At 54.8% G+C, this 48,186-nt stretch carries 41 protein-coding genes, 3 pseudogenes and 4 riboswitches; of the genes and pseudogenes, 38 read left to right on the top strand and 6 right to left on the bottom strand.

The window, feature by feature from the left end; all coding sequences use genetic code 11:
* The 15 genes and pseudogenes from BUB44_RS15560 to BUB44_RS09020 form a co-directional block, all read left to right on the top strand.
* Positions 1–228 (top strand): annotated as a pseudogene (locus tag BUB44_RS15560) (hypothetical protein); the annotation flags it as partial.
* Positions 229–381: 153 nt separating this feature from the next.
* A riboswitch (cobalamin riboswitch) is annotated at positions 382–636 on the top strand.
* Entirely contained in the window at positions 594–743 is a 150-nt protein-coding gene (locus BUB44_RS15400; protein ID WP_165611031.1) for a hypothetical protein, read from the top strand. It overlaps the preceding riboswitch by 43 nt.
* A gap of 27 nt (positions 744–770) precedes the next feature.
* A riboswitch (cobalamin riboswitch) is annotated at positions 771–1,050 on the top strand.
* Positions 1,051–1,105: 55 nt separating this feature from the next.
* Positions 1,106–1,300: a hypothetical protein gene (locus tag BUB44_RS09080; RefSeq protein ID WP_073165421.1), complete on the top strand. Its 195-nt coding sequence runs from the start codon at positions 1,106–1,108 to the stop codon at positions 1,298–1,300.
* 206 nt (positions 1,301–1,506) lie between these two features.
* Positions 1,507–3,123 (top strand): S-layer homology domain-containing protein, encoded by a 1,617-nt coding sequence (locus tag BUB44_RS09075; protein WP_131821613.1) that lies wholly within the window; start codon positions 1,507–1,509, stop codon positions 3,121–3,123.
* Between the two features lie 118 nt (positions 3,124–3,241).
* A complete protein-coding gene (locus BUB44_RS09070; RefSeq protein ID WP_073165415.1) occupies positions 3,242–6,064 on the top strand; it encodes an S-layer homology domain-containing protein in 2,823 nt (940 codons plus the stop codon).
* 178 nt (positions 6,065–6,242) lie between these two features.
* A complete protein-coding gene (locus tag BUB44_RS09065; protein ID WP_073165412.1) occupies positions 6,243–7,016 on the top strand; it encodes a DUF4430 domain-containing protein in 774 nt (257 codons plus the stop codon).
* Between the two features lie 12 nt (positions 7,017–7,028).
* Positions 7,029–7,958 (top strand): energy-coupling factor transporter transmembrane component T, encoded by a 930-nt coding sequence (locus BUB44_RS09060; RefSeq protein ID WP_073165408.1) that lies wholly within the window; start codon positions 7,029–7,031, stop codon positions 7,956–7,958.
* Positions 7,931–9,676, top strand: a complete 1,746-nt coding sequence (locus tag BUB44_RS09055) for an ABC transporter ATP-binding protein (protein ID WP_073165405.1) — start codon at positions 7,931–7,933, stop codon at positions 9,674–9,676. Before BUB44_RS09060 ends, BUB44_RS09055 begins: the two co-directional genes overlap by 28 nt.
* Entirely contained in the window at positions 9,643–10,266 is a 624-nt protein-coding gene (locus BUB44_RS09050) for an ECF transporter S component (RefSeq protein ID WP_083543174.1), read from the top strand. The genes BUB44_RS09055 and BUB44_RS09050 overlap by 34 nt, the downstream gene beginning before the upstream one ends.
* Before the next feature lie 255 nt (positions 10,267–10,521).
* Positions 10,522–11,823: an outer membrane protein assembly factor BamB family protein gene (locus tag BUB44_RS09045; protein WP_131821612.1), complete on the top strand. Its 1,302-nt coding sequence runs from the start codon at positions 10,522–10,524 to the stop codon at positions 11,821–11,823.
* A 444-nt stretch (positions 11,824–12,267) separates the two neighbouring features.
* Entirely contained in the window at positions 12,268–12,702 is a 435-nt protein-coding gene (locus BUB44_RS09040; RefSeq protein WP_073165396.1) for a DUF3842 family protein, read from the top strand.
* A gap of 35 nt (positions 12,703–12,737) precedes the next feature.
* Positions 12,738–14,774 carry a putative cobaltochelatase gene (locus BUB44_RS09035; RefSeq protein ID WP_073165392.1) on the top strand — a complete coding sequence of 679 codons (2,037 nt, stop codon included), beginning with the start codon at positions 12,738–12,740 and terminating at the stop codon, positions 14,772–14,774.
* 26 nt (positions 14,775–14,800) lie between these two features.
* The gene (locus tag BUB44_RS09030; protein ID WP_073165389.1) at positions 14,801–15,868 is read left to right on the top strand and encodes a magnesium chelatase ATPase subunit I; all 1,068 of its coding nucleotides are present in this window, start codon (positions 14,801–14,803) and stop codon (positions 15,866–15,868) included.
* Positions 15,869–15,895: 27 nt separating this feature from the next.
* Positions 15,896–16,735 carry an ABC transporter ATP-binding protein gene (locus BUB44_RS09025; RefSeq protein WP_073165386.1) on the top strand — a complete coding sequence of 280 codons (840 nt, stop codon included), beginning with the start codon at positions 15,896–15,898 and terminating at the stop codon, positions 16,733–16,735.
* Complete coding sequence (locus tag BUB44_RS09020) at positions 16,728–17,468, top strand: ABC transporter permease (RefSeq protein ID WP_073165383.1); 741 nt, start codon at positions 16,728–16,730, stop codon at positions 17,466–17,468. The genes BUB44_RS09025 and BUB44_RS09020 overlap by 8 nt, the downstream gene beginning before the upstream one ends.
* 27 nt (positions 17,469–17,495) lie before the next feature.
* Here BUB44_RS09020 and BUB44_RS09015 read toward each other — a convergent pair whose 3' ends face one another.
* Entirely contained in the window at positions 17,496–17,729 is a 234-nt protein-coding gene (locus BUB44_RS09015; protein WP_073165381.1) for a hypothetical protein, read from the bottom strand.
* A 310-nt stretch (positions 17,730–18,039) separates the two neighbouring features.
* Here BUB44_RS09015 and cobN point away from each other — a divergent pair, with 310 nt between their 5' ends.
* The 9 genes from cobN to BUB44_RS08970 all read left to right on the top strand — a co-directional run bounded on the left by cobN (position 18,040) and on the right by BUB44_RS08970 (position 31,400).
* Positions 18,040–21,936 (top strand): cobaltochelatase subunit CobN, encoded by a 3,897-nt coding sequence (cobN, locus tag BUB44_RS09010; protein WP_073165434.1) that lies wholly within the window; start codon positions 18,040–18,042, stop codon positions 21,934–21,936.
* Positions 21,937–21,998: 62 nt separating this feature from the next.
* Entirely contained in the window at positions 21,999–23,051 is a 1,053-nt protein-coding gene (locus BUB44_RS09005) for an ABC transporter substrate-binding protein (RefSeq protein ID WP_242655923.1), read from the top strand.
* Positions 23,030–24,145 (top strand): FecCD family ABC transporter permease, encoded by a 1,116-nt coding sequence (locus BUB44_RS09000; RefSeq protein WP_073165375.1) that lies wholly within the window; start codon positions 23,030–23,032, stop codon positions 24,143–24,145. The genes BUB44_RS09005 and BUB44_RS09000 overlap by 22 nt, the downstream gene beginning before the upstream one ends.
* A gap of 109 nt (positions 24,146–24,254) precedes the next feature.
* Complete coding sequence (locus BUB44_RS08995; RefSeq protein ID WP_073165372.1) at positions 24,255–25,325, top strand: ABC transporter substrate-binding protein; 1,071 nt, start codon at positions 24,255–24,257, stop codon at positions 25,323–25,325.
* A 19-nt stretch (positions 25,326–25,344) separates the two neighbouring features.
* Entirely contained in the window at positions 25,345–27,708 is a 2,364-nt protein-coding gene (locus BUB44_RS08990) for a copper amine oxidase N-terminal domain-containing protein (RefSeq protein WP_207545641.1), read from the top strand.
* 73 nt (positions 27,709–27,781) lie between these two features.
* On the top strand, positions 27,782–28,603 hold the full coding sequence (locus tag BUB44_RS08985; RefSeq protein ID WP_073165369.1) for an ABC transporter ATP-binding protein: 822 nt from the start codon (positions 27,782–27,784) through the stop codon (positions 28,601–28,603).
* Positions 28,604–28,736: 133 nt separating this feature from the next.
* Positions 28,737–29,636, top strand: coding sequence for an ABC transporter ATP-binding protein (locus BUB44_RS08980; RefSeq protein ID WP_423219785.1), 900 nt, complete (start codon positions 28,737–28,739; stop codon positions 29,634–29,636).
* Positions 29,608–30,324 (top strand): ABC transporter permease, encoded by a 717-nt coding sequence (locus tag BUB44_RS08975; protein WP_242655921.1) that lies wholly within the window; start codon positions 29,608–29,610, stop codon positions 30,322–30,324. The genes BUB44_RS08980 and BUB44_RS08975 overlap by 29 nt, the downstream gene beginning before the upstream one ends.
* Positions 30,325–30,686: 362 nt before the next feature.
* Positions 30,687–31,400, top strand: a complete 714-nt coding sequence (locus BUB44_RS08970; protein ID WP_242655919.1) for an ABC transporter permease — start codon at positions 30,687–30,689, stop codon at positions 31,398–31,400.
* A gap of 2 nt (positions 31,401–31,402) precedes the next feature.
* Here BUB44_RS08970 and BUB44_RS08965 read toward each other — a convergent pair whose 3' ends face one another.
* From BUB44_RS08965 to BUB44_RS08955, 3 genes are read right to left on the bottom strand one after another with little or no spacing between them, the layout of a single operon-like run.
* Positions 31,403–32,233 carry an ABC transporter permease gene (locus BUB44_RS08965; protein ID WP_073165364.1) on the bottom strand — a complete coding sequence of 277 codons (831 nt, stop codon included), beginning with the start codon at positions 32,231–32,233 and terminating at the stop codon, positions 31,403–31,405.
* Complete coding sequence (locus BUB44_RS08960; RefSeq protein ID WP_073165361.1) at positions 32,190–32,990, bottom strand: ATP-binding cassette domain-containing protein; 801 nt, start codon at positions 32,988–32,990, stop codon at positions 32,190–32,192. The genes BUB44_RS08965 and BUB44_RS08960 overlap by 44 nt, the downstream gene beginning before the upstream one ends.
* Positions 32,968–33,438 carry a MarR family winged helix-turn-helix transcriptional regulator gene (locus tag BUB44_RS08955; RefSeq protein WP_073165358.1) on the bottom strand — a complete coding sequence of 157 codons (471 nt, stop codon included), beginning with the start codon at positions 33,436–33,438 and terminating at the stop codon, positions 32,968–32,970. The genes BUB44_RS08960 and BUB44_RS08955 overlap by 23 nt, the downstream gene beginning before the upstream one ends.
* 94 nt (positions 33,439–33,532) lie before the next feature.
* Between BUB44_RS08955 and BUB44_RS08950 the strand changes: the two genes are divergently transcribed.
* The 7 genes and pseudogenes from BUB44_RS08950 (at position 33,533) to BUB44_RS08915 (ending at position 40,684) form a co-directional block, all read left to right on the top strand.
* Positions 33,533–34,111: an FmdE family protein gene (locus BUB44_RS08950; protein WP_073165356.1), complete on the top strand. Its 579-nt coding sequence runs from the start codon at positions 33,533–33,535 to the stop codon at positions 34,109–34,111.
* Between the two features lie 86 nt (positions 34,112–34,197).
* Positions 34,198–34,413 (top strand): hypothetical protein, encoded by a 216-nt coding sequence (locus BUB44_RS08945; protein WP_013823249.1) that lies wholly within the window; start codon positions 34,198–34,200, stop codon positions 34,411–34,413.
* A 444-nt stretch (positions 34,414–34,857) separates the two neighbouring features.
* Positions 34,858–35,138, top strand: a riboswitch (cobalamin riboswitch).
* A gap of 208 nt (positions 35,139–35,346) precedes the next feature.
* Positions 35,347–36,438 carry an ABC transporter substrate-binding protein gene (locus BUB44_RS08940; RefSeq protein ID WP_242655918.1) on the top strand — a complete coding sequence of 364 codons (1,092 nt, stop codon included), beginning with the start codon at positions 35,347–35,349 and terminating at the stop codon, positions 36,436–36,438.
* 75 nt (positions 36,439–36,513) lie between these two features.
* Complete coding sequence (locus BUB44_RS15555; RefSeq protein WP_073165350.1) at positions 36,514–36,894, top strand: ATP-binding cassette domain-containing protein; 381 nt, start codon at positions 36,514–36,516, stop codon at positions 36,892–36,894.
* A pseudogene (locus BUB44_RS16110) lies at positions 36,837–39,616 on the top strand (cobaltochelatase subunit CobN). The gene BUB44_RS15555 and the pseudogene BUB44_RS16110 overlap by 58 nt, the downstream one beginning before the upstream one ends.
* 34 nt (positions 39,617–39,650) lie before the next feature.
* Positions 39,651–40,106, top strand: a complete 456-nt coding sequence (locus tag BUB44_RS08920) for a radical SAM protein (RefSeq protein WP_073165348.1) — start codon at positions 39,651–39,653, stop codon at positions 40,104–40,106.
* A complete protein-coding gene (locus BUB44_RS08915) occupies positions 40,106–40,684 on the top strand; it encodes an FmdE family protein (protein ID WP_073165344.1) in 579 nt (192 codons plus the stop codon). The genes BUB44_RS08920 and BUB44_RS08915 overlap by 1 nt, the downstream gene beginning before the upstream one ends.
* 92 nt (positions 40,685–40,776) lie before the next feature.
* Here BUB44_RS08915 and BUB44_RS15395 read toward each other — a convergent pair whose 3' ends face one another.
* Complete coding sequence (locus BUB44_RS15395; protein WP_165611029.1) at positions 40,777–40,980, bottom strand: hypothetical protein; 204 nt, start codon at positions 40,978–40,980, stop codon at positions 40,777–40,779.
* On the opposite strand from BUB44_RS15395, the pseudogene tnpA reads away from it, so the two are divergent.
* The 3 genes and pseudogenes from tnpA to BUB44_RS15805 form a co-directional block, all read left to right on the top strand.
* Positions 40,909–41,285: pseudogene (gene tnpA / locus BUB44_RS08910) on the top strand (IS200/IS605 family transposase); the annotation flags it as partial. The gene BUB44_RS15395 and the pseudogene tnpA overlap by 72 nt on opposite strands.
* A gap of 34 nt (positions 41,286–41,319) precedes the next feature.
* Entirely contained in the window at positions 41,320–42,003 is a 684-nt protein-coding gene (locus BUB44_RS15810; RefSeq protein WP_242655913.1) for a hypothetical protein, read from the top strand.
* Positions 42,004–42,023: 20 nt separating this feature from the next.
* Positions 42,024–42,569, top strand: a complete 546-nt coding sequence (locus BUB44_RS15805; RefSeq protein WP_242655912.1) for a zinc ribbon domain-containing protein — start codon at positions 42,024–42,026, stop codon at positions 42,567–42,569.
* 161 nt (positions 42,570–42,730) lie between these two features.
* On the opposite strand, the gene BUB44_RS08900 is transcribed toward BUB44_RS15805, so the two are convergent.
* Positions 42,731–43,282, bottom strand: coding sequence for a Uma2 family endonuclease (locus BUB44_RS08900; protein ID WP_073165341.1), 552 nt, complete (start codon positions 43,280–43,282; stop codon positions 42,731–42,733).
* Positions 43,283–43,461: 179 nt separating this feature from the next.
* Here BUB44_RS08900 and BUB44_RS08895 point away from each other — a divergent pair, with 179 nt between their 5' ends.
* The 4 genes from BUB44_RS08895 (at position 43,462) to BUB44_RS08880 (ending at position 47,726) form a co-directional block, all read left to right on the top strand.
* The gene (locus BUB44_RS08895) at positions 43,462–43,803 is read left to right on the top strand and encodes a CGGC domain-containing protein (RefSeq protein WP_083543176.1); all 342 of its coding nucleotides are present in this window, start codon (positions 43,462–43,464) and stop codon (positions 43,801–43,803) included.
* Positions 43,804–44,028: 225 nt separating this feature from the next.
* Positions 44,029–44,311, top strand: a riboswitch (cobalamin riboswitch).
* Positions 44,312–44,484: 173 nt separating this feature from the next.
* Positions 44,485–46,161 carry a carbon-nitrogen hydrolase family protein gene (locus tag BUB44_RS08890; protein WP_073165426.1) on the top strand — a complete coding sequence of 559 codons (1,677 nt, stop codon included), beginning with the start codon at positions 44,485–44,487 and terminating at the stop codon, positions 46,159–46,161.
* Positions 46,162–46,297: 136 nt separating this feature from the next.
* Positions 46,298–46,804, top strand: coding sequence for a cobaltochelatase subunit CobN (locus BUB44_RS08885; protein WP_242655911.1), 507 nt, complete (start codon positions 46,298–46,300; stop codon positions 46,802–46,804).
* Positions 46,805–47,120: 316 nt separating this feature from the next.
* Positions 47,121–47,726 (top strand): SPASM domain-containing protein, encoded by a 606-nt coding sequence (locus tag BUB44_RS08880; protein WP_073165335.1) that lies wholly within the window; start codon positions 47,121–47,123, stop codon positions 47,724–47,726.
* Positions 47,727–48,186: the final 460 nt, after the last annotated feature.

The following is a 48,186-nucleotide window of genomic DNA, read 5'->3' as shown; positions in this document are numbered from 1 at the left end:
CAGATGGCACGAATTCGAGTATTGAAAGCCAACGGCATTAACATAAAAGAGCAATACCTTAAACAACTCGGGAAACCGGTAACTGTTCTCAAAGTATGCCAAACAAGTCTACAACAGCAGCGGAAATTGCTGGAGCGGCCACCGTTTGAGACGTTGGGCAATATTCCAGCGTTGAAAGGGCCGACCACTAGTCTTGCTCAGATTTTACGTGCAATCAAATCAGCCTAAAGCCCATGTGGCGGTTGGCACTCGTAACTCCTTTTCGATTTATTTCCTACAGTGACTTGACGCTATCGGGAATCAGATTATATATGGACAACTTGTCAGAAATATGTTATTATTTCAGGCAAGTGGAATAAATAACGGCTGTTTTGGAAAATAAGTGTTCGGTCGTACCCGGGTTCTCCTGCCCGCAGGCAGGGGTAAAAGGGAACCAGGTGAGAATCCTGGACGGTGGGGCCACTGTATTTGGGTAGCAGCTTTCCACTGGGCCACTGGTCCAGCATGCAGCGAGGAGGGAGCCGGTTCCTGCTGGAAGGAATCGGAGGTAAAAAGCAAGCTGGGTGCCGGGCTGGGAAGGCGGAAAGCGGGCGATGACCCATGAGTCAGGAGACCTGCCCGGGTACGCGGCACGGGAAGCCTCCCAGGAAACAGGGGCATGTGCCGGTATCAACTGCCGTTTTACCGGTAAATTACCATCCTTTGTTTATCAACCCCGGTTTTCCCTGGTGGGCCGGGGTTAAGTTATTTGTTTGCATGTGCACTTTAAACAACTGCATAGCGGAACAGGTGCTTTCACCTTGAGGGGTGAAAGTGAAAAGGGAAGCCGGTGCAAATCCGGCGCGGTCCCGCCACTGTGAGGGGGAGGGACTCCACATAAGGTCACTGTCCAGCACTCACCGGTAATATTGGTAAAACCTTAAGCTATATTTTCACTATTTGTCAAGCGTGCCATTGGATGTTACGGTTCATCGGTGAGTGCTGGATGGGAAGACGTGGAGTTACCCATTGATCCCGAGCCAGGAGACCTGCCTGTTCCCCAGAACCAGACCTACCTACGCGGATAGGGGGTGGTTTAACATGTCCTGGCTGCTGGAGCCGGATAATGGATCCTCCATCTGATGTAGATGGGGGATTTTTTATCGGCAGAGGTAAACCCGGGGGCAGGGCCTATGAGCTGGAAGTAGAGAAAAAAGCGCAGGTTTCAGCACGCCCGCAAGGCCGTTCCTTCGTAGCCATCCTGGGCGCTTTAGGGCTGCTGGCCCTCTTTATCAAGGGTTATTTTACCGTAAGGGCATAACTGCTCTCCGGTCCCGCACCTTACCGTGCTGCCCTGCACGGTAAGGTGCGGCCGGTACCTGTGTTGCAGTTTGGCTCGTTTTTCCTTTCGTTAACCCATTCTCCTTTCAGGAGTAAATATATATCCGGCCTTAAGTCAGGCCGGGCTACTTTTTAAAATTAGCCGGTTGGTTTAAATAAATTAGAAAAACAGGGGGGGAGTTTTTGGTGAAAACCCATCACTTTGCCGGGCGGTTAACAGCCCTGGTTGCAACGGTCTGTTTATTCCTCGGCCTGCTGGTGCCGCTTGGGGTGCCGGGCCGGGTGGAAGCGGCAGTTTCACCCCTGGCGGATAAGGCAGTGCAATTCCTGCATCATGACTATTTAAAAAACGGGTTGATTAACTCGGAGGTGGGTGTGGGCTCGTATGCCTTTTATGTGCTAAGCCAGGCCGGTGTTGATGCCGGTGCCTGGGTACGCCAGGGAGTAAGTTTCCGGGAGGCAGTGCTGAAGGCGGTCAGAGATGATCTGGATAAAGCAGGTGAAGTGCGGGCAAAGCAGCTTGCCCAGGACCTGGTGGCCATGCAGGCGCTGGGAGAAAAGGATCTGGCCGGCCGGTTGCTGCAGGTCTTGAAGAACAGGCAGACAGACAAGGGATTTGAAGATATCGGGCCGTTAAGCATCTACAGCAACATGCCTGCCTTTGATCTTTTAAGCAGGGCCGGGTTAATGGATCAGATAAACACCGGCCTGGCCAGGAATTATATCCTGGAAAAACAGTACGTCGGGGAACAAAATGCCCGGTACGGAAGCTGGGGGTCACTGGATGGTAATGCATATTACGCCGATTTCATGGCCACGGCCCAGGCGGTGAGGGTGCTGCACTGCCTGGACCCGGAAAAGAAAGATCCCCAGGTGCAGGAGGCCATAAAAAACGGCCTGGCCTGGATGCAAAGACAGCAGAAGGCAGACGGCAGCTTTGTGGCCGGTATGGACGACCCGGTGATCGATACTGCGGAAGTAATTGTGACCCTGAAAACCCTGGGTATGGACCCGGCGGCCTGGAAAAGCGGCACAGGAAAGAGCGCTGTTGATTATCTGATGAGTAAGGCACTGAACGCCGATGGGAGCTTCGGCACGTCGGGGAATGCCATGGACGCCACCTGGGTGCTGTGGGCGTGCCTGGCGCTGGAAGGGAAGGCGAAGAACCAGGCAACACAGCCACAACCCGGCCCGCAGGATGAATCCGGACGTCAAGCGCAACCCGGTATGGTGGCCAGTTTTACGGATTTGAAAGGCCACTGGGCGGAAGGGGCCATCAACAGGCTGGTTCAAATGCAGGTTGCGTCGGGTTATCCAGACGGCACCTTTAAACCCGAAGAGCAGGTAACCCGCTATGAAATAGCCTCCATGATGGTGCGCCTGCTAAAGCCGGCGGGGGCTTCCAGGCAAGACCTGCTTATGCTCGACCGGAAGTTTAAAGATAGCCGGTGTCTTCCCCAGTGGGCCCGGGAAGCCGTGGCCGTGGCCCTGCGGGAGGGACTCATCTCCGGTTACCCGCAACCGGACGGCACCCTTATTTTTAAAGGGGAGGAACCGGTAAGCCGGGCCGAACTGGCCGCCGTTATGGCCCGGATTATTGAAAAGAAATGCGGGGAGGTAGCGCCGAAAGGGCTGGATTTCGCCGACGCGGAGCAAATACCGGCCTGGGCAAAAGAGGCCGTGGGGGTGGCTTACGCCAGGGGGGTTGCCGGTGGTTATCCCGACCGGACTTTCCGGGCCGAGAAAAAGGTCACCAGGGCCGAGGCGGCCGCCATGCTTTTGCGCCTGGCTGATGTGCTGTAAGAGGGTACCGAAAAGGCCCTGAAAGGCAAAAGAAGGCGTTTGTTCCTGCGGGAGACAAGCTGCCATGCTGGAATTTTACAAGGCTCGGCGTGAGAAACGTCGTAAGGGGGTCAGGACATTGTATAATCATAAAAGGACGATTAAAAAGCTGAGTTTGTTACTGGTTTTAGTCATGGCCGTAACCATGCTGACACCGGCGGTAAATGCCGGGGCCAGTGGGACGCCGGCCTCACCGGCCAACAATGCCGTGCAGTTTCTGTACAATGAATACATCCAGAAGGGAATCAATAATTCGGAGTATGGGGTCGGCTCCTATGCTCTTTATGTCTTAAAACAGGCCGGTGTTGATGTTGCTTCCTGGGTGTATAACGGTGAAAATCTTGAGGATGCGGTTACAAACGCTGTCTACAACGATATTTCACAGCCGGATAAGGTTCCGGCCAAGATCCTGGCCCAGGACCTTCTGGCCGTGCAGGCGCTGGGGCGAAGCGATCTGGCCGATCAGCTTGTGGAGATCTTGAAAAACAGGCAGACGGAGAACGGCTTTGATACGGGAGCTTACAGCCTTTTCAGCAACCTGCCGGCCTTTGACCTGCTGGGCCGGGCGGGTAAGCTGAGCGTTGTAAACGCTGCTTATACCAGGGATTACATTTTAAGCAATCAACTTACCCAGTCTACTGTGCCCGCAGAGGTATACGGTGCCTGGGGCGGGAGCTGGACGGATGACAAGGGCAACACAAATTATTTTGCCGACTTCATGGCCACGGCCCAGGCGGTAAGGGCTCTGCATTATCTCGATCCCGGCGGGCAGGATGCCAGGGTGCAGGCGGCCATTAATAACGGCCTTAACTGGATGAGGAACCAGCAAAAGGCCGACGGCAGTTTTGTGGCCGGCTGGGACGACCCGGCCATTGACACCGCTGAAGTGGTTGTGACCTTAAAGGCGCTGGGAAGGGATCCGGCTGATTGGAAGACCGGTGACGGAAAAACGGCCGTTGATTATCTGATGAATAATGTCCTCAATCCGGATGGTAGTTTCGGCACCTCAAAGAACGCCATGGATGCCATCTGGGTACTCAGTGCCTGTAATTCACTGGGCATACAGCCTACCGTCTGGCGTTTTTACCTTGACCCTTCAAGCAACACTTTGAATATAGGCGCCCAGCAACAATTCCGGGCCGTCTGGCAGGACGCCTGCGGCCAGTCTGACGTAACGCAGTGGGCCATCTGGTCCGTGGCCGACAGCAGCATCGCCAGCGTCGATGGCAGTGGCTTGGTTACGGCGAAAAACGCCGGCCAGACGGTGGTGAAGGCCGTTTACAACGGGCTTACGGCTTCGGCCGCCCTGACCGTGAAATCTGCGGCTGGAGGCGGCGGGACCGCTGCCGCAGTGACGGTAGGGATGGCCGTAGTGGGCATGAACGGAGAACTGCTCTACAGCCCCTCCTACGTAATGGTACCGAAAGAAAACAAATGGGGCCTCACCGCCCTGGGCGCCCTGGATGCCTCGGGCGTTCCCTACCATACCTCCACGTGGTCCTGGGGGATTCTGGTAGATGAAATTGCCGGGCAGGCCAACAGCGGGATGGCCGGCTGGATGTATACGGTGAACGGGCAGGTTCCCTCCTATGGTCCCGAAAAGTACAACATTAAAGAGGGCGACAAGATCATCTGGTACTACAGTAAGAGCATGGACCAGCAGCCCCCCAAATGGGAAGACCTGGTCAAGCAGGCTTCCACCGGGTACAGTCAAACAGGCAATCTACCCGCTCCGGTGAGCGATTCCACCTTAAATGCGGCCATCAAGGATGCCGGTTCTGCCGGCCGGGTCGTTCTGCAGGCAGAAGATAATCAAACTGTTCTGGCCCTGAGGGTGGATCAACTGGCTAAGATAGTTGATGTCAACAAACCCCTGGCCGTTACCGTTTCCGGCGTACAGTTTGTGCTCTCCGTGGACAGCCTGAAAGTCCCGGAGTTGAAGGTTGCCGATGCGGCGCAGTTGCAGGTTAAAGCCCAGAAGTTGAGCAGCACCGAAGCCCAGGATCTGGCCAGGCCTGTTGCCGGCGAACTGAAGCTGGTGGGCGATGTCTACGAACTGGACGTGCTGGCGGTGAAGAAAGACGGCACGGTGCAGAAGATCGCACAGCTTCCCGGCTGCCGGGTGCTGCTGCCGGTACCCGCTGAAGCCAGGGAAGCGGCGGCGACCGGCCGGGTGAAGGTATACCGCTATGATGAAAGCGAAAAGACCTGGGACGAAGTGGGCGGAACCTATGACCCGGCGGCAGGTGGCCTGACTTTTAAAGCCGATCATTTCAGCAAGTACGCCTTGATGGAAACCACCGCCCCGCCTGAATTAATAACCTTTGCCGACATTGCCGGGCACTGGGCGCAGAAGGAGATCGAGTTCATGACCACAAAAGGGTTCGTAACCGGTGTCGGCGAAAACAAATTTGCACCGGAAGCTACCGTCACCCGGGCTGAATTTGCCGCCATCCTGGCCCGTATGGCCGGCCTGACGGCCGATCCGGACGGGGCAGAGCGCTTCAATGACGTGCCGCAAGACGCCTGGTACTGCGGCATGGTGGGTGCGGCGGCGAAAGCAGGCTTGGTGCGGGGAACCGGCGAACACAGTTTTGCACCCAATGAACCCATTACCCGGCAGCAAATGGCGGTCATGATGGCGCGGCTCATGGCCCGGGAAGGACAGGATATGGGTATTGGTGAGGCCGGTGCGGCCAGAATACTGGCCGGCTTTGAAGATGCTGCCTCTATTTCTCCCTGGGCGCGCAACTCTGTAGCCCTGGTGATACGGGAGGGAATAATGAAGGGCCGGACAGTGACCCAGTTTGTACCAGCAGGCCATACCACCCGGGCAGAGGCCACTGTAGTGTTGTGCCGGGTGTGGCAAAAGTTACAGCCGGCTGCTGCTGATAAGAAGTGATACTTCCATGTGGCTATGGGAGTGAGGGCGAGTAAGCCGGTCGGACCGGGGACAATGTAAATATTCAAAAAAACCGTTAATGAGAAAGATGCGGTGCTGTCGGCGCGGAGCACTGGAGTGAGCGGGGACAGCGCCGCATCCAACCGGGTTCACTGAATATTTACCATGGGGTGATTCCATGAAGCGCAAACTCATTTATCTTATTGGTCTGCTGGCGATCCTGGCCGGGGTGCTGGGCCCAGCCCTTTACATGCACAAAGTTTTCAGTTCCCAGCAGCAATACCGGCAGGCTTATAGCAGCCAGGTAACCGGCAGCCAGACAACTAACTGCAGTGCAACCGAACAGGAAAATGCTCCTGCGCAGAGCCAGCCCGCCGCCGGTTCCGGTCAACCTTCTGCCGGAATAAGTACAACCCGTTCTTCCGGCGAATCAACACCAAGCCCGTCACCTGCGGCCAGAGAAAAAGCCGGGGCGGCGGGCGGCGGCCAGAGCAAGCAATCTGCCGCTGCTTCCCGGCAGAGTACGGCTTCTGGCGGGCCGGATGAAAGTGCTTCTTCTGGTGAGCCGGCTAAAAATGCTTCTGCTGCACCGGAAGATCAAGCCGGATGCAGGGTCTGGGTGGCCGTCATCGGGAAAAATGATGAGTTCCTTTTCAGACCGGCGCAGGTTACTGTTGAAACGGACAGCAGGTGGGGGGTCACCGCCCTGGGCGCCCTGGAGGCCACCGGTCTTCCCTACGCCATGAAACCGGCCTGGCCCGATTTTGTGGATTCCATTGGCGGCCAGGCCTGCAGCGGTATGGCCGGGTGGATGTATTCGGTAAACGGCGAGGTGCCCATGCACATGGCCAGCAAGCACCCGGTAAAAACGGGGGACAAAGTAATCTGGTGGTACAGCAGGAGCATGGACCAGCCACCTCCCCGGTGGGAAGACCTGGTAAGCAAAAAGTAAAGGGGTGCCGGGATGTTCAACAGGCTTTTTTACCGGGAAAAGGGGCTTTTCCTGCAGAGCTTTCACCCGGCCACGGTCCTGGTTTATCTTCTGGTGCTCCTCATCCTGAGCCTGATCTACGATCATCCCCTGTATCTGCTGGCGCTCTTTCTCCTGCTTGCCCTCCTGATCAGGGAAGTGGACGGCCTGGATGCCTGGGAGGGATTTTTAAAAGCAGGGGTCTTTTTAATGCTGGTGGTGATGATGGTCAACCCCCTGGTGATCCGGGCCGGCAAAACCATCATCTGGCACGGTCCGGCAGTTCCCTTTCTGGGGAAGCTGGACATATCCATGGAGGCAATCTATTTCGGCGCCGCTTCCAGCCTGAGGCTTCTGGTCATCATCAGCATTTTTTGCCTGTATAACCTGATGATCAACCCGGACAGGGTGTTGAATCTTTTTTCCAGAGTGGCCGGTAAATCAGTCCTGGTGATTACCCTGGCCACGCGGCTGTTTCCCACCATGGTCAGGGACCTGCAGAGGATCAGGGAAGTGCAGCAGCTGCGGGGCGTCGACTTTGACACGGGCAGCCTGTGGCAGCGGGCAAAGAAATACTCCGGTTTATATAACGTGCTGCTTTTATCCTCCCTGGAGGACGCCATGGAGATTGCCGAGTCCATGCAGGCCAGGGCCTTTGGCAGCGGCAGGCGTTCCGTGTACAGCCGGAATATCCTCAGGCCCCGGGATCTCTTCTGTCTCGGCGGCAGCCTGCTGGCCCTGTCGGCGGCAGTATGGGGGTTGCGTTACGGCTACGGCCGGTACAGCTTTTACCCGGAGGCGGACTTTCTTATTAAAGACGGCACGACTCTGGCGGTCCTTTTCATTGTGTTATTTTACCTGTCAGTACCGCTTATCCTGAGCAAGGGGTGGAAGCATTGCCGCTTTTTAAAGTCGAAAATCTGACCTATTACTATCCCGGAACGGAAAAACCCGCCCTGAAAAATATCAGCCTGGAAATCCGGGAAGGAGAGTTTCTCCTTGTTACAGGCGGTTCCGGTTCGGGCAAATCCACCCTGGCCAGGGTGCTGGCGGGCCTGATACCCGACTTTTACGGGGGGCGTATCGGGGGCAAGGTTTTCTTCAGGGGTAGAGAGATCCGGACGCTGGACCGCCGCAAACTGGCCCGGGAAGTGGGCATGGTCTTTCAGGATCCGGAAAAGCAAATTGTACAGAGCTGTGTGGAGGCGGAAATAGCCTTTGGCCTGGAAAACCTGGGGTTACCACCTGACGAGATGTCGCGCCGGGTTGCCGAAGTGGTCAGTTTCATGAATCTATCCCCGGTTCAGCAGGCCTTTACAGCCAGTCTCTCCGGCGGCCAGAAACAGAAGCTGGCGCTGGCTTCCGTGCTGGCCATGCAGCCCCGTGTGCTTATTCTTGACGAACCCACCTCCCAGCTGGATCCCGTCTCGGCGGAAGAAATCCTGAATGTGGTGAAAAGGCTTAATGAAGAAATGGGCTTTACGGTAATCATGGTTGAGCAGAGGCTGGAAAGATGTTTTCATTTAGCAGACCGGGTGCTGCTCATGGCCGGGGGCGAAATTATCTGCCACGGCAGTGCCGCCGAGGGAGCCCGGGAAGCAGTCAGAAGGGGACTTCCTTTTGTGCCGCCTGTGGCCAGGTTTTTTGCCTGCCTCAACTCGCCGGTTGTACCCGTTACGGTAAAGGAAGGCCGGGAACTCTTACAGTCTTACCTAAAAGGAAATATAGCCGTTACGAAACCAGATGTTCCCCGCCGTAACCATAATTCTAATATAAAAAGAGCTGAGAAAAATAGCATTATCAGCTTGAAAAATGTATGGTTTGGTTATCCGGGCGGTCAGGAGGTTTTAAAAGATATCAGTCTTGATATAAAAGAAGGGGAATTTGTGGCCATCCTGGGGGAAAACGGCGCCGGTAAATCGACCCTGCTCAAGATCATGGTGGGTTTGCTCAGGCCGGGCCGGGGCAGGGTTTATGTGCAGGGAAAAGAGGTGGGCCGGAATGGTTTTAAAGAGATCAGAAAGTTTACCGCCTACTTATCCCAGAACCCTAACGACTATCTCTTCCAGGAGACGGTGGAAGATGAGCTGCTTTTCACCATGCGTAATTTCGGCTTAAAAGACCGGGGGCAGGTGGATGAGATCCTGCACAGGCTGCAGCTGGAGCCCTACCGCCGGCGAAATCCCCGGGACCTGAGCAGCGGGGAAAGGCAGAGGGTGGCTTTAGCTTCCGTTCTGGTTACCGGCCCCGGTTTGATCATTTTAGATGAACCCACCAGGGGGGTTGATTTGGGTTTAAAGTCGGAACTGGGACATTTTCTGCAGGAGGAGGCCGCAAAGGGCAAAACGGTAATCGTGGTGACCCACGATGTGGAGTTTGCGGCCGAGTTTGCCGGAAGAGTGGTGATGATGTTTGCGGGAAGGATTGTCGCCGACGGGGAAAAGCACGCGGTGTTGGGAAGATCTGTATTTTATTCTCCGCAGATCAGCAAGTTGTGCCGGGGCATTTGCGATGGAGTGCTCACCTTTGCCGAAGCGCAGGAACAGCTTGGGCCGCTTCTGGCCGCTAAACCGGCCGTCTTAATCAAAAGCACGGGAGAGAAGGCCATATGGGGACGAGCTGGGGGCTGTACACCACATTGACCGGCATTCTTGCCGTTTTATTGCTTTTGTCCGCCATGGAGAAAAAAGGAGCGCTGGACTCCCGGCAGGTATCGGTTATTGCCGTGCTGGCCGCCCTCTGTGCGGCCGGCCGGTCGGTGACGGGAGTGGGTCTTTTATTTCTGCAGCCCACCATGTTTCTGGTGGAGATAACGGGATTTGTCTATGGTGCGCGGGTCGGCTTCTTTACAGGGGCCATGACCCCTTTGATTTCCAACTTCTTTATGGGGCAGGGATCCTGGACGCCCTGGCAGATGCTCTGCTGGGGGCTGGTGGGTGTTTCCGGAGCGGTGGTCAAAGCCCTGCTCCCACAGGCGGGAAACAGAACCCTGACCGCAGTCTGCTTCCTCTGGGGCTACCTTTACGGGGCCATCATGGATGTCTGGCAGTGGACCGTCTTTATGCGCCCCCTGACCTGGCAGACCTATTTTCTCACCTGGGCGGCGGGTTTTAGCTTCGATTCCCTGCGGGCTGCCGGCAATCTTTTCTTCTGTGCCGCCCTGGGGCACCAGACCTTGAAGATTCTGCAATATTTCCATAAGAAGATGAACATACATTATCTGGAAAGATGATAAGGAGAAGAATCCGCATACATCCTTGAGAGCTGAGCCGCCCAGCACTCACTGAAAAAGCTATACTGGAAAGGCCTGCACTTACTATCTTGCCATAGCAGGCTTAGAATGAGCATCTTTGCCGGTGAGTGCTGGGTTGCCGGGTGCTGTTACCGGCGTGTGCCTGCGTCATTTGCTCCGGACAGTGCATCCTTGTTATAACGGATTTGCCATATATTAACATATTTTAGAGAAGGAGGGCAGAATGCTTTGTTTATGAGAAGGCCGTTTTTGTTTTTCCTGTTCTTACTGCCCTTTTGCCTGGCCGCTGCAGGATTAATTTTTCCCGGGCAGGTAGAAGCAGCTCCCGGGCGGGCTCCGGCGGTAGAGTGGGCCTTTTCCCCGGGTAAGGGTGAGGCCCGCTGTGTGGCCCGGACAGGGGACGGAGGATATGTCTGCACCGGCTGGATCGAGTCCGGGGAAGGGGGTTCTGACGTTTTCCTTGCCCGGATGGACCGTAAAGGGAACAGGCTGTGGCAGAAAGTATTCAAGGGCAATGGCTACAGCTGCGGTTACTGTGTCCAAGAAGTCCGCGGCGGCGGTTTTATCATTGTTGGGGATACAAAATCCAGAAACGGCTATGACCACGATGTTTATGTGGTGCGGACGGATGAAAAGGGCGAGCCCTTGTGGGAACGTAACTTCGGCGGCCGGTATTGCGACTATGCCTGGTCCGTGCAGCAGACAAAAGACGGTGGCTTCATCCTGGCCGGGGGTACGGAGTCCTTTGGCGCGGGCATATATGACGTCTACCTGATCAAGCTGGATTCTTCCGGTAAGAAGCTCTGGGAAAAAACATACGGCGGTAAGGGTTCCGATTGCGGTTATGCCGTGCTGGAGATGGATGACGGCGGTTATCTCATTGCAGGTAATGCTGAATCCTTTGGTAACGGAAATCCCGACGTATACCTCCTGCGAACGGACAGAAATGGACGGCTGATCTGGCAGAAGACATACGGCGGCAGGGGGTCGGATTACGGCTGGTCCCTGGCTCCCTCCACAGGTGGTGGCTATGTGATTGCCGGCGAGAAGGAGATTACCGGCGGGCAGGGCGGGATTCTGGCGCCTTACCTGGCCGGGGTTGACCCTGATGGAAATTTGCTCTGGGAAAAGACGTACGGGGGCCAGAGTGCCGGTTCAGCTTATGCCGTCCGCAGGACCGGGGATGGCGGGTATATCCTGGCGGGTAAAAAAGAATCCGCCAGGGGCGGCTACGATACCTGGGTGGTGAAAGCAGACAAAAACGGCGATCCTGTCTGGGAGAAGACCATCGCCGGCGCCGGATGCAACAGCGGCTACAGCATCCAGCAGTCAAAAGACGGCGGGTATGTTGTGGCGGGGAGAAAGGGGATGGAAAAAGGTGCCGGGAGTGAGATTTTGTTGCTGAAATTAGAGGGGACCGGAACATGGAATACTCCCTTATTGCTGTTCACCGGGGCAGGAGCCGCCATTGCCGGCCTGGCTTTGATTTTTACCCTGAAAAGGAGGGGAGCAAAACAGGGGAGAAAAAATTTGTAGGGGCAGCAGGAACTTTGAATTTAATGGCGAACAATTTTTATGTAATTAATGGGCGGCAGAAGCCGCCTGGCTTCAGGGACTATGTAAGGATCACTATTCGGCAATTGAATTCAAAGTTTAGAGTACAGGCAACCATGAAGGTGCTGTTTCCCTCCAGGGAGGAGGGCAGGCTTTCATGGTTTTCTTATTTTTGCCTGCCCCGGGCAGGCGGTGCGGCGTCAGCCGCAATTGACCTGGGGGGTTCCAAGCTAAACCTTGGCGTTAGCTTTAACCCTGTACCTGTTTACCGGACGGGATCCCCGGTAAACAGGTCTGGCCCCTTCCTGAAGGGTATACAGTGGTCTGGTCAACCCTGTATGCCCACCTCCTTTCGTCCTGGCATGTGGGGAGCGGTCACCCCCACATGCCGCCCATTTCTTTTTTAAGCCGGAGGAACAAAAAGTTATGCGTATTGCGGTAATTGACGGGCAGGGCGGGGGCATCGGGCGGGTCATCGTGGAAAAGTTGCGGAAGGCCCTGCCCAGGGACGATGTGGAAATCATCGCCCTGGGTACCAACGCCATGGCGGCGGCTTTGATGCTTAAGGCAGGGGCCAACGATGCGGCCAGCGGCGAAAATGCCGTTATTTACAATGCGGATAAGGTGGACATTATTGTGGGAACCATTTCCTTATTGATGCCCCACAGCATGCTGGGGGAATTTACCCCCGCCATGGCCGAAGCGGTGGCGAAGAGCCCGGCGAGAAAGATTCTTTTACACCTGAATCGCTCCAATGTAGAGATAGTGGGGGTGGTTGCCGAGCCGCTGCCCCATTTAATTGATTTTCTGGTAGAACGGGTGAAGACTGTAATGGCCGCCAGGTGCGCGGGACAGGGTTAAAGCCGCTGTTTATCTTCACATGGGGGGGTCCATTAATGCCGGTTTTTCAGCGGGTAACATACCCCTTTACGGCCATTGTGGGCCAGGAAAAAATGAAAAAAGGGTTGATCTTGAATGCGATTAACCCCCGCCTGGGTGGAATCATCATTCGCGGCCAAAAGGGTACGGCCAAGTCCACCGCCGTGCGGGCACTGGCTGCCCTGTTGCCGGAGATTGAAGTGGTGGTAGGGTGTCCCTTTAACTGCGATCCCAATGACCTTGCTTGCCTTTGTCCCGGGTGTAGAGAACGGTTGGCGGCCGGCCGGAAGCTGGAAAGAACCAGCCGCCGGGTGCAGGTCATTGATCTGCCTGTTTCGGCCACCGAGGACCGGGTGGTGGGCAGCCTGGACTTTGAATACGCCATCAAGCACGGCCGGCCCCGTTTCGAGCCCGGGGTGCTTGCCCGGGCCAACCGGGGGATCATCTACGTAGATGAGGTCAACTTGCTGGATGATCATATTGTGGATGTCCTTTTAGATGCGGCGGCTATGGGCGTGAATGTGGTGGAAAGGGAGGGCATCTCATACACCCACCCGGCGGAGTTTGTCCTGGTGGGCACCATGAACCCGGAGGAGGGAGAACTGCGGCCCCAGCTGCTGGACCGCTTCGGCCTTTGTGTGCAAATTGAGGGGGTGGACGACCCGGAGCAGCGGGTGGAAATCATCCGCCGCCGGGAGGCCTTTGATGCGGATCCAGTGGGTTTTCTGGCCTGCTGGGCGCCTGAAGAACAAAGGTTAAGGGAGAAAATCATTGCCGCCCGCGCTATGCTCTCCCGGGTTACCATCCCGGAGAATCTGTTACACCTGGCTGCCCGTTTGAGCATGGAAGCCCTGGCGGCCGGGCACCGGGCCGATATTGTCATGGCCGCTGCTGCCCGGACTATTGCCGCCTTCGACGGCCGGATAGAGGTAACCGAAAATGACATCCTGGAAGCGGCAGAGCTGGTTCTTCCACACCGGGCGAGGGAAGCTCCTCCACCGCCTCAGGAGCAGCCGGAACCGCCTCAAGAGGAACCGGAACCGCCGCAAGAGGAAGATCATCAGGAACAAAACCCGGAACAAAGCGAAGAGGCCCCGGCCGGGGAGTCTTTTGAAGATAGCCGGCTGGCAGAACAACAGGAATCGCGGGACCAGGAGTCGTCCACACAGGATCATGAGCCGGATCAGGCTTCCGCTCCTCCCGCAGTTGCGCAGGATGTGGTCTTTGCTGTGGGGCAACCCTTTCCGGTCCGGCGTATTACTTATGACCGGGACCGTCTGTTGCGCAAAGGCTCCGGGCGCCGTTCCCGCACCAGGACGGCCACCCGGGCCGGGCGATATGTGCGCAGTACCATGCAGCGCAAAAACAACGACCTGGCCTTTGATGCCACCATAAGGGCGGCGGCCCCCTATCAGGTTTATCGAGAAAAGAATGGCCTGGCTGTGGCGCTTACACCGGCAGACATCCGGGAAAAAGTGCGGGAAAAGCGCATCGGGAACTTTTTGCTTTTCGTCGTTGATGCCAGCGGTTCCATGGGGGCGCAGCAGCGTATGGTGGAAACCAAGGGTGCGATTCTCTCCCTTTTGATGGATGCTTACCAGAAGCGGGATAAAATCGGTCTGGTGGCCTTTAAGGGGGATACGGCAGAAGTTTTGCTGCCGCCCACCGGTAGCGTGGAGATGGGGTATAAGCTGCTGGAAGAACTGCCCACCGGCGGGAAGACCCCGCTTTCCGCCGGGTTGCTCAAGGCTTATGAGGTGGCCAGGGCCCACCTGTACAAGGACCCGAACATATCGCCTCTTTTGATTCTTATCTCCGATGGGCGGGCGAATGTCAGCATGGGGCAGGATAAGCCTTTGGCTGAGGTCCGCCGGGTAGCAGAGATGATCCGGGAAGAAGAGCGAATTAAAACTTTAGTCATCGATGTAGAAAAGGATGGTTTTATTACCTTTGGCCTGGCCCGGGAGCTTGCTTTTGCCCTGGGGGCGGAATATTACAAAATAGACGATTTAAAGGCCGATACTCTGGTTCAGGCAGTGCGGGAAATAATTTAAGAATTCTAAATACAGGAGATGGGAAGATGAAATATATCTACCCTTTTTCAGCCATCGTCGGGCAGGAAGAGATGAAAAAGGGGTTGTTGTTAAACGCCGTCAACCCCAAGCTTTCCGGTATTCTCATCCGGGGTGAAAAGGGTACCGCCAAATCCACCGCCGTACGGGCTCTGGCAGCATTATTACCGGAGATTGATGTGGTTGCCGGCTGCCCCTTTAGCTGTGACCCCGATGATATCACCACCATGTGTATGGACTGCCGGCAACGCCTTGCCGCGGGCGAGGAGCTGCCCCGGGCCAGGCGAAAAATGCGGGTGGTGGACCTGCCCGTATCGGCCACTGAAGACCGGGTGGTGGGGACGCTGGACATTGAGCAGGCCATCAAAAAGGGAGAAAAGCACTTCGAACCGGGTGTTCTGGCCCAGGCCAACCGGGGTATTCTTTATGTGGATGAGGTAAACCTTTTAGACGATCACGTGGTGGATGTGTTGCTTGATTCCGCAGCTATGGGAGTAAACACTGTGGAGCGGGAAGGGGTTTCCTTCACCCACCCGGCACAATTTATTCTGGTGGGCACCATGAATCCGGAGGAAGGTGAACTGCGGCCCCAGTTGCTGGACCGTTTCGGCCTTTGTGTACATATAACCGGTATTATGGACCCGGAGCTGCGGGTGGAGGTGATCAGGCGCCGGGCTGCTTTTGAAGAAGATCCCGAAGGGTTTACCAGGCAGTGGGAGGGGGAAGAAGAAAAGTTACGCCGGCAAATCGTGGCGGCTAAAAAACTGCTGCCGGAAGTAGAAATCCCGGAGGAAATGCTTTATCTGATCGCAAAGATAGCCATTGAAATGGGTGTGGACGGCCACCGGGCCGACCTGGTGATGATGAAGGCGGCCAAAACCATGGCCGCCCTGGCCGGCCGGACGGAGGTTATCCGTGATGATGTGCACAGTTCGGTGAACCTGGCCCTGCTCCACCGCATGCGTCGCAAGCCTTTCCAGGAAATGGGTATCGACCGGGAGAAACTGCAGGTGATCATGGGTGGACAAAAAGACCGCCATTTTCACGAACATTCCCACGGGCACAGCCATCGCTAATTCGGATTGGGCTGGAGGTTTGGAGGAGTGATTGAGCTTCGCCAGCTGACCAAACATTACGGAAACATTATCGCTGTAGCCGGCCTGGACCTGCATATTGAGAAAGGGGAGATCTTCGCCCTGCTCGGTCCCAACGGTGCCGGTAAGACTACCACTATAAGGATGCTGACCATGCTCACCAAACCTACCGGCGGCACGGCTTTAATCAATGGCTATGACGTTATGCGGGATCTGGACAGGGTTAAAAAGGAAATCGGCGTGGTGCCCCAGCATATGAACCTGGACCAGGAGTTGACCGCCCGGGAAAACCTGGAACTGCACGGGCGCCTGCACAGGATTCCTGCTTCCCGCCGGCAGGAGAGAATCGAGGAACTCCTGGACTACGTGGAACTCCGGGAGCGGGCTGGGGATCTGGTGAACAAATTTTCCGGAGGCATGAAGCGCCGGTTGATGATTGCCCGGGCATTGATGCACAACCCAAAAGTTCTTTTCTTAGACGAACCTACCGTGGGTCTGGACCCCCAGACCCGCCGCAAGATCTGGGACTTAATCCGGCGCATGAACAGTGAAGGCATGACTGTCCTTTTAACCACCCATTACATTGAAGAAGCAGAAGTTCTCTGCCACCGTGTGGGCATTATGGATAAAGGCCGGTTGATTGCCCTGGGGACACCCCGGGAATTAAAGCAAAAGGTAGGGGAAGTGGTGGTGGAATCCTTTGGTGGCAAAGACACCGGTTATAAACTTTTTCCCAGCCGTGATAGGGCCCTGGCCTATGCCGGCCAGCTGGATGGAAATGTTTTAATCCGGGAAGCCAACCTGGAAGATGTTTTCGTCGAGCTAACCGGGCGTAAGGTGGGTGATTGAGATCGATTTCTATACCGTATTCTGGCGGGAAATGGTGGTTTTCAGGCGTACCTTTGTTAAATTCTTTGCTTCCAGGCTGGTCAGCCCTCTTTTATACCTGGTGGCTTTTGGCTGGGGGCTGGGCCGGGGGATTCAAATGAATGGGGGCAACTATCTGGAATTTGTAGTGCCCGGGATTATCGCCCTTTCGGCCATGAATACCAGCTTTAACGCCGTGGGCGTTTCCCTGAATATGAGCCGCCTGTACCACAAAACCTTAGAGGAATACCTGATTGCTCCCATCAGCGCCGGTGCTTTTGTGCTGGGCAAAGTGCTGGCGGGCACCGTGCGCGGGCTGGTTGCTTCCCTGATCATTCTGGTCCTGGCTTTTGTGTTTGGAGCCCACCTTGCTATAAATGGGTGGTTTTTCCTGGTGGTCATCCTCACCTGTTTTCTCTTTGCCGCCCTGGGGGTGGTGGCGGCCATGACCATCAACTCCCACGAGGATATGGCCAACTTTGCTACTTTTGTTATTTTGCCCATGTCCTTTCTCTGCGGTACCTTCTTTTCCCCCGACCGCCTGCCCGGGGCCATAGCGTATATAATAGAGGTGCTGCCCTTAACCCACGCCAGCCATGCCTTACGTGCCCTGGCCCGCGGGGACGGGCTTCTGCCCGTATCCCTGGCAGTGCTGGCGGGGTACGCGGCGGTGTTGTTTGTTGCTGGCGTAATGGTGGTGAAGAGGGTCAGGTAAGGAGGAGGGCCTGTAAGGCCCCCTTCCTTAATGCAGGTGAAGCTGTTTCATCTCCTTGAGCAGTTTTTCGCCGTCATTTATATGTGCCTGCAGGTGACTGATGCGGTCCGGATCGGCATTGGTCCGTTTCAAATCCTCCAGCTCCAGCCGGTGAGCTGCCAGGGAGCCCTCCAGTTCCCGGTACATTTCCATGGCCCGTTCAAAAGAGAGACCCCTTTGCCTTTCTTCTTCAAAACGGTGCTTGATGCTGGAACAACTCATGTGCATAACCTCCATAAAGTATTTTTATCTTGAAGTTTGCCTCATCCCGCGGGAAAAGATACCTGAATAAAATTTTTATTCCAGGAGGAATTTTTCACTTTGAGTAGAATATTTCCACCTTAAGTAGAAATAGAGGGAAACTAAACCCGTATTATTAAAGGCGACCGGAGTCGCCATCTTGTGACATTTTCAAATAATAACCGCTTTTAAAACTTAATATTTAAGTAATAAGCCACGAAGGCGGAACTTTCCTTTACGAAGGAGGGCTATTGTCTTCGTGGCTTTTTATTTTATGGACAGGGGGGGTTTCATGAAAAAAATTACCGCCGTGATGTGGCACAGCCACACCACCACTATGCGGCGGGCCGCAGAGCTGGTCAGGGACGAGCTGGAGGTTAAGGTTTACTCGGCCCGCTTTTTAGATGAGGGTAAGGAAGATCTCACTGAAGCCCTCGAGGACATGGCCCGGGCCGACCTGATTTTCCTTTACCGTTCAGCGGCAGAAATTGTCTGGGATGAACTGGAAAAGACGGTAAAACGACTGGCCAGGCCCGTGGTTTGCGTGGCCCATGATCCGGCTTTGTGGGTCCTTTCAACAGTGGGGCCGGATGTGGTTTCCAGATGCTACACATATATAGTTCAGGGCGGCAAAGAAAACTTTGCCCACATGCTCCGGTATCTGGCTGTCGAAGTTCTGGGTGAACGGCTGGAGTACAGCGAGCCGCTTACCTTCCCCTGGGAGGGTATTTACCACCCGGCCGCTTCTGGTTGTTTTGCTACGGTGGAAGATTACCTGTCCTGGTACGAGACATACCTCAGTCAAGCCGCTTGGCCCCAATCATTGGTCGCTTCCGCTCCCACCGTGGGCCTGCTCTTTGCCCGCAACAACTGGGTAAACGGCAACCTGGCTGTGGAGGATTTATTAATTCGCCTGATGGAAGAAAAAGGATTAAAGGTAATTCCTGCTTTTTGCTATTCCCTGAAAGATGCCGAACTGGGCACCAGGGGTTCCGGAGAAGTGGTCAGGGAATATTTCTTTGACTCCGGGGGACGGTCCCGGATCAACGCTCTGGTCAAGCTGCTCTCCTTCTTTCTGGAAGCCCGCACCAGAACCGATGACTTCCTGCGTGAGGACGTGGCCTCTTCAGGAGTCAGCCTTTTAAAGCGGCTGGGCGTGCCTGTCTTCCAGCCGGTAACCTCCTTTTACCGCACGGTAGAGGAATGGGCAGAAGATCCCCAGGGTTTAAACCGGGACATTGCCTGGTGTGTAGCTCTTCCCGAGTTTGAAGGGGTCATCGAGCCGATTTTCATTGCCGGAGCCAGGCGGGAAGGGGAACTGGAAATCCGCGTTCCGGTGGAGGAGCGCTGCCGGCACTTGGTGGACCGGGTGGCTAAGTGGGTTGCCCTGGCACAGAAGCCGGTGCAGGAGCGAAAAGTGGCGTTTATCCTGCACAACAACCCCTGTGCCTCGGTGGAAGCCACGGTGGGCGGCGGGGCCAACCTGGACACCCTGGAGAGCGTGGCCAGGATATTGCGCCGGATGAAGGAAGCGGGTTATTCCGTGGAAGTTCCTGCCAGCGGCAAAGAGTTAATTGACACCATTATGAACCGGAAGGCCATCTCGGAATTCCGCTGGACTACCACCGATGAAATTATCAGCAAGGGCGGGGCGTTAAAGCTCATGCCCGTGGAAGAGTACCGGCAGTGGTTTGATCATTTATCCCTGCGGGTGAAGGAACGGCTTACTGAAGCCTGGGGTGCCCCGCCGGGAGAAGCCAAAAACGGCGTACCCGCGGCCATGGTCCACGAGGGGAAAATCGTCATTACCGGAGTTCAATATGGCAACGCTGTGGTATGCGTGCAGCCGAAGCGGGGCTGTGCCGGTGCCCGCTGCGACGGGCAGGTCTGTAAAATCCTGCACGACCCGGACATCCCGCCGCCGCACCAGTACCTGGCCACCTACCGCTACCTGGAGCGGGACTTTGGCGTGGACGTGATCGTTCATGTAGGCACCCACGGCAACCTGGAATTTCTGCCCGGCAAGGGTGTGGGTCTCTCCGGCGAGTGTTACCCGGATTTAGCCATCGGATCCCTCCCTCACCTTTACATCTATAACGCGGATAACCCGCCGGAGGGCACCATTGCCAAAAGGAGGAGCTATGCCACCCTGGTGGATCACATGCAGACGGTGATGACCGGGGGTGGTCTCTACGACGAACTGGCGGAGCTGGAGCGCTACCTGGAGGAATACGAAAAGGCCAGGGTGGCCGACCCGGCCCGGGCCCATACTCTGGAGCATTTAATTATTGAAGAAATCAAAAAGACCAACCTGGACAAGCAGATTCCCGTGGAAGGCGGCCATGACAATTTTCCCGCCATTGCCGAAAAAGCCCACGCCGTGCTTTCCACCATCCGCAACACGCAGATCCAGGACGGGCAGCACATCTTTGGCGAGATACCGGAAGGAGAGCGGCGGGTGGAATTCATCAACTCCATCCTGCGCTTTGACGCCGGGGAAAAGGTCTCTTTGCGCCGGGCCGTGGCCGGCCTCATGAATCTGGATCTGGCCGGGCTTTTGGCCGACCAGGGAAGGTTCTCGACTCGCTACGGCAAGTCCTATGGTGCCCTCCTGGAAGAAATTGATGCTGCGGCTAAAGCTTTTATTGGCAGGTTCTTAAAGGGACAGGAAGTGGATCCGGGTTTTGCTCAAGAGGTCCTGGGGGATAAGTTTATCTGCCCCGAGGCTTTGCCGGAAGTAAACGCCCTTTTACCACGGGTGCTGGATTTGAACGAGCGTATTGAAGGTTCTAAGGAGATCGAATCGCTGCTGGCCGGTTTTGACGGGAAATACATCCCCGCCGGGCCCTCCGGGCTGATCACCCGCGGCAGGGACGATATACTGCCTACTGGCCGCAACTTTTATTCCCTGGATCCCCACCGGGTGCCCACCCGGGCGGCCTGGGAAGTGGGAAGGCGCCTGGCGGAAAAAATTCTGGAAAAACACCTGGCGGAAGAAGGCCGCTATCCGGAAAACATTGCCCTTTACTGGATGTGCAACGACATCATGTGGGCCGACGGCGAAGGTCTGGGGCAGATGTTCTACCTTTTGGGTGTGAGGCCCCGGTGGCTGCCCAACGGTCGGGTGGCGGGTATCGAAGTAATCCCGCTGGAAGAACTGGGACGCCCCCGCATTGACCTGACCGTGCGGGTATCCGGCATTACCCGGGACAACTTCCCCAACTGCGTGGAGCTTTTAGATGAGGCCATTCAGACCGTGGCCGCCCTGGACGAGCCGCCGGAGCAGAACTACGTCCGCAAGCACACCCTGGCCCGGCTGGACGGGCAGAACGACCCGCAGGCCTGGCGGGACGCCACTTTACGCATCTTTGCCTCGAAGCCCGGCACTTACATGGCCGGGGTAAACCTGGCCGTTTACGCCTCGGCCTGGAAAGAAGAGAAGGACCTGGCCGATATCTTTATCTACTGGAACGGCTACGCCTACGGCAAGGGTGTTTTCGGCAAGGAGGCCTTCCGCCAGTTGCAGGCCAGCCTGAAGACGGTGGATGTAACCTACAACAAGGTGGTTACCGACGAGTACGACCTCTTTGGTTGCTGCTGCTACTTCGGCACCCATGGCGGGATGACTGCCGCCGCCCGGGTGGCCTCCGGCAAAGAGGTGAGGACCTACTACGGCGATACCAGGGAACCGGAGCATGTGGAAGTACGCACCCTGGCCGATGAGATCCGGCGGGTGGTGCGGACGAAGCTTTTGAACCCGAAGTGGATCGAGGGGCAGAAGCGGCACGGTTATAAAGGCGCCGGGGACATTTCCAAACGTATTGGCCGGGTCTACGGCTGGGAAGCCACCACGCAGGAAGTGGACGACTGGATCTTCGACGACATCACCAGGACCTTTATCCTGGACGAAGAAAACCGCCGTTTCTTTGAAGAACACAACCCCTGGGCGCTGGAAGAAATTGCCCGCCGGTTGCTGGAGGCCCACCAGCGGGGCCTGTGGAATGCCGACCCCGAAGTGCTGGAAGGATTGAAAGAACACTACCTGGAGATCGAAGGCTGGCTGGAGGAGAGAATGGGCGACATCAAGGGCGACTTCCAGGGCGGCGCCATCGACATCCTCACCGCCGAGGAGGTGGCCGACTGGGGCGCCAAGATGCGGGAGATCAAAGCGAAGCTGGAGTCATATTGAAATATTTTGCCGGAGGTGGTTTTGTTTTGCGGCGGTACTGGTTGGTCCTGGGAGCGGCGGTATTGGCGGCGGTCCTGCTGGCAGCCGCAGTTTGGCCTGCAGTGGCTGCACAGCAGAAGAGAATTACGGTTACGGAATATTTCGTTACTCCCCAAGGAGAGATTGAAAAGCGCGCGGTCCGGGTGCCCTGTCCTCCCCGGCGGGTGGTGGTTCTGGGAACTTATCAGGCAGAAATTCTCAAGGCTTTAGGACAAGAGAAGCGGGTGGTGGCTGTAACCGATTCTATTAAGGAGTCGCGCGGCTGGCTAAAGTACGTTTTAAATTTACCCTCAGTTGGAAGTGCAGGTACTCCGAATATAGAAAAGATTGTATCCTTGAAACCTGATCTGGTGTTGGAATGGAATTTAAAACCTGAGCTTAGAAATAAACTCACGCGGGCTGGTATTCCTGTTATGAGAGTATACGGTTATAAGGCCGATTTTCTTCTTGAAGAGATCCAGACTCTCGGTTTGATTTTCAATTGTCGAGAGCGGGCCAATGCTTATGCGGCTTACATAAAAAAGCACTGGCGTATAGTTCAGGAGCGGACTAAAAACTTAAAGTCAAATCAGAAAGTTAAGGTCTATTGGGAAGATTCAACAAGTGACTGGAGGAGTGCTGGTCCTGGTCATGGTGCCTATCCACTCATCAAGTGGGCCGGAGGTATAAGTATAGCATCCGAACGACGCTTAGCCAACCCAATAGTAACACCAGAATGGGTGGCTGCGAGAAACCCGCAAGTAATAATTAAATCTGTCAGTCCTGGTTTTGCGGGAGTAACAACAAGTGGTATTGGTTTTGAGGCTAAAACGTCTAATGAATTAAAAAAATTACAGCAAAGATTAATGTCTCGACCTGCCCTAAAAAATACGAGTGCGGTTAAGCAGAAGCGGGTCTACTTGATTTCCAGCGAGATAAGCCATGGACCAGGAAGTATAGTTGGCGCATACTACCTTTCCAAATGGCTGCACCCTGAACTCTTCCGTGACGTGAACCCGGAGGCGGTGCACCGGGAGATGCTCAAAAAGTTCTACGGGGAGGAGCTTAAAGGCGTATGGGTTTACCCGTCGAAGTAGGCGGCCCTGGTCCGGGGGCAGATATAAGTGCTATTAAAACGGCATATTCCCGCCACATCGGCCGGAAAATCCTCCTGGTCGGTGTTTTGCTCGGCTTAACCGGTGCTACTGCCCTGGTGGCTACCGCGGTGGGAGCCGCCGGGATAAGTGTGGCGGACGTCTGGCGGGTAATTCTTTCCCATCTGGGTGTACCGGTAATCCTGGAAAATGATCTGGCAGAGACGGTGGTCTGGGAGATCCGCCTCCCCCGCATTCTGCTGGCCACCATCACCGGGATGAGCCTGGCCGGGGCCGGGGCGGTGATGCAGGGGGTGCTGCGCAACCCCCTGGTCTCGCCCTACACGATGGGGCTTTCCAGCGGTGCGGCCTTTGGGGCGGCCCTGGCCATCGTGCTGGGGACTGGCCTGGTGGGCGGGAACTACCTCGACGTATCGCGCTGGCTCATCGTTACCAACGCCTTCATCTTCGGGGGGTTGACCACACTCCTGGCTTTCTCCCTGGCCCGGTTCAAGGGGATGGCGCCCGAGACGCTGGTTCTGGGCGGAGTAGCCGTTGGTTACCTCTTTCAGGCGGGTGTATCCCTCTTGAAATACATTTCCAATAACGAAGCCTTAAAAGAACTGGTGGTCTGGCTGATGGGCGGCTTCTGGGGGGCGGACTGGCAGACGGTGATGCTGCTTACTCCGGTGGTGCTGTTCTGTATGGCCGGGCTGCTCCTGTACGCCTGGGATCTCAACGTCCTGGGGGCCGGGGAGGAGGTGGCGGCCAGCCTGGGGATCAAAGTGGGGCGCCTGAGGGTTTATACCCTGACTCTGGCTACCCTTGCTGCTGCAGCTACGGTGGCCTTCACCGGCATTATCGGGTTTGTCTGCCTGGTGGGGCCGCACATCTGCCGGATGCTTGTGGGCAGCGACAACCGGTTTTTGATCCCCTGCTCCTGTCTAATGGGAGCGGTGCTCCTGCTTCTGGCCGATACCCTGGCGCGGACCATCATTGCGCCGGCGGAAATTCCGGTAGGGATTATCACCGCCCTGATGGGTTCTCCCTTCTTCATCTACCTGCTAATTAAGAAAAAGCGGCAGTGGTGGGGGTAGGAAAAGGGGCCGGAACGGGAGGGGGGTGGTAGCTCATCCTGCCTGGAACAGTATTTCTGGCGCCGGGGAACTTAATTTTTAAATTTTGATGGTAAGGAGGGATGTAATTTTGCTGAGGGGGAGAAAATGGCTGCTTCCTTTAACCTGCTCTTTAATAGCTGTTGTCGCCTTACTGGTTGTCGCCTTACTGGGGGTTACAGGTAACAGGGAAGCAGTGGCCCAGAAGCGGATTACCATCAAGGATTCCATGGGGCGTACGGTACGGGTGCCCTGCCCGCCGCAGCGGATTGTGGAGGTAAACGGTGATGTGGCCGAATTGATCTGTGCCTTTGGAGATGCAGGTAAAATCGTAGGAGCGAGCAGCTATACGCTGGAAGATAAAATGCTCAAGCCAAAGCTGAAAAAAGCAAAGGACGTCGGCAAGAGTTTCACGCCCAGTGTCGAGAAAATCATCTCGCTCAAGCCCGACATCGTCTTCGGTTACGGCAATTTCTTAAAGCCGGAAGTTGTAGCACAGCTCCAGCGGGCGGGCATACCGGTGGTTTTTTTGGATTGCTACAAGCTTAAAACGATGGCCCAGGACATCCGTACCCTGGGGACCATTCTCAACCGCAGGAAAGAGGCGGAAGCTTACATTGCTTACATCGAGAAATACCGGAAGCTGTTTGCAGAGCGGACAAAGAAAATACCGCTCAATAAGCGGCCGCTGGTCTACCTGGAGCAGTACACCGACTACACGCTGAGTGGTCCGGGTTCCGGCGGTGCCGAGCTTCTGGACGGCATCGGGGCCCGGAATATCGGTGCCGGGCTACGGGCGCCCTACCCGAAGATAAGTTCCGAGTGGCTGGTGGCCCGGAACCCGCAGGTGATCATTAAAGCATGCAGCACCAGCGTTCCCAGCGGTTACGGGGAGAATGCGGACGCGATGAAAAAGAAGCGCACGGAGATGATGCGCCGCCCCGGCTGGAACAAAATTACCGCCGTACGGCAGGGGAAGGTCTACATGCTCTCCAGCGAGATCTTCACCGGGCCGCGGGCGATCGTGGGGATGGCCTACATGGCGAAGTGGCTCTACCCGCAGCTTTTCCGTGATGTTAACCCGGAGGCGATCCACAAAGAGATGCTCAAAAAGTTTCTCGGCATAGAGCTTAAAGGGGCTTATGCTTATCCGGCCAAATAAAGGTTTTAAGGGAGGTTGGATGACAGCCATGCTGCGCAAAATTCTGGTGTTGATTTGCGTATCCTGCTTTTTGCTGACTGTGGCCGGGCCGGCAGCGGCCTATACAACAGTTAAGGCCCAGGAAACTCCTACCGTTAGTGCCGATAGCACGGTGGCCCTGGGCACGTTACTGCTCAAAGAAGAGTACGCCAACTCCATTAAAAAAGGAGACTGGGTTACCATCAGCCTGCCTTCCTTTGTGGAACTGCAGCAATTGCGCTTTTATTTTCCTGGCGGCTCCTACTGGCCTTCAACAGATGAATATACTGTTCCTTATGCGGTGTACAGCGTGGGAGATGAGATTTCTCTGGGCGGAAGTGGCGTTGCTCTGCAAAAAGAAGGATTGAACACATTTAGCCTTAAAGTTAGTGCTGGCGGAGCACCTACAAGTAAAACTTTCCGCTGCTACATCTATTTCGACCAGGTTTATATCAAGGCCCTGCCGCCTGAGGAATCCGGGAAGATAGATGTAACCATTGACGCTCCTCCGAGCAGCGGGTTCAGTTCCGGGACGGTAACGGTGGCCAATGTCTCCATTGGTGGAAGTACGGCTACGGCTGCTTCGCCGGAGAGCTTGACCGATCTGGGGGGGGAAGTGGCTAATATTACCCTTAAGGAGAATGTCCCCGGGGCTCTTAAAATGAACGGTACCGATTTCAGGAAACAGGATACGGTAAAATTTGTCCTTTCCCCAGGTTTTACCTGGCAAACCGTGGTTCTGCTCCCGAGCTGGGGGTGGCAGTCAGGTGATATTGATTATGCCATTGGTGAGGATGCCAGTGGCAGGAGTGTTCTGTATTTACAAATCAAAAAAGAAACCACGAAGGATACCGGGGTGGGACGGGTGGTTATTTCGGGAACAGTTTCCGTGGACGAAAGCATAGCCCGGCCCGGTAATGTACAGGTAAGCTACGAGGGCAACAATCCGGGCGTTGATCCGGCTCTGCTTACAGTAGCTGAATACAGCACTGCAGGAGCAGCCGTCAACGGCAAAACTGCCACCGATGTTGTTGCCGGCCACAGCAACCAGCGGGTAGGAGAGTTTACCGTGACTGAGGGGATGGCCGGTGATCTGGCCAGGGGTCGTACCATCACCCTAACGTTACCTGAAGGAGTTAAATGGAACACTTATCCCACAGTAAAAAGGGAAGCCGGAAATGGCGAACTGAGCGGTCCCATACCGGTAGGCGGTGACAGGCAAACAGTCAAATTTACCGTGATCAGGTCAGGTACTGAGAAAACCGCTTTTTGCTTCAAATATGCCACGGTTGACCTGGCTCTGGATGCTCCCGAGCAGGTGGACATCACCGTGGGCGGCTCTGCCGGGGCCAGGGGTAATGTAACTGTAGCCCATGTGCAGCCTCCGGTTGCGGTGGTTGCAGAAAAGACCACGGTACGCATTGGTGTTCCCAACCAGCCCGGCGGCAAGCTGACGATTACCGAAAATATGCCGGGTGCTGTGCGGGCCAGGGACGCCAGCGGTGCCACGGCATTCCTCAGGCTTGAGCTGCCTGAAGGCGTTACTTTCGCTCAAAAACCGGTGGTGGAAGTGAGCACCGGAGATCTGGTTTTAGACAAAACTAATATCAGACTCGAACAGGGCGACCGGGTGCTGGTGATTCCTGTCAAGACCTCCAGTGTCAGTCCTGTTAGTAAACCGATTGAGGAATCTGCTGCGCAGTCTGAAGGTTCCCCCACCGGTGAAGCAGAAGAAAAGTCCGCCAGCAGTACAGAAGGGGGAGTAACCGGTAGTGGTACTGAAACAAGTAGCGGTACAGAAACACAGGGTAGTACCATCACGGTCAGCGGTATAGTGTTAACCGTAGATAGAACAGTTCCGGAAGGCGCGGTCAATCTGAAAGTAAGCGGCAGTGCCTTAAGCGAGACTGAAAGGATTTTTTCCGGTACATTAAATGAACTGAAAGTACCTTTGGCCACATGTGGTACCCCTGCCCCGGATCAGATTAGGGTGGCGGCTGTATTCACCATTGGCAGCAAAAAGTACCGCATCGGCAGTGAGGAAAAGGAAATGGACGTTGAGCCTTACGTTAAGAACGGCCGCACCTATGCTCCGGTAAGGTACCTTGCCCTGGCTGCCGGTCTGAATGACGAAAACATCCTGTGGGACGGTGCAAATCAGACCGTAACCCTGCTGGGCGGCAAGCGGGTGGTTCATTTCAGGGTGGGGCAAAAGTCCTATCTCCTCCAGGGTGTGCCCATCTCTATTGATGCAGCGCCGGAAATAGTCAACGGGCGGACAATGTTGCCCTACCGCTTTGTAGCCCAGGCGCTGGGGCTGCAGGCAGAGTGGAATGCATCTGCCCGGCAGGTGATTATCCGTTAATTAAGGTAGTACCGGGGGTGCTCCGTAAACCAGCGTACCCCCGGTACTGTATCCAGGAGAGGAGGAAATCGGGGTGCGGCTTCAAGTTAAGGGCGTGTGTTTTTCCTACGGAAGCGTATCAGTTCTGGAAGATGTGACCTTTAAAGTACAGGCCGGCGAGACATTGGGCATTATAGGGCCCAATGGTTCCGGCAAGAGCACCCTTTTGCGCTGTCTGGCCAGGGTGTTGAAGCCGCGTATGGGGACGGTTTTTCTGGACGGGAAAAACCTGGCCGCTCTTCGCGCCCGGGAGGTGGGCCGCTATTTGGGGTACGTGCCCCCACCGGGTACGGGGCAGGCTTTCCCGTGCACCGTGCTGGAAACGGTGCTGCAGGGACGCCGTCCCCACCTCACCTGGGGAGTTAGCCATGGCGACCTTGCTGCGGTAACCAGAGCGCTGGCCTATTTGGGTTTAACCGACCTGGGGGAGCGGCAGCTCGGTGAACTTTCCAGCGGCCAGCGGCAGAAAGTGCTTATTGCCCGGGCCCTGGCCCAGGAGCCCGAGGTTTTTCTGCTGGACGAACCCACGGCGACCCTGGATATACGTTACCAGCTTGAGGTTCTGGCGCGGATGCGGGAACTTGCCACGGAACAGGGGCGGTTGGTGGTAATGGTACTTCACGACCTCAATCTGGCCAGCCGCTTTAGCGATCGTTTGTTGCTGCTGCATAACGGGCGTATTGTTGCCGCCGGTACTCCCAAAACGGTGCTTACGCCGGAGAATGTTCGTGTTGTATATGGGGTCGAAGCAGTGGTAACAGAGACCAGGTGGGGCCTGCAGGTGACGCCGGTGGTGCCGCTGGATATGACCGGAACGAAGGGAATGGCAAAGGTAGTTCTGGCTGCTCGGGGATGACGGTTGGTAAATCTACTTTGAGAGGGTCTGGTCGACCAGTTTTATCTGGGATATGATTCCATGCCCTCTGGCGAATATAACCGCACCAGGTTGTCGGAGGTCTGAAGGAAGGGCGTGGAAGGAGCGGGAGAGGTTGAAAGGTGCCGGATCCGATACCTGTGTACAGGAACAGCCGGCGGTAATGATCGAACTGAAAGACGTGGTCAAAAACTACGGCCGTATAACAGCCGTAGCCGGCGTGAGTTTTCAGGTTCTGCAGGGGGAAATCTTTGGCCTTTTAGGCCCCAACGGGGCCGGCAAAACCACCACCATCCGCATGCTCACGACCCTGACCAGGCCCACCGCCGGAGAGCTATATGTGGCCGGTTACCCCGTGGCTACCTGCCCGGTGGAGGTTAAGAAGCGCATCGGCGTGGTGCCCCAGCAAAATAACCTGGAGCGGGAATTAACCGGGCGGGAAAACCTTTTGCTCCATGCCCTGCTGCACAGGATGCCCCGGGTTGAGCGGGAGCGGCGTATTGAGGAGTTGCTGGATTATGTAGGCCTCTCTTCCCGGGCTGATGAACGGGTACAGCATTATTCGGGCGGTATGGCCCGCCGCCTGCTCATTGCCCGGGCCCTGCTGCATTGCCCGCCCATTCTCTTTCTGGATGAACCGACCATTGGCCTGGACCCGCAGACCCGCCGCAAGATTTGGGACTTGATCCAGCTGATGAACCGGGACGGGATGACGGTCCTTTTGACCACCCATTACATCGAAGAGGCGGACAGCCTGTGTCACCGGGTGGGCATCATTGACCACGGCCGGCTTATCGCCCTGGGGACGCCGGCGGAATTAAAGGAGAGGCTGGGGAATTACTGCGTGGAATTCTTGAACGAACAGGGTACCGAGCGGCATTTCTTCGCCACCCGGAGCGAAGCAAAGGCGTATGCCCAGAGCAAGGATTTTGATACGGTAGTCCGGCGTACCAACCTGGAGGATGTTTTTGTGGAGCTGACCGGCCGTGAAGCAAGGGAACTGGCTTCAGTCTAAAAAGTTATCTACCGGTGAGGGTGCCCCCCTGGCCGGGGGCTCTTTCAGAGTCCGGTCGCCTTTAGCCCGTCTGGACTGGCTGCCCATTGTGCTGGCCATGGGGATGGTCTGGCGGCGGCGCTGGTGGCGCTTTCTCATCGGGGGATTGAACAGGCCGCTGATCTTCCTGGTTATTTTTGCCTGGAATCTGGGCGATAAGACGACTACCGCCACCGGCAGTTATCTGGGTTTTCTGGTGCCCGGCCTGGTGGTCATGGCTGCAGTTTCGTCCAGCTATGCCGACCTGGTGAACTGGTTTACCCTGAGGCGTACTTTTTACCGGGTGCTGGACGAGTACCTGCTGGCTCCCATTTCCAACAGTTCACTTTTAATCGGGCACGTGCTGGGTGCAGGGATCAAGGGATTTCTTACTTCCCTGGTGGTGTTCCTGACCGCGTCCCTGCTGGTCAAGGGTTTCCAGTTTTCCATTCTCTGCTTTATTCAATTATTAATTATCTGCCTCACCTTTGCCTGCCTGGCGGTGGCCGTGGCCATGGTCGCCGGGGGTGATAAAGATACGCTGATGTTTACCAACCTGATCGTGTTTCCGATGACCTTTTTTCTGCGGCACCTTTTTTCCGGTGGAGCAACTGCCCGGCCCGCTGGAGTGCTTGAGCTGGGGCCTGCCCCTGACGGCGGCAACATATAACCTGCGCGTTCTTGTCCTGACCGGTACCGGTAAGCCGGGATGGTTTTTCCAGAGCCTGGGCTGGTTGGCTGGTCTGTACCTGGTTGCTTACCTCTTATTGAGTTGGCGGCTGGAAGATTAAATAGGGCAGCGGCTTTTACGGCCTGCTCGAATGCCGCTCATTGAAGCTGCCCTGGCGGGTCCCTAAGGCACGTGGTCGAGCGTGAGCCGGGGTAGGCTTAAGCTGGGGTAACCAGAACCCGGGGATATTCAAGCGCCGGTTTCTGTAGAGGATGTGATGTTGTTTGCGTGTTCCGGCAACCACGGGCGGGGTAAAGGTTCGCTGCTTTTTACCCCCATGGTACCCAATTATCTGGGAGGAAATGATCTACTGGCAGAGCAAGTTCTGGCTCTACCTGGCCACCTACATGCTTTCCCCCATGCTCTTTTTGCTCTCCTTTGGATTCGGGGTGGGGCGGCGGTTGCAGATGATCATGCCCGGAGGGATGAGCTATTTGGACTTTTTAGTGCCGGGCGTGGTGGCCCTGGCTTTGTTCAATAACGGGGTGACATCGGTAACGGTGCGCATGTTCTATACGCGCCTTCACTTCCAGAGTTTTGAAGCCTACCGTTTGGCCCCGGTGAGCAATTTTTCCATTTGCCTGGGCTACACCCTGGCCGGCGCCATGCGTGGCCTTTTAGCCGGTCTGATTGTTCTGACAATGGTGTTCCTGCTTGTCCCTGGTTTAAAGCTAAACTGGCCTTTTTTCGGGGCGATGCTGCTGGCCTCCCTTTGCTTCGGGACTTTTGGCGTGCTCATCGGCCTGTGCCTGCGCTCATTTGACGACCAGGCCCTGGTCAGCGAATTTATCCTGGTCCCCGTCACCTTTTTAAGCGGTACCCTGATCCCCGTGGAACGCCTGCCCGGATTCTTGCAGCACGTGGTATGGTTTTTCCCCCTTACCCCGGCGGCAGAACTGTTGCGTACCACCCTGACCGGGAACGGATTCAACTGGCGGCTGGCGGCGGTGCTGGGAGGATGGTGTGTTGTTTTATTTACCCTGGGCTGGCTCAGGTTGAAAATGCTGGATGGCTAAGATTAAGTGACTACCCTGGGATAAAGGTATGTGCCCACTGCTGTAGCCAGAATGCAGGCTACCAGCAAAATTCCTACGTCCGCCTGCCAGCTGGTCAATTGGCCGGAAACAAGGGCGCCACGCAGGAAGTCCACCATATAGCTTAGCGGGTTGACCGATGCCACCACGCGCAGCCAGTCGGGCATGATGGAGATGGGATACAGCGCGTTGGAAGCAAAAAACAAGGGCATGGTGATTAACTGGCCGATACCCATGAAACGTTCACGGGTTTTAACAATGGCGGCGATAATCATGGACAGGGTGGCAAAAAATACGGCTCCCAGTATGACCACACCGGCTGCTGCTAACAGGAGGGCCGGGTGCCAGTGCAGGGGTATGCCGGTTATGGCCGCAAGCAGAAAAATAATGGTTACCTGGCATAAGGCACGTACTCCAGCTGCTAGAGCCTTGCCCAGTACCAGCGCCACCCGGGGTATGGGCATGGCCAGAAACTTTTGCAGTATACCCATATCCCTTTCCCAGATGGTCGATAGGCCAAAGAAGATGGCTGTAAACATTACCGATTGCGAGAGGATGCCCGGGGTCATGTATGTCTGGTAAGTTACCCCGCCTGTATCAAAGGCACGTACTCTGCTGAAAGCCTGGCCGAAAATCAGCAGCCAGAGGACAGGCTGCACAGCCCGGGTGAATAAAACGGTCGGTTCATGGCGCAGCTTGCGCAGTTCCATTTCTACAATGGTCAGGATATCTATTATCAATATTTTTATGCCAGCTGTTTTTATTGCCGGTTTAACCAAGGCGACGGCTGATGTGGCGAACCTGTCTGATTCCACGAAAATCCCCTCCCGCATCCAGATAGTTACCGGTAAAATAAGTAAATACATCATCCATGGAAGCACCGGGGTTACCCGTCATTGCCTTTAATTCCGCCGGGGTGCCTTTTACCACCATTTCGCCATGATTGAGTATGCCAATTCGGTTGCAGACTGTATCGGCCTCCTCCATATAATGAGTTGTAAGCAGGATGGCCATCCGGTAAATTTGACGCAGTTCCGCAAGTATTTCCCAGACTCCTTTGCGGGCCACCGGGTCCAGCCCCACCGTGGGTTCGTCCAGGAATAGCACCCGCGGGTAGTGGAGTACAGCCTGAGCTATTTCCAGCCGCCGTACCATCCCGCCGGAGTAGGTACATACCTGCCGACTGGCGGCATCTTCCAGTTGCATGAATTGCAACAGGTCATTAATGCGTTTATTTCTTTCTTTTCCTTTTAAGCCGAGCAGTTTGGCAAAAATCATCATGTTTTCATAACCGGTGAGTGCCCCATCCACCGACAGGGCCTGGGGCACATAACCAATACACTGTCGTACCCGGGCCGCCTGCCGGCGCACGTCGTAACCGCAGACCGTTGCCCGGCCGCTATCGGGTGGCAGCAGGGTGGTCAACATGCGGACAATGGTTGTCTTACCCGCTCCGTTTGGTCCCAGCAGCCCAAAAACTTCCCCGGCAGCGATGTTAAAAGAAACACCTTTTACCGCGGTGTGTTTGCCGAAGGATTTTTTCAGCTGCTCAACCTCGACAATTACTTCCACCGGATATCGCTCCTTTTTGTATGTGCGCCAGCACTTTCTCCAGTAGGCCATAAAGCAGGCGTTTTTCCTCTCCGTCTAGCGGTTCAAAAAGAGCTGATAAAACCCTGTGCCTTTCCTGGCGCCAGGCGTGAAAGACTGCCTGTCCGTGTTCGGTAAGATGTACGGTTACTACTCGCTCGTCTTCCGTTCCCCGTCTTCTGCAGACCAGGCCATCCCGTTCAAGTCTCTTGATAGCAATGGTCACCGCGCTTGAGCCAGTACCTACACGTACGGCTATATCTTTGATCCGCTGTGGCCCGAATCGGTGAAGGATGTGCAAAACCCAGTACTGCTCGGGTGTTATTTTGCCCTGTTTTACCGGGTGAGACGTTAAACGCCAGTAACGCCAGATTTGCCACAGGGCATCGGCAATTTTTTCAGTAAACAATTGTTCATTATTGTTGTTCATTAAATCACCTCTTTCTATTAAAAGATTATATTACTAAAATATTTGATGATCAATATATATTTAACATTTTTAGTTAATAAGGAGGTAGTTTCTAATGACTGATTGGGAAAAAGTGGTATCCTTTCACGGGCACTCCTGTTGTTTGTTGGCCATTGGGTACCGGGCAACAAAGGTTGCTTTGGAAAAGCTAAACGCTCATCTTCCCGGGTATAATCTGGTAACCGTGGTGGAAAACCGTACCTGTGCCGCCGACGCGGTGCAGGTGGTCTCGGGTTGTACATTTGGCAAGAGAAATTTTATCTATAAGGATAACGGCAAGTATGTCTTTACTTTTGCCTGCATGGGAGAGCGGCAGGCTTTGCGGGTAAGCTTAAGGGCAGGTGTGCTGAGCAAAGAAGGGGATGATTTTGTAGCCCTCATGGAAAAGGTGGCCAACGGAGTAGCCACAGAAGGGGAGCGGGAGGAGTTTTACCGTCGCCAGGAGCCCCTGATGAAATACATTCTGGAAGGGCCGGTTGAAGAAATTTTTGAAATGCAGGTTGTAAATTTGGAAAAATCTCTTCCTGAACTCTGTTTGCAGATGATTACCTGCAGCCGCTGCGGCGAAGAAATGATGAAAGATCATGCCTTTTTTCAGAATGGACGTCCGGTCTGTAAGGATTGTCTGGTATAAAGAGCTAAAGCCGGCCTGGTCATGGCCCCCGGTGCCTACCGGGTGGGCGACAAGGTGATCCTGGAAGTTCTTTACCGGGACGGCCTTTGCCGGGAGCGGAATTAAAAGCCACCTGGAGCCTGCGGGAAGAAGAGGACTGGGGGCTGAGTGCAACAACCGATGACGCGGGACGGGTGAAATTTTTCCTGGGCAATCCCGGGCACTGGCTTTTTTACACCCGGTATGCCGATGAAACTCTGGGCAGGGAGGGTGAGTACGACAAGCGGGTCTACAGTGGTCTGTACACTGGAAGCGGCAGATAAAATTGTTGTGGTGGACATCTCGAATTAAAATTTAATTGATAATGTTCGCTTTGACATAAAGCAGGAAAAAGCGTAGAGGCAACCATGAAGGTGCTGTTTCCCTCCAGAGGAAGGAGGCAGGCTTTCATGGTTTTCTTGTTTTTCCCCGGTGCGAGGCCAACCGTAAGGATAGGCAGCGTCTTTCCAACTTTCGAGGGTCTAAGCTAAACCTTGGCATTAGCTTTTAACCCTATACCTGTTTGCCGGACGGGATCCCCGGTAAACGGGTCCGACTCCTTCTCAACGGGTATGCAGGGGTCTGGTCAACCCTGCATGCTGTACCTCCTTTCGTCCTGGCATGTGGGGCCTGGTCACCCCCACATGCCCCGCTCTTTTTTTAGTCCCGTTCTCATGTTACGCGAAGGGCTTGAACTCTGACGCCGGAGTCTTCGTGGTTTTTTTCAACTAAATAGTGCGAAACGGGGTGTCCTGCTTCCCTGGTGGGGGGCAGGCTGAAAAGGGAAGCCGGTGCAAATCCGGCGCGGTCCCGCCACTGTGAGGGGAAGGGCCCCACATTATGTCACTGGCCCAGCACTCAGTTAATTGATTCTGCTCTGACAGAGGTTAGCTGATGATAAAAATAAAGTAGCGATGAACGGAAATAAGTATGGCTGAGTGTTGGGCTGGGAAGACGTGGAGTTCCGATGAACCCGAGCCAGGAGACCTGCCCCGTTTTATCTACCATGCTGCCTACGCGGATAGGGAGGTGGTAAGCCAGTACTTTGCCTTACCCCGCTTTTCGGCAGCGGGGTTTTCAATTTTATATAGTTTTAAATCCTGGTGCCACCAGGCAGAAGAGGTTCCTGGAGCAGGTGGATTATAGCCTTTTGCTCAGAAACTTTTAGGGGAGTTGATTTGGCCATGTATCCTAAATATGGGAGAATTTTGTCTATCTTGTCCCTAATTTGTTTAATAATCCTCCTCGCCGGTTGTACCGTAGAGAAGGTCAGGCCGGGGGAAAAGGTTAGTCTGCAGTATGCCACTGGCTTTAGCATCGAAAATCTACCTGCCGGCTGCAAAAAGGTAACTGACGGCGACGGGAGAGAGTTGCTATTGGTACCCCGGGGCAAAAAGCCGCCCGCGGGTTACGGGAACCTTCCGGTTTTCTATACTCCTGTACAAAAGGTAGTTGTTGGCTCGACCACCCAGGCCGCCCTCCTCAGGCCGCTCGGGGTGCTGGGTACCATTGGCGGGGTAACCACGGAGAAAAAAGACTGGTACATTGACGAAGTAACGAAAGGAATGGAAAAGGGGCGGGTTGCTTTCCTGGGCAAGAACAGTGCCCCGGACTATGAAAAAATCAAGGCCCTTTCCCCGGATGTAGTTTTTACCTACACGCACGTCATGGGCGGAACGGAGTTTGCCCAGAAGTTAAACGAACTGGGCATCCCCTACGCCGTGGATAACGAGTGGCTGGAGTCTCATCCTTTGGGCAGGGTGGAATGGGTGAAGTTCCTGGCCGCCTTTTACAACAAAGAAAAGGAGGCAGATGATTACTTCCGCCAGGTGGTCGCTAACGTCGAGCAGGTGGCCAGGAAGGTACCTGCCGGGACAAGGCCCAAGGTCCTCTGGGGGAGCATCTTTAAGGGCAAAGTATACGTACCTGCCGGCAACTCTTACGTGGCCAGGATGATTGAAATGGCCGGGGGCGATTACGTCTTCAAGGACCTTGGCGGTTCGGCTACGGGCAATGCCAATATCACCCTGGAGGAATTTTATGCCAGAGGCAAGGATGCAGATATTTTCATTATACCTTTCAGCCCCCAGTCAACCGGCATCACCTCCATTGCCAAACTTCTAGAACAAGCACCGGTCCTGGCAGATATCAAGCCGGTAAAAGAAAAAAGGATCTGGTGTGTTCAGCCCTGGTACTATCAATCAATGGATAAAACAGACGAGCAAATTGAGGACCTGGCTGCTATGTTTTACCCTGTTTCCTGGTCTGGTTACCAACCCAGGCATTTTATGAGTTTGCCGGAAAAGTAAGTGTTGCACCACCGGGACCCGGCCTGCCGGGTCACCTATTGTTATCGGGCTGTTGTTGAAAAGGAGGACCGCTCTATGAAAGTGTTACAGACCTGCGATCTGGCCGTGGGCTATGGTACCAGGACGGTGGTAAATGACATTAATCTGGATGCTTTAAAGGGTCAGTTTATCTGCCTTCTAGGACCTAACGGTTCCGGGAAGTCTACCATCTTGCGCTGCCTGGCCGGGCTTTTGGCCCCTTTGAGGGGTTCGGTATATCTAAAGGGAAACCAGCTTTATACCCTGGGGCCTGGGGATCTGGCAAGGACCATGGCTGTGGTTCTCACGGAACGCCTTTCTCCGGGGCTGCTCACGGCCTTTGAAGTGGTAGCCATGGGACGTTACCCCTACACGGACTTCTGGGGGCACCTGCCGAAAAAGATCGGTGCAAAACTCAAGAGGCTCTGTGCCTGGTAAATGGGGAGAATCTTGCCACCAGGTATTTTGCCGAGCTAAGTGACGGCGAAAAGCAGAAGGTTATGCTGGCGCGGGCGCTGGCACAAGAACCGGAACTGATCATATTGGACGAACCAACCACCCATCTGGACGTAAAGCACCGGCTGGAAGTAATGGCCATTCTCCGGCAGCTAACCCGGGAAAAAGGGATTGCTGTAATTCTTTCCCTGCATGAAATTGATCTGGCCTTGAAGAGTTGTGCTATCGCTATGCTCGTTAAGGACGGGAAAATCCTGGCCTGCGGCCCACCAGAGGAGGTGTTGGACGAGGATACGGTGACTGAACTATACGATATTGATTCCGCTTATTTCAGCGATTGCCTGGGCGGCATGGAGCTTAGAAACAACGGCGGAGCGCCGGTCTATGTGCTGGGCGGTGCCGGCAGTGGGGCACGTGTTTACCGCATGTTGAGCAAACATGGTTTTGGCGTCGTGACCGGTGTTATTCACGAAAACGACGTGGATTACCATGTTGGTAAGGCCATCGGGGCCACGCTGATTGAGGAAAAGTCGTTTGAAGAGATTGGTGATTCGTCCTTTGAGCGTGCAGTCGAATTAATACGCCGGGCTGCACGGGTGATTGACGCCGGCTTTCCTGTGGGATCGCTGAACCTGCGCAACCTCGACCTGATCCGGCTGGTGCTGGCGCAGGACCGGACGGTCTATACCTTGCGCGGCAAGAGGGAAACGGAAGAGCTGTACGGAGAGGTCGGCAGCCAGTTCATTCACTGTCACAGCCTGGGGGATCGGCCGGTCATGACCAGGGCCGGGTCATATGATGAACTGGCCGAAATTGAAGTTCTCTTGAAAGAATATAACGAAGCAAAGATGATGGACGCTTCCAGGCTGCCCTCCCTGCACAACCTGATCTGGGAAAAAGTGGCACTTACTCATCTGGATCAAGATTTAAAAATAACCCGGGAGGCAGCAGAAAAAGACTGGGAGGATTTTTTGGAGCGCCTGCATTCGTACCTGCACGAGATAAAAGATACGTTGATCCGGGACGGCCTGCACATTTTGGGCCAGCCGCCGGCAGGCGAAACCCTGGTGGAAATGCTCCTGGCCCTAACCCGCCTGCCCAACGGTCCGGTCCCTTCCTTGCGGGAGCAGGTAGCCAGTATAAAAGGGTTCAATTACGAACAACTCCTGTCAAATCCCGGCTATTTTGATCCGGACCAGGGACGTACGTATGGAGAAATGCTGGATGAAATTGAACACCTGGCCCGCCGGCTACTGGAAGCCTTCGTAAATGGCGGTTATACGGGAGATGAAGCGCCCTTTATAGTGCAGGAGCTCCTGGGGAAACAAAATGAGGAGATTTGCCGGGTCCTTGAATACACAGTCAATACGCTGGTACCGGCTCTGGCCGCAACAAAGCAGGAACTGGACAACTGCCTCAACGCTTTAGCCGGGGGGTTTGTGCCCCCTGGACCTTCGGGAGCTCCTACCCGTGGCATGGCTGACATTCTCCCTACCGGGCGCAATTTTTACTCCGTCGATCCCCAGGCTGTTCCCAGCCGTGCGGCCTGGCAGGTGGGCTGCTCCCTGGCTGATGCCCTGCTGGAACGGTACAGGCAAGAGAAGGGAACCTATCCCAGGAGTGTTGGCATTGTGGTATGGGCTACCAGCAACATGCGCACAGGGGGCGACGATATAGCCCAGGCGTTGTACTTAATGGGAGTCCGGCCGTATGGGATGAAAAAAGCGGGAGAATTAAGGGACTGGCTGTAATCCCACTTGAGGAGCTGGGACGGCCCCGGATAGACGTGACCATAAGGGCCAGCGGGATGTTCCGCGATGCCTTTTTAAATGTCATCCACTTGATTGACCAGGCAGTGGAAATGGTGGCCAATCTGGACGAGCCGGAAGATTTGAATTTTGTAGCTGCCCACGTGCGTCAGGAGGTGGCAGAAAAAGTAGCTCAGGGGATAAATCCGGAACAGGCCCGGGAAGAAGCCCTGTGGCGTATTTTCAGCGATCCCCCGGGGTGTTACGGGGCGGGAGTGAGCAACCTCATAACCGCCAGGAACTGGCGGGACGAGAAAGACCTGGGGGAAGTCTACGTCACCTGGGGTGGTTATGCTTACAGCCGGCGCTCTTTTGGTAAAGATGCCCGGCCTGCTTTCCGGCAGCGCCTGGCCCTGGTGGAAGCTACCGTGAAAAATGAGGATACCCGCGAGATCGATATGTACGACAGCGATGACTTTTACTCCTACCACGGCGGCATGGTGGCGGCGGTAAAGGCAATAAAGGGGGAGCCGCCCATGTCTTTCAGCGGCGACAGTTCGGATCCGGCAAGGGTACGGGTGCGTACTCTGGATGAGGAAACCAGGTATATTTTCCGGGCCCGGGTACTCAATCCCAAATGGATTGAAAGTATGAAACGCCACGGCTATAAAGGAGCGGGGGACCTTTCCCACCTGGTGGAGGTGGCTTTCGGTTGGGACGCCACCGCCGGGGTGCTGGAGGACTGGCTTTACGAGGCTCTGGCACATAAGTATGCCCTGGATCCATCCATGCAGGATTGGTTTAAAGAAGTCAATCCCTGGGCTTTGCAGAACATTGTCGAACACTTGCTGGAAGCCATTGAAAGGGGAATGTGGCAGGCAGCACCGGAAATGAACGAGGCATTAAGAGAACTTTACCTGGAAATAGAAGGGGAACTGGAGGCCCGGACGGAATAGTACTTTAAAGTAGAAAACTGGACGGGTGGGGCAAATGACGAAAGAAATCAAGCTCCTGGTATTGCTGGTAACCGGTGATTGCAACCTGCGCTGCGTTTATTGCTATGCCCGGGGAGGCGAAAGCAAAAGGCATATGTCCTGGGAGGTGGCCCGGCAGGCGGTGGATTATGCCGCCGCCCGGAGCCGATCTTTTAAAATCCAGTTTTCCGGCGGCGAGCCTCTGTTAAACCTGCCCCTGGTAAGAGAGGTGGCGGCCTACGTTCGGTCACGCCGGCTTTCCGTTAAATTACAGCTGCAGACCAACGGAACGCTGATCACCCCCGCAGTGGCCCGGGAATTAAAGTCCCTGGGCGTGGCGCTGGGGGTGAGCCTGGACGGTCGTCCGGAGATTAACGACCGGCTGCGCCCTTTTGCCGGGGGTGAGGGTTCTACCCTGGCTGTAATCCGGGGACTGAAAACCGTGATTTTAAAGAAAGGAGAGGCTTTCTGATGACCGATTGGGAAAAAGTAATAGACTTTCACGGGCACCCCTGTTGTTTGCTGGCCATCGGGTACCGGGCAACAAAGGTTGCTTTGGAGAAACTGGGTGCTGGTGTTCACGGGCATCACCTGGTGGCTGTGGTGGAAAACCGCACCTGTGCCGCCGACGCGGTGCAGGTGGTCTCGGGTTGCACATTTGGTAAGAGAAATTTTGTCTACAGGGACAACGGAAAATACGTCTTTACCTTTGCCTGCATGGGAGAGCAGCAAGCTTTGCGGGTAAGCTTAAAAGCAGGAGTGCTGGGCAGGGAAGGTGATGGCTTTGTAACCCTCATGGAAAAGGTAGCCAACGGCTTAGCTACAGAAGAGGAGCGGGAGGAGTTTTACCACCGCCAGGAGCCCCTGATGAAGTACATCCTGGAAGGCCCGGCGGAAGAAATTTTTGAAATGCAATTTGTAGATTCAGAAATACGTCTTCCCGAGCTCTGCCTGGAGATAATAACCTGCAGCCGCTGCGGCGAAGAAATGATGAAGGATCATGCCTTTTTACAGGAGGGACGTCCGGTCTGTAAGGATTGCTCAGTATAGATTGCGGGAGGCCTGAGAAGAACCGGGGGTGATAGTTGCGGGGACCAATTTTACACCATCACATTGGACACAACTTACCGCGGGCAATCCATTCACCTGAGCAACATCTTTATAGAAATCCGCCCCTGAAAACCCACGGGCTTGTCCCGTGGATCGAGCGGGGCATCGCCTGTCAGGGCGACAAGTGTATCCACAAACACCCGTTCTAGTGCTATAATCATGCTATGAATGGAAAAACGAACCACTGCGTCTATAACATCAATTACCATATCGTGTTTTGCCCAAAATACCGGCATAAGGTAATTACCGGCAGAGTGGAAGACACCGTAAAACTGACAATTCAAGAAATCTGCAACACTTACGGATACACACTCATCCAGATGGAAACCATGCCGGATCACCTGCACATTTTCCTGTCGGCTCTGCCCACGGTGGCCCCTACCGATATCGTCCGGAAACTCAAAAGCATTACCGCCAACAAAATATTCTCTGCCTTTCCCGGCCTTAAGAAAAAATACTTCTGGGGCAGCGGCATGTGGAGTACTACTACATCGGTACGGCCGGTAATGTAAGCGCCGAAACTATCCGCAAATACATCGAAGCTCAAAAAACATTCCGGAAGGAGGTGAAACCAGGTGAGCCGATGCAAAAACAATGCGGTCAAGAAACCGAAAGCTCATTCCCTGGAGCAAGCCGTAGACGTCCTGGTGGGAAAGTTTCCCCTGTACCTTAACCTGAAGCAAACTCTTTTAGTCCGCAACCTGCAAATGGAAGCAGCCAGAGTCTGGAACGCCGCCTGCAACATCCACCGCACCATATACGGCAGGTATGGTTACTGGCTGAGCGAAGGTGCAATTAAAGCGCTGCTCAAAGGCAAATACGGCCTTCACTCCCAATCGGTGCAGGCCGTGGTGGAAACCTACTTCGAGTGCTGCGAGCGCACCAGGGAACTGCACCTGCAGGGTTACACTGAATGGAGGTACCCTTACCGCCGGAAAAGGTTTTTCACCGTTACCTGGAAAAAAGCCGCCATTACCCATAAAGGGCGTATATTGAAACTTTCCAACGGTTGGGGCAGAGAACCGCTGATGGTAAAGCTCCCGCAAAGGCTTACCAGTACCGCAATCCTGCAGGCGCAACTGGTCTGGCACCGTAATCAATACTGGCTGCACGTAACGGTGGAGAAACCGGCCCTGTTGAAAGTTCAGGGCAACGTTTGTGCGGCCATCGACCCGGGCGAAGTGCATGCCCTGACCATCACCGACGGCAATGATGCTTTAGTGATCGCGGCAGGCTGCTCCGGTCGCTCAACCGCTTGAGAAACAAGGTGCTGCGGCAGTTGCAACGGGCCATCTCCAAAACGAAGGAAGGCTCCAGGAAGCGCAGGAAACTCCTGGCTAAAAAGTACCGTTTCCTCAACTGGATCGAGCGGCGGATAGAACATATCCTGCACGCCATATCCGCCAACGCCGTCCGCTGGTGCCTGGGAAGGAGCGTTAAAACGGCTTACACCGGCAACCCGGAAGGAGTGCGCGAAAGGGACTGCGGCAGAAAACACAACCAGCGCATGGGCCAGTGGGCTTTCGGCAAGCTGCGCGATTTGCTGGCATACAAGCTCAAGCGTCACGGCATAGAGCTGATTCCGGTGGATGAGCGCGGCACCTCCGGCACCTGCCCGGTATGCGGGGAATACACCAGACAGACCGGGCGCGTATACCGGTGCGGCAATGCTTCCTGCGGGTTTACCGGGATTCACCGGGACGTGCTGGGAGCCAGCGGCATCCTTGACAAAGCTCTACACGGGAGTTTCACCAGGGGCCGCAGGCTGCCCGGGAAAGTGGAATACCTGCGGCCGCAGGTATTGGCGCCGAAAAGAGCGGCCTGACGTATCTACGATGAGTAGTAGACGCCTATGGACCGGGCCTTCCCGGCAAATGCCGGGTTGACACTCACGAGGAAAGCGTAAGACCTGCGCTTTAGCAGGCAGCATTCCGATGACATGAGAAACCTCCGGGACGAAGCCCCCGGGCTTGTCCCGGGGGAGGTTCACGCAAATACCTCCTTGCCCTTGATGGTGAGACCGGGCAAAATATGAGGTTGCCAGCTATCCTCTTCGCCGTAAACTCCGGTTTTTACGTAATCATTATCCTTCCACAGGTATACCGTCACTTTTCGGGCGTCGGGGTCCACAATCCAGTATTCTTTGACGGCATGGCGGGCGTACAGCTTTTTCTTCAGGTCAAGGTCTCTTTCGGCAGTAGAAGGCGATAAAATCTCGATGATCAGGTCGGGTGCCCCTTGAATGTTGTATTCCCCCACAATCGAAAGGTTCTCGCGGCTCACGAAGAGCACATCCGGCTGCACTACATCGTGGCGGCTGAAAAGTACATCAAATGGCGCCTCGTAAACTTCTCCCAGGCCGTGGGCTTTAACGTAGGACCATAAGATGGTAGTCAAGTTTCTGCTTATTTGTTGATGCGCCCGCTTGGGAGAAGGAGTCATGAAAAGATCGCCTCCGATAATTTCATACCGCCTGTCTTCAGGCAAAAGCAGGTAATCTTCGTAGGTAAACTTCAAGTGCTCAGGGATGGAAGACATAAACACCCCTCCCGGTCCAGGGTCCCGAAAAATTAAAAAAATGTCCGAAGTGATTAAGTTCTGCTTAAGTAAAAGTATAACACGTAACTGTGGAAAAGTTAAATACACACCATGTATACTAAATAATTGACATATTGATAAAAATATAGTAAAGCAAAAGCAAAAAGGAGTGGTCAATGGTGAATGTACTTATCGTCAGCTGTGGTTCCTACGTATCCCAGGGTTATGGCTGTCCCGGCGAGTGGAAGTGTTTTAAAGCCGCCCGGGACCGGGAGGGTAATTTCAAGGATTACGATGCTGTAAATGTGGTGGGTTTCCTGGCCTGTGAATGTCCCGGGAGATCACTTATCCCAAACATCGGTTGTGTTAAGAAGAATGTAGATTTTGATGTTATCCACCTTTCCACCTGCATGGTCAACGCCTGGCCGGCCTGTCCCTACAGGGATGTGGACGAGCTTGCCAAAAAGATTACGGAAAAGTTTGGGGTAAAGGTAGTCAAGGGAACTCATGATTACGCATAGCTGACGTTCAAAAGAGAAGCGGATAGTTCTCTTTTTAGGGGAAAGGGGAAATCTTCAAACGCCCCGGGCATCCAATCCGGCTTCCGTTTGCTTAACGATAGCGGTTCCTGGAAAAAGGTAACGGCTCAAAGAAATGGATTTTCATCGTAGAAACTTGATTTCGGTGGACCCGTTGTTAATGCAACGGGCTGAGTTTGCGGGTCTTTATATCATCCTCTTTAGAACTGAAATAATGCGTAACGGGGTGTCCTGCTTCCCTGATGGGGGCAGGCTGAAAAGGGAAGCCGGTGCAAATCCGGCGCGGTCCCGCCACTGTGAGGGGGAAGGGAGACCCACATAATGTCACTGTCCAGCACTCAGTAAGATTGTTTTCAGCTTTGATAGAAATTGGTTACTGCTAAGATAAGGTTACGGCGAAGGGAACCATAACATGGCTGAGTGCTGGATGGGAAGACGTGGAGTTCCGATGAACCCGAGCCAGGAGACCTGCCCCGTTCATTAAGCCATGCTGCCTACGCGGATAGGGAGGTGGTAGGTCTGATTTTCCATGCCCCCGCTTTATGCGTAGCGGGGGTTTTTGATTGCCCGTTTTTAATTGCCAGAAGGAACCCCGGCATTGTATCTGGCCGGACGGGCGGAAATTTCCGGGTGGGAAAAAAGTTTCTTGATGAGGTGTTAAATATGCCGGAAGAAGTCAGGGTGGCTTTAATTCATGCGGCCATCAAGTGGAAAGATAAGGAACATAACCTGCGGCGGTTGCTGGCCTTAAATGAAGAGGCTGCTGCCGGTGGTGCCCGGATCATTGTAAATCCCGAGCTGGCCACCACGGGTTATGCCTTTGAAAGCAGAAGGGACATTTCCCCCTTTGTGGAGTCCGTTCCCGGCCCGACCACGGAATTGTTCGGTGCCCTGGCCCGCCGGTACGGGGTCTATATCTGCCTGGGGCTGCCGGAAGTGGATTTAAAATCGGGTATTTATTATAACACTGCTGTGCTCATAGGCCCTGACGGCCGGGTAATGGGTGAGCATCGCAAGCTGGCCCCTGCCTTTAAGGAAAATCTCTGGGCGGCCAGGGGTAACCTGCCCGTGCTGGTGGCAGAAACCTGCTTTGGTAGAGTGGGTGTGCTCATCTGTGCCGATACATACTGGTACAAGGCGGCGCGAATGGCTGCCCTGAAAGGTGCCCGGGTGCTGCTGATCCCGGCCAACTGGCCGCCCCATCACTACCCGCCGGAGGTTTTCTGGCGTGCCCGGGCTCTGGAAAACGGAGTTTATGTACTGGCCTGTAACCGTACGGGTCAGGATAAGACGATGAACTGTAATGCCTCACAATCGTTTATCATTGGCCCCGACGGCAGCGTTTTAAAGGAAGTACAGTCTGCGCATGACACCATCCTTTATGGTACGTTGCCTTTAAAAAACGGAAGATTTTTTACCTCCGGGGCCGGTGTCCTGCTGGGCGACAGGCGGCCGGAATTCTATGCCGGTATAACGCTGGATACCTTTTCCCAATTTGAACCGGAGGCGCTGCTGGGGTTGCCCGCAGGAAAGGAATTTGCCGTAGCCACTGTTCAGTTTGCTCCACAGGCTAAACAGCCGGTGAGAAATACCCGGCGCATTTTATCATTACTGGACCAGGCTGCAGACCTGGCCGCCCGCAGGGGGATGAAGCTCGACCTGGTTGTTTTTCCGGAACTTGCTGTATCAGGGGCCATATCTCAACCGTCACAGGCAGGAGAACTGGCCGAACCGGTTCCCGGCCCTGTTACCGTGGAGGTTGTCCGAAAGGCAGAAAAGCTGGACCTGTATGTGGTGATGGGGGTGTTGGAAAGGGAAGACAGTCAACTGTTTAACACTGCCGTGTTGATCGGTCCGGCGGGATTGCTGGGAAAATACAGAAAGATACACTTAAGTCCCTCCGACAGGGAATGGGCTCGCCCCGGACAGGAAGATTTTTGCTTTTTAGACCTCCCCTTTGGCAGGGTGGGCATTTTACTGGGGTATGACCTGTTTTTCCCGGAAAGCCTGGAGAGTCTGGCCAAACAGGGGGTGGATGTGCTCTGTGTTCCCGCCCTCTGGAATGATGAAAAAAGCCAGTTTATCTGGGAAGCCAGGATAGCCGAACAAATGCACCTGGTGGTGGCCAACCAGTGGGGGTCCAGTGGCTCTTTTTGTGCTCTGGGCGGCAGCTTAATTTACAGTTATTCCCGGTACTCTGAAAGGCGCGTGCGGATAGTGTCTCCTGTCAATGAAGACAGGATCAACATTATGCTTTTAAACCCGCAGGAAACCAGGCAGAAGAAGTTCCTGGAAGAAGTGGATTATGACCTCCTCCTGACACATTACAAACTTTTTTAGACAAATAGAAAACCAGGGTGGTGTAGCCCTGCCGGTATTCCTGTTTGCGACCAGAAACGATGAGCTGGGTAGCCAGGGGATAGCGCTGGAAGCCTTCGTAAATGGCGGTTATACGGTAAATGAAGCGCCCTTTATAGTGCAAAAGCTCCTGGGAAAACAAAATGAGGAGATTTGCCGGGTCCTTGAATACACAGTCAATACGCTGGTGCCGGCTCTGGCTGCAACAAAGCAGGAACTGGACAACTGCCTCAACGCTTTAGCCGGGGGTTTTGTACCTCCTGGACCTTCGGGAGCTCCTACCCGTGGCATGGCCGACATTCTCCCTACCGGGTGCAACTTTTACTCCGTCGATCCCCAGGCTGTTCCCAGCCGTGCGGCCTGGCAGGTGGGCCGCTCCCTGGCTGATGCCCTGCTGGAACGGTACAGGCAGGAGAAGGGAACCTATCCCGGGAATGTTGGCATAATCCCCCTGGAAGAACTGGGACGGCCCCTGATAGACGTGACCATAAGGGCCAGCGGCATGTTCCGCGATGCTTTTTTAAATGTCATCCATCCATACAGGAGTGGTTTAAAGAAGTCAATCCGTGGGCTTTGCATAACATTGGGCGAACACTTGCTGGAAGCCATTGAAAGGGGAATGTGACAGGCAGCACCGGAAATGAACGAAGCTTTAAGGGAACTTTACCTGGATATAGAAGCCGAACTGGAAGCCCGGACGTAGTAGGCGTCCCACTGTTCAGTAAACCGCTGCCATCGCACCACAGCCGGTTCACCGAATACAACGTAAGCCTTTGGACAGGTTGAGGAAATTGCTTACAAAACCTTGCTGTAAAAATTAACGGGTGGGAGCAAATGAATGAAAAAATAAAGCTCCTTGTTTTGCTGGTGACCACGGACTGTAACCTGCGCTGCGTTTATTGCTATGCCCGGGGAGGTGAAGGCAGAAAGGCAGAAAACACATGACCTGGGAGGTGGCCCGGCAGGCGGTGGATTATGCCGCCGCCCGGAGCCGATCTTTTAAAATCCAGTTTTCCGACGGCGAGCCCCTGTTAAACCTGCCCCTGGTAAGAGAGGTGGTGGCCTACGTTCGGTCACGCCGGCTTTCCGTTAAATTACAGCTGCAGACCAACGGAACGCAAACAGCCATAAAGCGGGCAGAGGAAATAGCCCGGCTGGGCGGGCCGTTAATCCGGTTTCGGGAAGTGGAAAGGTTGAAATACCAGCTGTGCCGGAGTGTGGCCAGGCAGCATTACTGTTATGCCACCACGGGGCAGTCACTGGCCGTTGCGCCCGACGGCTCAGTTTATCCCTGTGCTTCCCTTTGCGGCCTGACAGAATTTTACCTGGGCCGGATCACGGACGGGAGGTTTTCCCTGGCTGAAGCGCTGGCCGGAACGCCGCTCCTGGGACGTACCGTGGAAAGAGTGCCCGGTTGCCGGGACTGTCCGGATAGATTCTTATGCGGCGGCGGTTGCCCCGCCCGTGCTTATGCCTTTACCGGCCGGGTGGACCGTGCCTGTGAGGCAGATTGTCTGTTAAGAAAAGTCTATCTGGATTTTTGTTAAATAAGGAGAATACTTTAAATTAAGGAGGAGGGATTTGGGGAAGCAAAGCGAATCTTTACAGAAGCGGCTGAAGCCGTTGATTATTGTAATAACTTTACCGGCACCGAGAAGACGTATAGCTGTTGCGAACGGGATGCACGGAATTTTTGATAATGTCCATTTTAAGGCCATGAAGGCCCTTAGTGCCTCGTCGAAGCGAGGGGTGGGTTTTCATGGCTTTTGTGTTTTATTACTTTAAGGTTGGACATTTTGCTTTCGGTGCCCCTTGAGCACGGTGCTGGCATCTAACTTGTTGGAGGTAATTTGCTAGTCGATGGACTGCGCGGCTTTATCGAACCGTGATTTTAAAGAAAGGAGAGGCTTTCTCTATTTAGCCCCCTAAGCAAATTGGAAAATCTCTGTGTAAAACCTATAATGATCTTAGGGGGTGTGGTCAATGAGACAATACACCGAGGAATTC

This window comes from Desulfofundulus australicus DSM 11792 (genome assembly GCF_900129285.1).
Classification (GTDB): Bacteria; Bacillota; Desulfotomaculia; order Desulfotomaculales; family Desulfovirgulaceae; genus Desulfofundulus; species Desulfofundulus australicus.
Note: the sequence above shows the minus strand (reverse complement) of the source record. Positions and strands in the feature narration are given on the sequence as shown.

Excerpts from the sequence above, each read along its gene's own strand:
- BUB44_RS15400 (WP_165611031.1), top strand. The coding sequence starts at position 594 with ATGACCCATGAGTCAGGAGACCTGCCCGGGTACGCGGCACGGGAAGCC.
- BUB44_RS09080 (WP_073165421.1), top strand. The coding sequence starts at position 1,106 with ATGGATCCTCCATCTGATGTAGATGGGGGATTTTTTATCGGCAGAGGT.
- BUB44_RS09065 (WP_073165412.1), top strand. The coding sequence starts at position 6,243 with ATGAAGCGCAAACTCATTTATCTTATTGGTCTGCTGGCGATCCTGGCC.
- BUB44_RS09060 (WP_073165408.1), top strand. The coding sequence starts at position 7,029 with ATGTTCAACAGGCTTTTTTACCGGGAAAAGGGGCTTTTCCTGCAGAGC.
- BUB44_RS09050 (WP_083543174.1), top strand. The coding sequence starts at position 9,643 with ATGGGGACGAGCTGGGGGCTGTACACCACATTGACCGGCATTCTTGCC.
- BUB44_RS09045 (WP_131821612.1), top strand. The coding sequence starts at position 10,522 with ATGAGAAGGCCGTTTTTGTTTTTCCTGTTCTTACTGCCCTTTTGCCTG.
- BUB44_RS09040 (WP_073165396.1), top strand. The coding sequence starts at position 12,268 with ATGCGTATTGCGGTAATTGACGGGCAGGGCGGGGGCATCGGGCGGGTC.
- BUB44_RS09035 (WP_073165392.1), top strand. The coding sequence starts at position 12,738 with ATGCCGGTTTTTCAGCGGGTAACATACCCCTTTACGGCCATTGTGGGC.
- BUB44_RS09030 (WP_073165389.1), top strand. The coding sequence starts at position 14,801 with ATGAAATATATCTACCCTTTTTCAGCCATCGTCGGGCAGGAAGAGATG.
- BUB44_RS09015 (WP_073165381.1), bottom strand. The coding sequence starts at position 17,729 with ATGAGTTGTTCCAGCATCAAGCACCGTTTTGAAGAAGAAAGGCAAAGG.
- cobN (WP_073165434.1), top strand. The coding sequence starts at position 18,040 with ATGAAAAAAATTACCGCCGTGATGTGGCACAGCCACACCACCACTATG.
- BUB44_RS09000 (WP_073165375.1), top strand. The coding sequence starts at position 23,030 with ATGGGTTTACCCGTCGAAGTAGGCGGCCCTGGTCCGGGGGCAGATATA.
- BUB44_RS08990 (WP_207545641.1), top strand. The coding sequence starts at position 25,345 with ATGACAGCCATGCTGCGCAAAATTCTGGTGTTGATTTGCGTATCCTGC.
- BUB44_RS08970 (WP_242655919.1), top strand. The coding sequence starts at position 30,687 with ATGATCTACTGGCAGAGCAAGTTCTGGCTCTACCTGGCCACCTACATG.
- BUB44_RS08955 (WP_073165358.1), bottom strand. The coding sequence starts at position 33,438 with ATGAACAACAATAATGAACAATTGTTTACTGAAAAAATTGCCGATGCC.
- BUB44_RS08950 (WP_073165356.1), top strand. The coding sequence starts at position 33,533 with ATGACTGATTGGGAAAAAGTGGTATCCTTTCACGGGCACTCCTGTTGT.
- BUB44_RS15555 (WP_073165350.1), top strand. The coding sequence starts at position 36,514 with ATGAAAGTGTTACAGACCTGCGATCTGGCCGTGGGCTATGGTACCAGG.
- BUB44_RS08920 (WP_073165348.1), top strand. The coding sequence starts at position 39,651 with ATGACGAAAGAAATCAAGCTCCTGGTATTGCTGGTAACCGGTGATTGC.
- BUB44_RS08915 (WP_073165344.1), top strand. The coding sequence starts at position 40,106 with ATGACCGATTGGGAAAAAGTAATAGACTTTCACGGGCACCCCTGTTGT.
- BUB44_RS15395 (WP_165611029.1), bottom strand. The coding sequence starts at position 40,980 with ATGCCGGTATTTTGGGCAAAACACGATATGGTAATTGATGTTATAGAC.
- BUB44_RS08900 (WP_073165341.1), bottom strand. The coding sequence starts at position 43,282 with ATGTCTTCCATCCCTGAGCACTTGAAGTTTACCTACGAAGATTACCTG.
- BUB44_RS08890 (WP_073165426.1), top strand. The coding sequence starts at position 44,485 with ATGCCGGAAGAAGTCAGGGTGGCTTTAATTCATGCGGCCATCAAGTGG.
- BUB44_RS08880 (WP_073165335.1), top strand. The coding sequence starts at position 47,121 with ATGACCTGGGAGGTGGCCCGGCAGGCGGTGGATTATGCCGCCGCCCGG.